50 protein-coding genes (2 of these 50 only partly in view) are annotated in these 57,671 nt (G+C 53.6%); 36 read left to right on the top strand and 14 right to left on the bottom strand.

The annotated features are described in order from the left end of the window. The 6 genes in view from CLV80_RS09875 to CLV80_RS09850 are tightly spaced (at most 2 nt apart) and all read right to left on the bottom strand, a layout consistent with a single transcriptional unit that may run on beyond the window. A protein-coding gene (locus CLV80_RS09875) for an energy transducer TonB family protein (RefSeq protein ID WP_106357543.1) crosses the window boundary here: on the bottom strand, positions 1-407 show its beginning. 436 nt of this gene lie to the left of the window's left edge; only the first 407 of its 843 coding nucleotides appear in the window; the start codon lies at positions 405-407; the stop codon falls past the left edge of the window. Further along, complete coding sequence (locus CLV80_RS09870) at positions 404-781, bottom strand: ExbD/TolR family protein (protein ID WP_106357540.1); 378 nt, start codon at positions 779-781, stop codon at positions 404-406. Before CLV80_RS09870 ends, CLV80_RS09875 begins: the two co-directional genes overlap by 4 nt. Next, complete coding sequence (locus CLV80_RS09865) at positions 778-1,152, bottom strand: ExbD/TolR family protein (protein ID WP_106357537.1); 375 nt, start codon at positions 1,150-1,152, stop codon at positions 778-780. The genes CLV80_RS09870 and CLV80_RS09865 overlap by 4 nt, the downstream gene beginning before the upstream one ends. Further along, positions 1,142-1,804: a MotA/TolQ/ExbB proton channel family protein gene (locus tag CLV80_RS09860; protein WP_106357535.1), complete on the bottom strand. Its 663-nt coding sequence runs from the start codon at positions 1,802-1,804 to the stop codon at positions 1,142-1,144. The genes CLV80_RS09865 and CLV80_RS09860 overlap by 11 nt, the downstream gene beginning before the upstream one ends. Beyond that, entirely contained in the window at positions 1,804-2,232 is a 429-nt protein-coding gene (locus tag CLV80_RS09855) for a hypothetical protein (protein ID WP_106357532.1), read from the bottom strand. The genes CLV80_RS09860 and CLV80_RS09855 overlap by 1 nt, the downstream gene beginning before the upstream one ends. Before the next feature lie 2 nt (positions 2,233-2,234). Then, positions 2,235-4,205 carry a TonB-dependent receptor domain-containing protein gene (locus CLV80_RS09850; protein WP_106357529.1) on the bottom strand — a complete coding sequence of 657 codons (1,971 nt, stop codon included), beginning with the start codon at positions 4,203-4,205 and terminating at the stop codon, positions 2,235-2,237. A 228-nt stretch (positions 4,206-4,433) separates the two neighbouring features. Here CLV80_RS09850 and CLV80_RS09845 point away from each other — a divergent pair, with 228 nt between their 5' ends. From CLV80_RS09845 to CLV80_RS09830, 4 genes are read left to right on the top strand one after another with little or no spacing between them, the layout of a single operon-like run. Continuing rightward, positions 4,434-5,489 carry a hemin-degrading factor gene (locus CLV80_RS09845; protein ID WP_106357525.1) on the top strand — a complete coding sequence of 352 codons (1,056 nt, stop codon included), beginning with the start codon at positions 4,434-4,436 and terminating at the stop codon, positions 5,487-5,489. Then, positions 5,489-6,343, top strand: a complete 855-nt coding sequence (locus CLV80_RS09840; protein ID WP_106357523.1) for a heme/hemin ABC transporter substrate-binding protein — start codon at positions 5,489-5,491, stop codon at positions 6,341-6,343. Before CLV80_RS09845 ends, CLV80_RS09840 begins: the two co-directional genes overlap by 1 nt. A 2-nt stretch (positions 6,344-6,345) precedes the next feature. Next, positions 6,346-7,419, top strand: a complete 1,074-nt coding sequence (locus CLV80_RS09835; protein WP_106357521.1) for a FecCD family ABC transporter permease — start codon at positions 6,346-6,348, stop codon at positions 7,417-7,419. Between the two features lie 3 nt (positions 7,420-7,422). Next, positions 7,423-8,211, top strand: a complete 789-nt coding sequence (locus CLV80_RS09830; protein WP_106357518.1) for a heme ABC transporter ATP-binding protein — start codon at positions 7,423-7,425, stop codon at positions 8,209-8,211. Positions 8,212-8,233: 22 nt separating this feature from the next. Here the strand turns inward: CLV80_RS09830 and CLV80_RS09825 are convergent, their stop codons facing one another. Continuing rightward, complete coding sequence (locus tag CLV80_RS09825; RefSeq protein ID WP_106357515.1) at positions 8,234-10,561, bottom strand: calcium-binding protein; 2,328 nt, start codon at positions 10,559-10,561, stop codon at positions 8,234-8,236. 389 nt (positions 10,562-10,950) lie between these two features. Between CLV80_RS09825 and CLV80_RS09820 the strand changes: the two genes are divergently transcribed. The 24 genes from CLV80_RS09820 (at position 10,951) to CLV80_RS09710 (ending at position 41,666) form a co-directional block, all read left to right on the top strand. Then, positions 10,951-11,637 (top strand): helix-turn-helix transcriptional regulator, encoded by a 687-nt coding sequence (locus CLV80_RS09820; protein ID WP_165793359.1) that lies wholly within the window; start codon positions 10,951-10,953, stop codon positions 11,635-11,637. 226 nt (positions 11,638-11,863) lie between these two features. Continuing rightward, the gene (locus CLV80_RS09815; protein WP_106357649.1) at positions 11,864-13,183 is read left to right on the top strand and encodes a nucleotide sugar dehydrogenase; all 1,320 of its coding nucleotides are present in this window, start codon (positions 11,864-11,866) and stop codon (positions 13,181-13,183) included. Between the two features lie 6 nt (positions 13,184-13,189). After that, positions 13,190-14,665, top strand: coding sequence for a glycosyltransferase (locus tag CLV80_RS09810; RefSeq protein WP_106357508.1), 1,476 nt, complete (start codon positions 13,190-13,192; stop codon positions 14,663-14,665). A gap of 26 nt (positions 14,666-14,691) precedes the next feature. After that, complete coding sequence (locus tag CLV80_RS09805; RefSeq protein ID WP_106357505.1) at positions 14,692-15,768, top strand: hypothetical protein; 1,077 nt, start codon at positions 14,692-14,694, stop codon at positions 15,766-15,768. Between the two features lie 94 nt (positions 15,769-15,862). Further along, positions 15,863-17,263 (top strand): mannose-1-phosphate guanylyltransferase, encoded by a 1,401-nt coding sequence (locus tag CLV80_RS09800; protein ID WP_106357502.1) that lies wholly within the window; start codon positions 15,863-15,865, stop codon positions 17,261-17,263. Continuing rightward, positions 17,256-18,779, top strand: a complete 1,524-nt coding sequence (locus CLV80_RS09795; RefSeq protein WP_106357500.1) for a right-handed parallel beta-helix repeat-containing protein — start codon at positions 17,256-17,258, stop codon at positions 18,777-18,779. The genes CLV80_RS09800 and CLV80_RS09795 overlap by 8 nt, the downstream gene beginning before the upstream one ends. Positions 18,780-18,782: 3 nt before the next feature. Next, complete coding sequence (locus tag CLV80_RS09790; protein WP_106357497.1) at positions 18,783-20,228, top strand: MBOAT family O-acyltransferase; 1,446 nt, start codon at positions 18,783-18,785, stop codon at positions 20,226-20,228. Between the two features lie 13 nt (positions 20,229-20,241). Continuing rightward, complete coding sequence (locus CLV80_RS09785; RefSeq protein WP_106357494.1) at positions 20,242-21,327, top strand: alginate O-acetyltransferase AlgX-related protein; 1,086 nt, start codon at positions 20,242-20,244, stop codon at positions 21,325-21,327. Beyond that, positions 21,320-22,075, top strand: coding sequence for a hypothetical protein (locus tag CLV80_RS09780; RefSeq protein WP_106357491.1), 756 nt, complete (start codon positions 21,320-21,322; stop codon positions 22,073-22,075). Before CLV80_RS09785 ends, CLV80_RS09780 begins: the two co-directional genes overlap by 8 nt. Beyond that, on the top strand, positions 22,072-23,403 hold the full coding sequence (locus CLV80_RS09775; protein WP_106357488.1) for an alginate O-acetyltransferase AlgX-related protein: 1,332 nt from the start codon (positions 22,072-22,074) through the stop codon (positions 23,401-23,403). The genes CLV80_RS09780 and CLV80_RS09775 overlap by 4 nt, the downstream gene beginning before the upstream one ends. After that, a complete protein-coding gene (locus CLV80_RS09770) occupies positions 23,400-24,020 on the top strand; it encodes an alginate O-acetyltransferase AlgF (RefSeq protein WP_106357486.1) in 621 nt (206 codons plus the stop codon). Before CLV80_RS09775 ends, CLV80_RS09770 begins: the two co-directional genes overlap by 4 nt. Before the next feature lie 23 nt (positions 24,021-24,043). Beyond that, the gene (locus CLV80_RS09765; RefSeq protein WP_106357483.1) at positions 24,044-26,815 is read left to right on the top strand and encodes a tetratricopeptide repeat protein; all 2,772 of its coding nucleotides are present in this window, start codon (positions 24,044-24,046) and stop codon (positions 26,813-26,815) included. Continuing rightward, entirely contained in the window at positions 26,815-27,849 is a 1,035-nt protein-coding gene (locus tag CLV80_RS09760; protein ID WP_106357480.1) for an alginate lyase family protein, read from the top strand. The genes CLV80_RS09765 and CLV80_RS09760 overlap by 1 nt, the downstream gene beginning before the upstream one ends. Before the next feature lie 157 nt (positions 27,850-28,006). Then, complete coding sequence (locus tag CLV80_RS09755; RefSeq protein ID WP_106357477.1) at positions 28,007-28,918, top strand: AraC family transcriptional regulator; 912 nt, start codon at positions 28,007-28,009, stop codon at positions 28,916-28,918. A 45-nt stretch (positions 28,919-28,963) separates the two neighbouring features. Next, positions 28,964-31,048 carry a TonB-dependent siderophore receptor gene (locus CLV80_RS09750; RefSeq protein ID WP_106357475.1) on the top strand — a complete coding sequence of 695 codons (2,085 nt, stop codon included), beginning with the start codon at positions 28,964-28,966 and terminating at the stop codon, positions 31,046-31,048. Further along, positions 31,042-31,923 (top strand): ABC transporter substrate-binding protein, encoded by an 882-nt coding sequence (locus tag CLV80_RS09745; RefSeq protein ID WP_311135525.1) that lies wholly within the window; start codon positions 31,042-31,044, stop codon positions 31,921-31,923. The genes CLV80_RS09750 and CLV80_RS09745 overlap by 7 nt, the downstream gene beginning before the upstream one ends. Continuing rightward, positions 31,920-33,875, top strand: coding sequence for a Fe(3+)-hydroxamate ABC transporter permease FhuB (gene fhuB / locus CLV80_RS09740; protein ID WP_106357473.1), 1,956 nt, complete (start codon positions 31,920-31,922; stop codon positions 33,873-33,875). Before CLV80_RS09745 ends, fhuB begins: the two co-directional genes overlap by 4 nt. Beyond that, complete coding sequence (locus tag CLV80_RS09735) at positions 33,872-34,645, top strand: ABC transporter ATP-binding protein (protein WP_106357470.1); 774 nt, start codon at positions 33,872-33,874, stop codon at positions 34,643-34,645. Before fhuB ends, CLV80_RS09735 begins: the two co-directional genes overlap by 4 nt. Positions 34,646-34,666: 21 nt before the next feature. Continuing rightward, entirely contained in the window at positions 34,667-36,367 is a 1,701-nt protein-coding gene (locus tag CLV80_RS09730) for an ABC transporter ATP-binding protein (protein WP_106357467.1), read from the top strand. 348 nt (positions 36,368-36,715) lie between these two features. Beyond that, positions 36,716-37,054: a DUF2271 domain-containing protein gene (locus CLV80_RS09725; protein ID WP_165793358.1), complete on the top strand. Its 339-nt coding sequence runs from the start codon at positions 36,716-36,718 to the stop codon at positions 37,052-37,054. A gap of 6 nt (positions 37,055-37,060) precedes the next feature. Further along, positions 37,061-37,189: a hypothetical protein gene (locus tag CLV80_RS18745; protein ID WP_279338297.1), complete on the top strand. Its 129-nt coding sequence runs from the start codon at positions 37,061-37,063 to the stop codon at positions 37,187-37,189. A gap of 29 nt (positions 37,190-37,218) precedes the next feature. Next, positions 37,219-39,204, top strand: a complete 1,986-nt coding sequence (locus CLV80_RS09720) for a PepSY domain-containing protein (RefSeq protein WP_207766554.1) — start codon at positions 37,219-37,221, stop codon at positions 39,202-39,204. Between the two features lie 76 nt (positions 39,205-39,280). Next, positions 39,281-40,663, top strand: a complete 1,383-nt coding sequence (locus tag CLV80_RS09715) for an ankyrin repeat domain-containing protein (RefSeq protein WP_106357456.1) — start codon at positions 39,281-39,283, stop codon at positions 40,661-40,663. A 43-nt stretch (positions 40,664-40,706) separates the two neighbouring features. Beyond that, positions 40,707-41,666, top strand: coding sequence for an FAD:protein FMN transferase (locus CLV80_RS09710; protein ID WP_106357452.1), 960 nt, complete (start codon positions 40,707-40,709; stop codon positions 41,664-41,666). A 24-nt stretch (positions 41,667-41,690) separates the two neighbouring features. Here the strand turns inward: CLV80_RS09710 and cynS are convergent, their stop codons facing one another. From cynS to CLV80_RS09680, 6 genes are all read right to left on the bottom strand, one after another. After that, the gene (gene cynS, locus CLV80_RS09705) at positions 41,691-42,158 is read right to left on the bottom strand and encodes a cyanase (RefSeq protein ID WP_106357449.1); all 468 of its coding nucleotides are present in this window, start codon (positions 42,156-42,158) and stop codon (positions 41,691-41,693) included. 22 nt (positions 42,159-42,180) lie between these two features. Then, a complete protein-coding gene (locus CLV80_RS09700) occupies positions 42,181-43,899 on the bottom strand; it encodes a bifunctional protein-serine/threonine kinase/phosphatase (protein ID WP_243394492.1) in 1,719 nt (572 codons plus the stop codon). Positions 43,900-43,954: 55 nt separating this feature from the next. After that, the gene (locus tag CLV80_RS09695) at positions 43,955-44,806 is read right to left on the bottom strand and encodes a formate/nitrite transporter family protein (protein WP_106357446.1); all 852 of its coding nucleotides are present in this window, start codon (positions 44,804-44,806) and stop codon (positions 43,955-43,957) included. A 498-nt stretch (positions 44,807-45,304) separates the two neighbouring features. Beyond that, entirely contained in the window at positions 45,305-46,069 is a 765-nt protein-coding gene (locus tag CLV80_RS09690) for an ATP-binding cassette domain-containing protein (protein ID WP_204353976.1), read from the bottom strand. Continuing rightward, complete coding sequence (locus CLV80_RS09685) at positions 46,069-47,136, bottom strand: ABC transporter permease (RefSeq protein ID WP_106357442.1); 1,068 nt, start codon at positions 47,134-47,136, stop codon at positions 46,069-46,071. The genes CLV80_RS09690 and CLV80_RS09685 overlap by 1 nt, the downstream gene beginning before the upstream one ends. 93 nt (positions 47,137-47,229) lie before the next feature. Beyond that, entirely contained in the window at positions 47,230-48,249 is a 1,020-nt protein-coding gene (locus CLV80_RS09680) for a sugar ABC transporter substrate-binding protein (RefSeq protein WP_106357439.1), read from the bottom strand. A gap of 182 nt (positions 48,250-48,431) precedes the next feature. On the opposite strand from CLV80_RS09680, the gene CLV80_RS09675 reads away from it, so the two are divergent. Then, entirely contained in the window at positions 48,432-49,631 is a 1,200-nt protein-coding gene (locus tag CLV80_RS09675; protein ID WP_106357641.1) for an ROK family transcriptional regulator, read from the top strand. Between the two features lie 3 nt (positions 49,632-49,634). Here CLV80_RS09675 and CLV80_RS09670 read toward each other — a convergent pair whose 3' ends face one another. After that, complete coding sequence (locus CLV80_RS09670; RefSeq protein ID WP_106357436.1) at positions 49,635-50,537, bottom strand: LysR family transcriptional regulator; 903 nt, start codon at positions 50,535-50,537, stop codon at positions 49,635-49,637. A gap of 119 nt (positions 50,538-50,656) precedes the next feature. On the opposite strand from CLV80_RS09670, the gene CLV80_RS09665 reads away from it, so the two are divergent. The 7 genes from CLV80_RS09665 to CLV80_RS09635 form a co-directional block, all read left to right on the top strand. Continuing rightward, entirely contained in the window at positions 50,657-51,832 is a 1,176-nt protein-coding gene (locus tag CLV80_RS09665) for a cytochrome P450 (RefSeq protein WP_106357638.1), read from the top strand. A gap of 27 nt (positions 51,833-51,859) precedes the next feature. Next, complete coding sequence (locus CLV80_RS09660; protein ID WP_106357434.1) at positions 51,860-52,183, top strand: 2Fe-2S iron-sulfur cluster-binding protein; 324 nt, start codon at positions 51,860-51,862, stop codon at positions 52,181-52,183. Then, positions 52,184-53,353 (top strand): NAD(P)/FAD-dependent oxidoreductase, encoded by a 1,170-nt coding sequence (locus tag CLV80_RS09655; RefSeq protein WP_106357431.1) that lies wholly within the window; start codon positions 52,184-52,186, stop codon positions 53,351-53,353. Between the two features lie 79 nt (positions 53,354-53,432). Continuing rightward, positions 53,433-54,476 carry a TRAP transporter substrate-binding protein gene (locus CLV80_RS09650; protein WP_106357428.1) on the top strand — a complete coding sequence of 348 codons (1,044 nt, stop codon included), beginning with the start codon at positions 53,433-53,435 and terminating at the stop codon, positions 54,474-54,476. A gap of 590 nt (positions 54,477-55,066) precedes the next feature. Beyond that, complete coding sequence (locus CLV80_RS09645) at positions 55,067-56,335, top strand: capsular polysaccharide export protein, LipB/KpsS family (protein ID WP_106357425.1); 1,269 nt, start codon at positions 55,067-55,069, stop codon at positions 56,333-56,335. Beyond that, a complete protein-coding gene (locus CLV80_RS09640; RefSeq protein WP_106357422.1) occupies positions 56,335-57,453 on the top strand; it encodes a polysaccharide biosynthesis/export family protein in 1,119 nt (372 codons plus the stop codon). The genes CLV80_RS09645 and CLV80_RS09640 overlap by 1 nt, the downstream gene beginning before the upstream one ends. Next, positions 57,454-57,671 carry the beginning of a KpsF/GutQ family sugar-phosphate isomerase gene (locus CLV80_RS09635; RefSeq protein ID WP_106357420.1) on the top strand. Its footprint extends 778 nt past the window's final position, so 218 of the gene's 996 nt are visible here — the first part of the coding sequence; it begins with the start codon at positions 57,454-57,456; its stop codon lies off the right edge, out of view.

Below are 57,671 nucleotides of genomic sequence, written 5' to 3'. Positions count from 1 at the left end.
GTCGTTGGAGAATTGTCGATCGCTTCTGCTTCGACTGGTACGACAGGGGTAACCGGCGGCGTTGGTGGGACAACAGGTGCAACGGTTGGCTCGACGACTTCTGGTGCATCGGGTGCCGGGGCTGGTTCAACTTGCACCGCGACGACCGGATTCACACCGGTCATCGTCGCGGACATCACAGGCGCAGGAGTTGTTGGGGCAACAGGGGCAGGGGCCGCAACCGTGGGTGTCATTACCCCAACGGCCATATCAGCAAATGATGACCCCATCTTTGCTTCAACTGATGCACCTGCAGCTGCGATGAGGATGGGTGGAGGCGCGGCAGCAGGCCGCCAAAAAACAGCAACATGCAGCGCCATTGCCGCAACAAGAGCAACTACTTTGATACTATGAGATTGGGCAATCATTGTATGGACCGCTCGGTAGCAATGAGGACTGTTTCAGCACCAGCTTCATGCAAAGCCGCACCAATCTGTAGCAGTGTTTTCGCAGGAAGCGCTTGATCGGGGACAACCCGAACGGTTTCCGCGCTATGGGTTGCGTAATAGTCTTGGGCGCTCGCGATCGGTTGACCATCGGCCTGAAGCGTTCCGTCCGCGTTTATAACCAACCCTTCGGGTGGGGCCGCGCTATCAAGGTCGGCGGTGTTCACTAGCGTGAGCTCTGGATCCAAAGGTGGCGCGAGAGTGCCAGCAATCAGAAAGAAGATGAGCATCAGGAAAACCACGTTGATCAATGCGATTGTTGGTTCGCCCTTTGCCTTGCGACGTCTTGGTTTCATGCTGGCACCAACACATTAAGAGTGAGATGGGGGATCGTTTTGACCACGGCTAAGACGTCCGTCAGGCGCTGGGCGGTTACTTCTGGCCCTAGACCGACGATCGCTGCTGTCGGTGCATCAGGTTCGCCAGCAAGCGCTGCGGGCAGACCATCAAGCGCAATCGTTTCGCCATTCAAGCTGATTTCGTCTGATGTGACCCGAAGGAACATTGGCGTTGTTTGTGATGCAACCGTTCCAGCAGTCCCAACCGGAAGCGGGACTTCGGAGAACTTCGAAAAAGTCGAAGACAGCATGAAAAACAACAACAGCAAAAAGATGACATCAATAAGTGATGTCATCGATAGCCGGTTTTTACGTTTCTTACGCTGCATTGGCGCTTGGCTGCTTTTCGCTCCAGCTTTCGCTTGGGGCGACGACGGCCTGGATCACTTGGCCTGCAAAGACACGTTCTGCATCCATGCGTTGTTCGAACCATGACAGGATCAGGGAGGTTGGCATGGCAACCGCCAGCCCAACAGCCGTTGTCATCAACGCGACCCAAATACCACCAGCAAGGATCGAAGGATCGACCTGATTACCGGCGTCTTGTAACGATTGGAATGCTGAAATCATGCCAAGAACCGTACCAAAAAGGCCCAGCAACGGTGCTAGCTGTGCGACGTTATCTAGAAAACGAAAACCGCGTTCTAGTTTGAGGAAACGGGCCTCGGCCTCGGCCTCTAGTCGTGCAGATAGATCGGATGGGGCTGTGTCACGTACGTAATATGCGGTGCGGATAACCGGAGCGAGATAGCTATTACTACGGTTCAACGCTTCAATCGCAGGTGCATGCTGGTTCTGGTCCCAAAGGTTCACAGACTGACGCAGCACAACGTGGCGACCAACGCCAGCGCGGTAAAACTGCCATAGCTTATACAGGGTGACAGTCACAGCGAGCACCGAGCAGGCAATCAGAATAGCGACAACAGGGCCACCAGTTTCGATAATTCCAAGAAGCGGGGCGATGAGCGTTTGAAAATCCATTATCCTAATAGTCCAATCTCGGTACGGCTGGTTAATTCCAGCGTCGTTGCGCAAACATCTGCGCCCAATTCGCCAGCTTCACATGTGCTCGCGCCATTGATGAGGATCCGGCTAAGGTCGGAACATACCATTCCTGCGAATTCAAACTGACGAACGCGTGCGCGTCCGGCTGGTAGGTTTCCAAAATCAAGCAGTGTTAGCTGCTGAACGCCGCCATCCGCATTGAACAGGACAGCTTCGTAGGCTGCTTTGCTGATGTCAGATGGATGATCGTTCTGTATTAAAAACGACAACCGACACGCGGTGTCGGTGGTTTGTGCAGTGTTTAATTCAATACTGAGTTTTGGTTCTACCGCCACTTCCTCTGCCGCGGCGGGTGCCGCGACAGAGAGGACGATGGCGAAGTGCCAAAGTGTGCTGATACGCATGATCAGAAGGTCCTTGCTAGGGTGAGTTTTACATTGCGGCCCGGTGCGGGACGTGTGGCTTGTGCCAAGCTGGGAGTGTAGTCGACGTCAAAGGCATTTTCGACACCAAAGCGCATTTGTGTGCCTTCAAGAATACCAGACTGCGGAACATATGTCGCGCGCAGGTTGTTCACGACGTAACCGTCATACTTTGTACCATTGCGTGTGATGTCAGCGCCCACAACGGTTTCAAAGCTCAGGTCGAGTTCTTCGCCGAATTTGTTACCAACGGCAAAAAGTAGGCTGTTGGCTGGGGTGTTGCGCCAGTCACTTGCAGTACCGGTCGCATCATAAGACGTGCCGTCAACAATGTTTGCGTTCACGTCGACGTAGATACCGCTTTCCAAGGAATATGATGCTTCGATTTCGACGCCTTCGGTTTCGACCTTGGACACGCCAGAGTACGATGTAACGTCCCAAAGTGTGGTTTGATAAACGTTGGCTTTTACGCTCAGGCTATCGCCCGATGTAATGACATCAAGATTATCAAACGACGCACCCACTTCAAAGGTTTCTGCTTTCTCGCTTTGGGTCATATACGTTGCGTTGCCCAAATCATCGAGAATTGGAAGGTTTTCGGTATATGCGGCGCTACCAAATACAGCAAAGCCACTTTCAAAGGCATAGCGTGCGGAAATGCCGCCCATTACAGCGTCGTTGTCATATGTTCCATCGGTCGGTGCTGTGTCACCCTCAATATGCGAAGTTTCGGCACGCAATGCTGGGGTCAATGTAAAGCTGTCACCAAACTGCAGCTCGTCAATCAAGAAGACTGCAACCCGGTCGTCGGTGCCTCCTGGTGCTGAAGAGGCCGTTAAGCGATCTTTGTGAATAAGCTCAAGACCGGATTGCAACGTATGGCTTACAGCGCCTGTCGCAAAAAGGCTGGTATTTTCTGCACGTAGCTTAGTTGTTTGATACTGATGGTCAGCATTGAGCAATGCAGATGTTCCACCGGACGCGTCTTCTTGGTCAATTTCTTGATCTGAATAGGACAAGGTGACGTTCAGATCGATCAAATCGTTTCCGACAGGGTTGTATTCATAGTTTAGCGCAGAAGTGACTGTATGCGTTTCACGGTTAACATACCCGAACATTGGGCTCCCGCTGAATGCATCATAAGGCACGCCTTTTTCGTCAGTGCGCGTGTCAGTGTATGACAGGGTGATCGCTTGGTCGTTGTTCTGACCAAATGTGTAGCGTCCTTTGATCAGGCCTGATGGCAGTTCAATCCCATCTTCGCCGATATCTTCGCCAACACCATCTGTTTGAACATCAAGATAACGCTGTGTGTAATTCGCGAGGAATTCCATGTTTTCTGTTGGTTGCCACGCAAGAATGGTGGAGCTGGTCACACCGTCACCGTTGCTAGAAAATTGCAGTGTTTCGCGTGCTTTGAATCCGATTTCACCATCCGTAAAGTCGGAGGCGTCTTTGGTATCAAGCTGAACAACACCACCAACGATACCGGAACCATATGCAAAGCTGCCGACGGTTCCGCGGATGACGCTGACTGATTTGTATAGTTCTGGATCTGTGTAAAGCTGAGTACCGATGCGGTACAGCTCTTCTGATCCAACCGAAGCACCGTCTACGATGATCGCGACTTTTTGGTCGGACCCGTATGTGCCGTTTGCGCCGTATCCGCGAATGTTGATGCCGGAGCTTTGTGGCGTCGAACCATTGATCAGTGAAACGCCCGGTACGGAATCAATTAATTCCGCGATCGTACCCGCTTGACGGTCGTCTATTTCTTCCTGATCAACCTGAGTAACTGCTACTGCTGTATCCGTTTGCACGTCACGCTTGCTTTCTGCTAGTTCGATCGTGCCTAAAAATGTGTCTTCTTGTGCCACCGCAGCCTGTGCGACCAGCAACCCAAATACTAGGCTGGTCGTGCTTAACAACGTTGTTTTTACTTGTACTTTTGCCATTTCATTTCCCTTGAAGCTGACGGTTGCGAGGGCTTGCTGTGGGGCTGGCGGCGCATGTTTTTTGTCCCGAGGTGCGAATTATATTTGCATCTCCTAGCGCTTCGCTATTAAACCATACTAATTCTGTCAAGAATAAATCGGTGGCATTTTTTGTCACCTTAGCCAGGCGGTTTTTGCATTCCCGGCCCAGCCATAACCCACTGAAATTGCACGCAAGCAAGGTGACCCATGGCCGACACAACTCTAATGACACCCGAAGATATTCGGACTCAACACAAAGAAAACCCGAAAACCCGCGAACGCGACCTTGCTCAAAAGCTAGGTATCAGCGAAGCCGAGATCATCGCGGCATATTGTGGGCAGGGGGCAACCCGTATTGATGCGCATCCTGACAATATTATGGGCATTGCGCAGCAATTGGGTGAAGTCATGGCTCTGACCCGCAATGAAAGCTGTGTGAACGAGAAGGTTGGCGTTTACGAAAACTACCGCTCTGGTCCGCATGCGTCGATGGTGTTGGCAGATGACATCGATCTACGGATTTTCCCGGCACATTGGAAACACGCGTTCTTGTTTGAAAAGCGCACCGATGAATCCATGCGCCGCAGCATTCAGGTATTCGACGCGGCTGGTGATGCGGTTCACAAGATTTTCTTGCGCGATCCGGCCAGCCATGCGGTTTGGGAAAATGCCCGTGACACTGGTGCGAGCGAAGATCAGAGCCAAACAATCGCGACGACACCACGCGTTCCGACAGAGGCCCCAAAGGCCGAGCCAGAAAAACTGGATATCTTGCGCAAAGAATGGACGCGCATGACGGATACGCATCAGTTTATGCGTTTGACCAGCAAACTTAAGATGAACCGCCTTGGCGCTTATCGGATTGTTGGCGCCCCTTTCGTGCGTCCGCTTGCTATCGAAGCTGTCAATCAAGCATTGGAAGCGGCGGTCGCCCAAGAGATCGAGATCATGGTCTTTACCGGCAACCGTGGCTGCATCCAGATTCACAGTGGCCCCATCAAAACGCTGCGTCCAATGGGACCTTGGCAAAACGTCATGGACCCGCGCTTCAATATGCACCTACGCGCCGACCACATCGCAGAGGTCTGGGCGGTCGAGAAACCGACCCAACGTGGTCCTGCGATCTCGCTCGAGGCGTTCGATGCAGATGGCGGCAACATCTTCCAGATTTTCGGAGTAGGCAAACCAGACAACAACCACCGCCCGGCGTGGGATGATGTAGTCAACGGCCTGCCCGGCCTTAAGCAGGCGGAGACAGTATAATGCGAACGCAAATCAAAGCGGCTGCATTTGCCGCGCTCACAGCCGTTGTGCCAAACTTAGTGCAAGCCGAAGAAACCCAAGGCATCGTATCCATTGGCGGTTCTATCACCGAGATCATTTACGCGCTTGGTAAGGGCGACCAACTGATCGCACGCGATACGACCTCTAGCTTCCCAGCAGAAGTAAATGATCTGCCTGACGTCGGCTACATGCGCGCCCTGTCCCCTGAAGGCGTTCTTTCGGTGTCGCCCGGGCTCATCGTTTCTGAAGACGGCGCAGGGCCGCCAGAAACTATCGACGTGCTAAAGGCTGCGGACATTCCGCTTGTCATGATCACGGACGAATTTTCACGCGCTGGGATCGTCGCCAAGATCCGTGCAGTGGGTGAAGCTGTCGGCGCAACGGATGAGGCCGAAGCGCTCGCTGTTGAAATCGACACAAAGCTGCAGTCTGCCGAAGAAACCGCAACTGCCCGTGCTGGTGAGACGCCAAAACGCGTCTTGTTCATCCTAAGCACCCAAGGTGGCCGCATCATGGCATCAGGTCGGAACACAGCAGCGGACAGCATCATTTCAATGGCCGGTGCCGTAAATGCCATCGCTGAATTCGAAGGGTACAAGCAACTCAGCGACGAAGCCATCAGCGTTGCCGCGCCCGATGTTATCTTGATGATGGACCGAGGCGGCGATCACGGCGCGGACAATTCTGAGCTGCTATCGATGCCTGCCATTGTCACGACGCCAGCCGCTGAAACGGAATCTGTCGTGCGTATGAACGGCCTCTATTTGCTTGGCTTTGGTCCACGCACTGCAGATGCGGTCCTTGAACTAAGCGCCGCGCTCTACGGAGAGTAACAATGACCGTCGCAGACAATCTAACGGTCCCAATTCAACGCGAGGATCGGCGGGTCAAAGCCCGCCGTGCGCATATTTGGCTGGCCGCATTACTGGCCGTCACTGCAATCCTTAGCCTCGCGACTGGCCCAACCGGCACGTCCCTGTGGGGTGCTTTGGGTAAACTGATCACGGGCGACGAATTGACCACAATGGAACGTGTTGTCCTATGGGATATTCGGCTTCCAAGGTTAATTCTTGGTATGGCCGTCGGGGCATCGCTGGCCGTGTCGGGCGCTGTGATGCAAGGCCTATTCCGCAACCCCTTGGCAGATCCCGGCCTTGTCGGGGTTGGCGCGGGTGCCGGGCTAGGCGCGATTGTCGCGATAGTTCTTGGGGCGTTGCTGCCGATTTGGCTACGCGATGTCGTTGGCAACTACCTCGTGTCATTCTCGGCCTTTTTTGGGGGGTGGCTATCCACCATTATCTTGTACCGCGTATCGACGCGACGCGGGCAAACATCGGTGGCGACAATGCTGCTTGCGGGGATCGCACTTGGTGCACTTGCCGGGGCGGTTTCTGGGATCTTGGTCTATATGGCCGACGATCAACAGCTACGTGACCTCACCTTTTGGGGGATGGGGTCACTCGCTGGGGCAACATGGGCCAAAGTGGTCGTCGCCGTTCCATTGATCGGGATTGCCGTCGTCGCATCATTCTTTTTGGGACAGGGCCTGAATGGATTGGCCTTGGGCGAAGCCACAGCTGCCCACCTTGGTATTCCCGTTCAACGGTTGAAATCTGCTGCGATCATGATTGTCGCCGGCGCAACTGGCGCTGCGGTCGCTGTCTCTGGTGGGATCGGCTTTATTGGGATTGTGGTACCACATCTGCTGCGGTTGGCCACCGGGCCAGACCATGACACGCTTTTGCCGAATGCGGCATTGCTTGGCGCGACTTTATTATTGGGGGCAGACATCATCAGCCGCCTGATCATCGCCCCAGCCGAACTCCCTATCGGGATCGTGACGGCGGTATTGGGATCACCCGTATTCCTATGGATTCTCTTGCGGCGACGCGGATTGGTGGAGTTCTGATCAATGATTGAAGCGACAAACATCAAAGTCAAAATCGGCAAAGCCGCAATCCTGCATGGCGTCAATTTTACCGCAGAGCCGGGTAAAGTGACCGCAATCGTCGGACCAAACGGATCAGGGAAAACGACCCTATTACGGGCGATAACAGATGAAATCCCGTGGTCAGGGCAAATCAAGATCAACGGCAAATCAATCGGTGATTACAAGTCTTGGGAGCTGGCCGCCGTACGCGGTGTGCTCCCACAAGCAGCGACGCTGGCTTTCCCATTCACCGTGATCGAAGTCGTCCGCATGGGACTGACTTCTGGCGTGCATGGCAACAAAGATGCGCTTGCGACACAAGCATTGGCGCGTGTTGGGCTATCCGGTTACGAAGGCCGATTTTTCCAAGAATTGTCGGGCGGGGAACAGCAACGCGCGCATCTTGCGCGGGTCTTGTGCCAAGTCTGGGAACCGGTATTGAACCGCCAACCCCGTTGGTTGCTGTTGGATGAACCGGTTGCAAGCCTTGATATCGGGCACCAGCTGTTGATCATGCGGTGTTTGCAGGATTATGCTAAACGCGGTGGCGGTGTGATCGCTGTCATGCACGACCTGAACTTAACTGCCATGGTCGCTGATGCCGTTACAATCGTGGCGCGTGGACGGGTTGTCGCCCACGGCGGTGTCCAAGACGTGCTAAATGATCAAGCGTTATCATCAGCGTATGATTGCACGTTGCGAACAAACACCCCGCCTATATCAGATATGCGATATGTCTTGCCCCAAGCTGCAGAAACTGCGGGCGCATAGGAAGGACAAAAATGGGCGCTGACTATAAGTAAAGGTCCGCGAATGTTGTGTCTAGCAACACAAGCGACCCTTCGTCACCGTAAGTGATGGTCAGGTCGCCATTTGACGATGAGAATGCGATCTGACCTTCAATCTGAATGCTGTCGCCTTCGGTGGAATCAAAGTCGATGACTGTGCTTGTTCCGGATGAACCAACAAAAATATCTGCACCAGACCCACCGACCAAGGTGTTTACTCCGGCACCACCATCAATGATGTCATCGCCGGACTGGCCATGTAAAAAGTCGTCGCCATTATCGCCGGTGATAACGTCGTCACCAGCACGTCCAAATATGCGATCCTCGCCATCGTCACCCGAAATCGTATTGTTGGCAGTGTTGCCTAAGATACTGTTATCCCAAATATTGCCGACAATTTCGGCGTCTTCTTCACCTGTGACAAGCACGCCATCTAGGATTTCGCCCATAACAGAAGAAGCGGTGACCGTTGCGCGTTCCCAACCGTCGCCACCTTCCACGATGTCATATGGGCTTTCGTCGTCAGCATCATCGGTGTCAGATTCGTCCGCGTCAGTATCCGTTTCTTCAACGATTTCCTCTGTGACGAGTTCGGCTATTTCTTCGGTGTCTTCGACCTCTGGCTCAGCTTCCTCAACGACGTCGGTATCACTGTCATCAACGCCAGTGTCAGCGTCTTCTGTCGCTGGTTCAGGTTCGTCTGCGGCTTCTTCCTCTTCGGGTTCAGATTCTTCGTGCTCAGTTTCCCCATCCTCTACGACTTCGTCGATGATCGGTTCTGGCTCTTCTACTGTTTCTTCTACCTCTGGCTCAGGAGGGGTGATTTCCTCTTCGACATCCTGCGCGTCTTCTTCTGCGGGCTCTTCGATTTCGCTACTGTTCGCTGGAATGGCGACGTGAGGTTGAATAGACGCGAATTCTCTTTCTAAGTTGCCAAAGATGACAGTTTCGAACCTTGAGAGACGTGTCACATTACCGCCGTTCGATACGACCAGGGTATCGCCATCCCAAGCAGTGCTATAGCTGGCTTCGGATAGTTCGAATACAACAGTGTCGCGGCCTGAACCGCCAATAAGTGTATCTTCGCCGCCGGATGCATAAACAATATCCGCACCTGTTCCCAAATCCACGACATCGTCACCCGCACCGGTATGCACGATGTCTGCACCTGCGTTCATCGACATGGTTGATCCGGTGTCAGCGGCGGTAACTTCTTCTGCTCGGACAGTGCCGACCACTGTCGAGAAGGTTACATCGTTTGCGCTGCGATCAGTCGGCGCACCGTAATGTGTGCCTTCGTTAAAGAACACTGTGGGCGACATGTATTCCGTTTCGTCGCCGGTGCGTGTCGAACTTTCAACAGTAACGGTGTTGTTTTGATCAAGTCCGCCATGAAAGTTGATATCACGATTGGTGTTGATGACTTCAATCGTGTTGCCAGACGCAGATGTATAGCTAGCAAAGACCACTGCGTGCCGTGTGTCTGTGATCGATAGATCAGTGAACGAACTATCGTACACATCGCGGACCCAAATACCGTAGCCATTGCCACCATCACCTTTGTCATGTGCACCATCGATAATGACGTCGCTCATATCCAAATTAGTAGAGTTTCCGACGGTAATGCCGTGCGATGCAGAGTCTAACGCAGCGATATCCGTCAGAACGGCGTTGCTTGTGCCAGCAACCGAGATCAAAGTTGCCCCAATGTCGGTTTTCATCACATTTGAAAATTTGCTTGGGTCAGCTTCGCCCCACGATCCAACGATCGTAAAGCCTGAAAGCGTATTATCTTCGATGATATTGCGTTCTTCGACAGTTGTAATGTCTGGATCAAAATCAAACGGAAGCTCCGTATCGAAGGCAACAGTATTCCCATTCACCTCGGTGATCTCAACTAGCACAGTTCTAAGCGAAGAATCCCTTTGCCAGTCTTCGTCACCGATTTCTTCGAAGAATTCATCTGTATTTTCTTGGGTGATATATATGAAGTCACCAACACTTAGACCATGCCCAGATCCCAACGTTATTTCTGTTTCGCCAGCGGATGCAGATTGAGCAAGATCATGTGTGTCGATGATGTCGGGTTCGAACGTATCGTGACCCAGCTGAATTGCCGCATCATCGGCAAGTCCTTCTGCGACAATAATGATTGTCTCTTCGCTACCGGCGCCAACAAGTGAGATGTCACTGCGATCAATCACTAGGGTTTGGGTTAACGTATATGTACCCGCCTCCAAATGAATGGTGGTGCCTGAATCAGCTGAATCTATCAGCGACTGTAGTTCGGCTGTTGATATGTCGGCGGTTGTATAAACGTCGGATGATGGCATTACCAATTCCTCTTATCTGAAGAAAACAAGTTAGAATCAGTAACACACATGACTCGGTTCAATTAATTTCACTGTACGAGTTGAGAACAGAATCTAAAGTGGGTCTGTGAAAAACAGCGGTTAAAACCGCTCAATAGGTGGAAATCCGCCACATTGTCCACGGTTTACAGAAAGAACTAGCGCTGTCTCGATCATAAGGATCATAACTTGCTCAATGCATTTAGCGGTTCACCTTTCGTGGGGGGAGGTCCGGACCAGCGGTCGAAAATTTAAATGGTGAGTCCACAAGCCGAGCGTATCGGCATTTTTTGTGTGGCATCGCGTGTGCACTCGTGGGTTTGAGGTATCGAAATCTGAGGGGTATGCCGAAGGTTATAAGGAACGTAGTTGTGAACAAATTCGACAACCATAATGTCTCGATGCTCGTGAGCGACGAGAAGGCCAAGCGCCGTGTACTTATTACCGATAGAAATCCCGTTCTAGCAGAAGTTCTAGCAAACGAGCTAAATTTGACAGGCGTTCTTGAATGTACTTTTGTGCCTCACGGGGTTCAAATTATTGATGAGATTACTGCGCGGCGCCCTGATGCCTTAATATTTGATCCCGCCGACATGGAACTGTCAAAGCAAAGCGACATTCTCGAGCTGGGCCGCAATATTCGCCGTGCAAATCCAACAACGCGGGTTTTGGGTTATAGTTTTAAAACGACTAATAGCATGGTTCGTGGTATGCTGGACGCTGGTTTTTGCGGCTGCATCTCAAAGAATGCTAATTTGCGGCAGTTGGCGATTGCATTGGCGGTGATCCTTGATGGGGGCATCTACTTTGATGATGCTTTCGGTGCACATTTGCGCCCGATGCTAGCCGAAACAGCTGACGATGACGGGCTGAGCGAGCGCGAGAAAGAAGTGCTTGTGGGATTTGCCCGTGGATTGAGTGCAAAGCAAATCGCACATGACCTAAAGATCAGCAACAAAACGGTCGATACTTATAAAGCACGAGCAAGCCAAAAGGTGGGCCTGAGCGATCGGGCGCAACTCGTGGGATATGTGCTTGAACAAGGCTGGATGAGTTAGTCCGCCTTTAAAAAGCCACATTTCAAACAGTTCACAATGCAGGTGCAGCATAGCTGCCACCTGCATTTTGCATATCTGCCACCCATTTTACCCACAGCAAATCAGTGGTTTAGGCAATGTTCCGCCAAAAGGTTAATGAATCCTTACAGTGTCAGGATTTTTCCCGACTGGTCAAAACTCTGCATTGCGGCATTTTTTAGACGAAGCAAATTACTGCGAGGAAACAATGGCACGTATTAGTATTTTTGGAATCGGCTATGTCGGTGTTGTCGCTGCTGGCTGTCTGGCCAAAGACGGCCACGACGTTATTGCAGTCGATGTCGACCCGGGAAAAATTGACGCGATCAACGCGGGTTTGTCCCCTATTGTAGAGAATGGTCTAGACGACCTTATTAAAGACGTCGTTGACGCGGGCCGTCTGACGGCCACTAACGATGTTGAATATGCAGTGAACAACACTGACGCGTCATTCGTATGTGTCGGCACACCAAGCGCCCCAGACGGGTCGGTTGGTCTGAAATACGTTGATGTAGTCTGCCAAAACATTGGCGAGGCGCTCGCGAAAAAAGATGCGTTCCACTCGGTTATTATCAGGTCGACCATCGTACCGGGCAGCTGTGAAAACACCTGCATCCCGACGCTCGAATCCGCGTCCGGCAAGAAAGCAGGCACTGGTTTTGGCGTTGGCTACTATCCTGAATTCCTGCGCGAAAGCACCGCGATCGAAGACTATTATGATCCTGGTCTAATCGTATTCGGTGCACTGGATGACGGCACACGTGCAATCCTGACCGAGCTCAACGAGAACCTGAACTGCAAAATCCACACCGTGGACCTGCGCACCGCAGAGATGGTGAAATACACATCTAACACATGGCGCGCAGTCAAAGTGACCTTTGCAAACGAAATCGGGAACATTGCCAAATCATGCGGCCTTGATGGTCAAGACGTGATGGAAATCCTGTGTTCTGACCTTAAGGTAAACATGTCGCCGTACTTTATGCGGCCTGGTTTTGCCTTTGGCGGGTCCTGCCTGCCCAAAGATGTTCGCGCGTTGCGTCATCTAGCAGCCGAAAACAACACTCCTGCCCCGCTATTGAATGCCGTCCTTGATGCGAACGAAGCACAAATCGTCAAAGCGGAAAAGATGGTCGCGTCTTCAAAGGCGTCAAAGGTCGGCTTTGTCGGGATCAGCTTTAAACCGGGTACAGACGACATGCGTGAAAGCCCATTGGCTGAACTTGCATCACGTCTGATCAAATCGGGCGTTGCGGTCGAAATCTATGACCCCTTCGTGCACGAAGCCTATGCGAACGATAATTCGACTGCGGGTCGCGGTAACGATGTTGTTCCTGATCTAAAGGAACGCCTGAACCCGAACCTAACAGCGATGATCGACGGGTCAGATATGATCGTGGTCGGCAATATCTATAAAGATACGCTTTCTGAACTTGATGCGGCAATCAGCAACAAACCAATGGTTGACCTGACACGCATCAGCCGTAACCGGGTGACCGGTGGTGGCTATGATGGGATTTGTTGGTAATCCGTCATGCTACAAGCCCTCAGCCACATTGCGTATCTTTCCGTCATTATCATGCTAGCCGCGCTCGTCCCGGCAGGGCTGCTTGGCGACGTGAAAGAAGCCGTTGTTGTGCTGGGGGTTCTTGGCGCTTGGCGGTACACGTGGGCGTCTATTAACTTTACCCGTGCAGCCATTTTCCGGTGGTATAGCTATCCGCGCCGCAAGGCACGCGCACATGCGCGCTATGCGGATCGTACGGTTCGTGCCCACGCATATTTTCTGACCACATCTTATATGATCGAAAGCAGCGTCACGATCCCGGTTTATCGCAGTATCTTTCTGGCTGCCTCTAAATCTGAGAACGGCGCGACAATCGTTTCATCGGTTGTCGATGGCGCTGATGAACGGCTGATCCAAGACATTTATGCGACGATGCAGGTCGATATGTCTTCAGTAAAATTGATTATCGACCGCATTCCCGGCACTGGCAAACGTGACGCTTTGGCTAAGGCGTTGAATATCATCGCGCGGGAATGCCCGACTGCAAACGATATTGTTCTTTTCGTCGATGGCGATAGCTGTGTCCCCGAAGATATTGTTGCGCAATCGGCACCAGTTTTCACGAACCCGAAAATCGGTGCGCTAACCACCGACGAAGAAGTCGAGATCCCACAACCCGGTTTGTTCCGCGACTGGTTCGAACTGCGCTTTGACCAACGTCAGGTTATGATGTGTTCGATGGGTCTTGGTAACCGCGTGTTGACGCTGACCGGCCGCATGTCCGTGTTCCGTGGCGATCTGGCGACTGATCCTGATTTCATCAATTCGGTCCAGCACGACTTTATCGACCACTGGCGTTTGGGCCGCGTCAACTTCCTGACCGGCGATGACAAATCAACTTGGTTCTGGCTGATGAAGAACGGCTATCAGATGGCTTATCTGCCCGATGTCGCCAGTTCTTCGATGGAAACACAGCCAAAGCCGACCTTTGTCGGCAGCGCCACCGCACTCATGGTCCGCTGGTTTGGCAACATGCTGCGCACTAATGGCCGCGCGTTGGAACTGTCACCATCCCAGATCGGATACTTCACATGGTGGTCGATCCTTGATCAGCGCCTTTCCATGTGGACCACGCTCGCTGGCCCAATCTGCATGGTCGCCGCAGCAATATTTTTCGACCCAATGGTAATCCCGATCTACATCGCCTGGGTCATGTTGACACGTTATGTGTTCTGTACGGCAATTTGTTTGTTCCGAGGCCGCAGTTTCCCCATCGTTTACACGGGCTTACTGTATTTCGGCCAGTTATTTGGAGCAGCGGTAAAAAGCTACGTTCTGTTCCGGCTTGATCGCCAAAAATGGACACGGCAGGCCAGCGCTGGATCCTCTGGAATCCGCCGCCCAGTTGGTGAACGTCTGCGTGCTGCCAGCTCTGCTTACCTTCACGTCTTAACTCTTGGATGGCTGACGATCGCCGCCCTGTACCTGACCGGCGTCGTCTAACTCACATTGAAGTATTGGAAATCACGATGAGCGAAACACAACCAACACAGCCAACGAGCCCCGACACTTCTGTTTCTGGCGGCTTCATCTATGAAAACGAACATCCGCAACTGCCGATCCCGTTCACTGCACGGGTTGGTGACCGCCGACTTGAAGGGAATTCAATCTCGATCACGCAGGCGCTTGTTTCTGGACTAATGCCACCAAACGGTAACATGCAAAAATGCCCGGTTGCGCTTCAGTTCGATTTCGAAGGGTTTTCCGTAAACCTGTTCTTGGAAGCCAACGTTCTGAAAATCGGCGCACCCGATAGCCCTGAATACAGCCTGCAGTTCTGTGACCCGTCCGGCAGCCATCTTGCGCCGCTGCGTTACATCATGAACAGCCACTTGGCAGGTGATCTGGTCACCGTTGGCCGCTTTTTAGGCTACACCGGACCAACGCAGGTTAAACCGAAAAAGCCCGTTGAAAAGCCGCGCCTAACACAGCGCATTGGCCGTACCGTGCGGCAGGCAGGGATCATCGTCCTTAGCCTTGGACTGGTTGCGATGGCTGCAAATATCGTGCGTGAACGCGTGATCTTTAGCTATGAACCACGCCCCGTTGTCATCAGCCAAAGCGGTGAAACGCTGCGCGCGACCTCTGCCGGTCAAATCACCTATATCAACGAAGCAGCCGGTGTCGGTGATGTTGTTTACTCAATCGGTGCCAACTCTGGCGATCTACTTAGCGTGCGGATGCCGTGCGACTGCACCATGCTGCCATCCCCCGACTTTTACGAAGGTGCGACCATCCTTGCGGGCGCGCCATTGGTGAAACTTATCGGCCCAGATGCCGAAATCGAAGCCAACACTCAGATCAGTTTCGAAGGTGCTGCCCGCTTGCTTGCTGGTGACTCTGCGGAACTTGAACTCAGCGACGGCCGTGTTGTCCCTGTGACAGTTAGCCTAGCTGAAACTGCTGAAGGTGCGCGGGCGAACGACTATATCGCCGCCCAAATCACCATCAGCGACGAAACTGCGACACAGATCGCCGTAGGCGAAACTGCACGGCTTCGGTTTCGACGCCAACTGCTGCCCAACGCATTAAACAACGCCCTTTAAACATACGAAGGGCATCATCACCGGCTCATACTGAGCCGGATTAATTTCCCTAACAGCCCAACATAAACGGGCTCTAACTAGGAATTTTAGACCGATGCAAGATATTAGACCGATTATCCTATGTGGTGGTACTGGTTCACGCCTGTGGCCAATGTCCCGCACCCAAAGCCCTAAACAGTTTCAACCTGTTGGCGGCCCCGGGTCACTTACATTTTTCCAAGCGACAGTGCAGCGTCACCGTTCTAAGGGCTTTGGTAAGCCTGTCGTTGTCACCGCGATGCAACATTACCGCACGGTTCAGCAGCAGCTGAAAGAATTACAGTGCGACGCGACAATTATCTGCGAACCAATGGCGCGCAACACCGGACCTGCTGTTTTGGCTGCGGCGATGGTATTGGCAGAAGAAGACCCCAAAGCATTGATGCTGATCCTTCCAGCTGATCACATCATCGAGGGTAACTTGAATACGCCGATCCTTTCTATGCGCGAAGCTGCGAGTGATGGACGCATCGTGACATTTGGTATTACCCCAACTTACCCAGAAACAGGGTATGGCTATATCACTGACGGCGGCGCGTTTTCGAACTATGCAGGTCTACACAGCGTTGCGGAATTTGTCGAAAAGCCGCCGCTTAGCAAAGCGTCTGCCTTGGTTGATACTGGTTGCGCCTATTGGGCGTCGGGCATTTCATTGTATTCCACAAAGACAATCATTCAAGAATTCACACGTCTTGATAAGCCGTCGTTGAATGCCGTGACAGAAGCCGTGTCAAAAGGTGAGTGGGCTGACAATTGCTTGAAGCTGCACGCGGATAGCTTCCGCAAGGCAACGAACGAACCAACTGAACGCGTTATCTTTGAACGTGCGAAATCGGTCGCATTCGCGCCGCTTGATGTTGAATGGAGCGATGTCGGCTGCTGGACATCAATGCATGCGATCGGCCACTCGGACACCGACGGCAACGTGCTAACAGGCGATGTGATCTCGGTAAATTCTAAGAACACATTGGTGCGCGGCGACAAACGGCTTGTCGCGGTGGTTGGTGTGTCTGACGTGATCGTCGTGGATACGCCCGATGCTGTGCTGGTGACAGCACGCGGTCAGTGCCAAGACGTTAAGAAAGTCGTCGAGACACTGAAATCAGAATCCCGCCGTGAATCCGTGCGTCACTTGGCACGCGAACACCAATGGGGCCAAAGCCACCATGTCATGACGTCGAAAGACCACGACATGACAATGCTAAGCATCAACCCAGGTTCATCCATCACCGTTGATCCCCTGCCCGGTCGCCAGATCATCGCAGGTCGCGGTGGGCTGTCGGTCTTTGACGGGCTTAGCAACCGGACATTGGGCAAGGGCGAACGCGCCATGCTTGATGTTTTGGATCGGACAAAACTGACCAACACGTCGTCGGACAAGATCGACGTCATCATGGTGACGTTGAATTCTTCGATCTCAAACTCAATGCCAATGGATACTGCGTTGAATGCCTAAGTGGCGCGCACATATCACTTTGGCCGCTGGCCTGACTGCACTGTTCTGCGGCGCTGGGGCATCTATGTCCCACGCCCAGACAATGCAGGGCTATACCGCGCTGCGTGAACAGGTTGCGGATATTTATGCGGACCTGAAAGAACAAGTGCCGCATATTCGGCAGCCATCAGAGCTGTCCGATGCCACCCACGCGCTTAGCACGGCACAAACCGCGCCGGGGTCACAAGTAGCCCAAGAATTGCCGCCCATGCCCGACGGCGAATTTGAACTAATGGACCTTCGCCTTGCGCTGGTTCAGCTATCGTTTGCTGTTGGCAGTAACGATCAAATCACTGTCGTCCGCGCCCAAGCAGCAGAGCAGCCTCGCGTGATCGGCGTGCAAAACGGCACTGTCGATTTCGCACAATTGCGCGAATGGGTTGCGACGCGATCCAGCCCCGAAACGCTGATGACGGGCGACACTTTGCGGGTGCCGATTGTCGTGCTGCAAAACGCGCGGCTTCGCATTCAACCCGACGACATCTTACACCTCAGTCGCGCAGACGGCGCATTTATTGCCAACCTTGGGTCAATGATCATCGACGGCGCTGAAATCTCAGCGACCGCCGCGCCAAACACTGGTGCGTCTGACTTTGTACCCTTTGTGACCACCGCTGGCACAGGGATGGTGCAGATATCAAACAGCCTGTTCGAAGGTTTGGGCTTTGGCGACACCGCCGCATTTTCCGGTGTGTCTGTGATTAACCGCGGGCTGTACGCGCCGATTGGCGACTCGTTCATGGTGCAAAGCGTGCTGCGCGACATCGGAAAAGTCACCTTTGACGGCACCGACGCCGCAATTATCAAAGGCAACATATTCGCAGGCGAAGACGCCGGCACCGTTGAACTACGGCACACACAAAACGCGCGCGTGATCGCCAATATTTTCGCCGATAGCGCAAATGGCAGCGCATTACGCATCACCGACGGTTCCACGGGGACAACACTAACCCGCAACGTCGTTCTTAGCAGCGCCAGCAATGGCATCACCGTCAACCACGGCAGCAGCAACACAATCATTTCAGACAATATCGTCTGGAAAAGCACAGGCGGCGGCATTTCGATCACCGGTTCTGACTGTGTTTATCTGGCGAATAACATCGCCATTGATAACCGCCGCAAAGGTATCGAACTGCGCACCAGTCAAAGCTCTGCGGTGGTCGCCAACCATCTGCTCGGCAACCAAAGCTCTGGTCTGTTTGTCGGCGATCAACCAATCGGTAGCCATACCACGATTAGCGACAACATCTTTGTCGGTAACCGGATCGGGCTGTCATCCGCCTCTGCGCATCGGCTGACCCTTCAGGGCAACAACTTCCTGAACCAATTCCCCCGCTTTCTGGACGGTGACCTTGCCTCGCAAAGCCATAAAATCGTTGCCGACCTACGCGGCGAACAAGACATCGACCTGACAGCGGGCGGGATCCGGTCTTTCGCCACTGCCCCCGTCACCTGCACATATAAATTGGATAGCTGAGCAATGGTATTCTCGTCAGAATCATTCCTGTTCCTGTTCTTGCCAGTGTTTTTGTTGGTCTATTACGCCACGCCTGAGCGGTTGAAATCCTATGCGATCCTTGCGGGTTCATATGTGTTTTACGCGTGGTGGCGTGTCGATTTTCTAGGGCTCTTATTCCTGACGACTGCCTTTGCCTATGTGATCGGCCAGAAGGTCGCCAAACACCGCGGCACGTCACTGGGCCGGACCTATCTGATTATCGGGGTTGTGGGCTGTTTGGGTGTTCTGGGGATTTTCAAATACCTGAATTTCTTTGTCGACAGCTTTGCTGCGCTTGTTGGTACTGATGCCGCTGGTCTGGGCATTCACTGGCGCTTGATCCTGCCGATCGGGATTTCGTTTTATGTGTTTCAGGCCCTTAGCTATCTGATCGACGTGCATCGTGGCGACGCCACAGCCGACGCGCCTTTCATCGACTTTGCTGCCTTTATCGCGTTGTTCCCGCAGCTGATCGCTGGCCCAATCCTGCGCTACAAAGACCTAGAGGATCAGTTCCGCGAACGCACTCATTCGGTTGAGATGTTCAGCGATGGCTTTGCGCGGTTCATCATCGGGCTTGGTAAAAAGGTCATCCTTGCCGACGCGGTCGCGCCGCTCGCTGATCTGGCCTTTGCGACTGACAACCCCGGTATGGCGCTCGCTTGGGCAGGGGCGGCTGCCTACATGCTTCAGCTTTACTTCGACTTTTCTGGCTACAGCGATATGGCGATTGGGCTGGGCAAGATGATGGGGTTCAACTTCCTCGAAAACTTCCGGTTTCCGTACATCAGCAAATCAATCACCGAATTCTGGCGGCGCTGGCATATCTCTCTGTCGAACTGGCTGCGCGATTATCTTTACATCTCGCTTGGCGGCAACCGCAAAGGACCGGGGCGCACCTATGTGAACCTAATGATGGTCATGGTTTTGGGTGGCCTATGGCACGGCGCGAACTGGACGTTTGTTCTCTGGGGCTTCTGGCACGGCGGTCTGCTGGCAACCGAACGCTTTGTCGGCTGGGATCGGAACGCCAAAAACCACTGGTTCGCCTTGCCCCTAACGCTACTCTTTGTGTTGATCGGTTGGGTCATGTTCCGCGCGGCCTATGTCGGCGAAGCGTTCGAGATTTACGGCGGCATGATCGGGCTGAATGGGCTGATCGGTGATCCAACTGTCTGGCTTTCTGTGACACGTGAAAGCGTTGCATTGACTGCGCTGGCAATCGTGGTCGTCTTTGTTGAACCACATATATCGGCTGCCATCGAAGCAAACGGTTCAGGCATGACGCAGATCCGGCCTGATGGGACCACGGTGGCGAACCCAACCGTTCAGGTTCTTAATTCGCTTGCCGTTCTTCTGATCGGGACGGTTACGATCCTCAAGCTGGCCGAGCAAAGTTTTTCACCCTTCTTGTATTTCCAATTTTGATCGGAGGAACGTGATGTATTTCCAAACCGCGATAAGACTAGCGGCCCCCGTGGCATTCTTTGGATACGCTGCATTTGCGAACATTGCGCTGTTTCAGGCGGATGTCGAAGGGCCACACTTAGATGGGTTCGTCAAAGGTGGCTTCACCCAAGAGGTCGACACGCTCTACCGCGCAAATCTGCCCCACCGCGATGTCGCTGTGGGCTGGGTCGGTGCCGCCCGCTATGTCCTTCTGAACGAAGGCCGCAAAGGCGTGATTGCTGGCGAAAAAGGCTGGCTGTTCAGCTCTGAAGAATTCCGCGAACAAGACCCCGATCAGATTGGCCTGACTGACACGTTGGATTGGATAGCGTCGGTTCAAGACCGCCTCGCTCAGACTGGCACTGAACTGGTTGTTGTGCCTCTGCCTGCTAAGCTTGAGATCGCGCAAATCCACGGCGGTGACGCCGAACAAGCCCAGTCTATTGCGGGCACATACGACCTGTTTCTGGCCGAACTCGCCGCCCGCGATATTGTAACGGTCGATACGCGCCCGGCCTTAACCACCGAAACCGCCGCCTTTTTTCAAACAGACACGCACTGGACATCGGCAGGCGCGCAAACTGTTGCGCAAACTGTTGCTGAGTCAGGCAAGGTTGAGATCGGCACGGACAAATTTACACGAGCTGACCTCGACCCGATCCATTTTACCGGTGATCTGGTGTCGTTCGTGACCTCTGAAGAATTGGCACCAACCGTTGGTCTGACCATGGAAACCGTTACGCCGTATGTCGCTGAAATGGCGGCAGATGACGGGGCAATTGGTACGATTGATCTGTTCGGATCAGATGGCCCTGTGCCAATCGCATTGGTCGGCACCAGTTATTCTGCCAACCCGAACTGGAGCTTCGTCGAAGCGCTGAAATTGGAGTTGGCCCAAGATATTTTAAACTTCGCAGAAGAGGGCCAAGGCCCTGTTGCGCCAATGCACACATACCTTGAAACGCTTGATCCGGCTGAGGCTCCTCCGATTGTTATTTGGGAGTTCCCTGTGCGCTACCTAAGCGACCCGGCCTTGATGGATAGCCTTCTACCAACGAATGGGGACGACAATGTTTAAACTCGCAACCGCACTAATCCTTGGGATTGCGACGTCAGCCGTCGCACAAGATAGCGATGAAACGATAGAGCCAAGCCGCATCACGGTTAAAATGATGCCGGGCATCACTTCATCTGCGCAACTACCAACGCAAGAATTGATCGACGCGCGTAAATCATTGACGCAAGGCAGAAGAATTTACACGTCTCAACTGCGTCAAATTGCGGACCTGGGAGATGGGTTTGCCGCGCTCAAATTTGCGGAATGGCTAGAAGATTCTGAAACAGCACAGCAGTCCGACATCGCGCATTACTATGGGATTGCGGCGGCCACTGGGCGTCTTAACGCGTTTAACAGATTGCTTGATGCGCTTGACCATATTGATCCAGCGGAGCTGCCACGCGCACGTAGTAATGTTCTGGAAGGTATTGTGTTCGCATACGCGCGGGCAGGAAATAGTCGTGCAGTTGATGCCGTCATTCGCTATCAAGTTACCCAAAAACCATTTGGGCGTATCGATAGCGAGGTCGAAAGCCTGCTCGCCCAAGCGCACGGAGATACAGCATCTTCGATATCATTGCACCTTGCGCTGACCATTCTCCAAAACGAAGCGCATTCACCTGACGATTTGGCACGTGCACAGGCCTATATTCAAACGGCCGCTGAATCAGATTCACTTGAAACGCAGTTAGTCGCAGCGAACCTCACTCCACTGCTTGATGTGGCGCTTTCTAAGCAGGCTGAAATACCAACGGAGGTCATGCAGTGAAACAGCGCAATCTAAAGCTGGCATGTATTGCCTTATCCGCATTTAGTATGATGCCGAATATTGCGGTGGCTGAATCGATGTTCGGCTGCGCAGGACTGGAAACCGACACTGAACTACCTTCTTTGGAGGGCAAAGACGGTGTGTTTTTTAGAATTAAAACAGACCTGCGCATGAACCATCCGTTTTCGGATCAAAACGTTGAATTCATTTCAGAGCTGTCGCAAGCACTGGCCGAAAACGGGACAACTTTGATTTTCGTACCTATCCCAACCAAAAGCGTGACAATGCCCGACTATCTACCGGAAGAGGCGGCGCTGTACGGGTTTGATTTGGGTATCGCGACCGCAGTGCATGACGACATCTTGGACCGGCTCAATGCTGCGGGTGTCATTACTGTTGATGCCCGAGAAGCCATGATGGAAGCCGAAGAACTTCCTTTCTTTAAGGCAGACTTTCACTGGTCCCATATTGGCGCGCGTCATACAGCCGAAGCGATTGCAGAAAAGATTAAAAGCCTGCCAGAATACGCTGATCTTGACCATACGCCGTTTGAGACCGTCGAAGAGGGAATTGAAATCTCTTTTTCTGGCATGAGACGAGACCTGCAAGAGCACTGTGTTAAAACGCTGCCCGAAGCAGAAATTATGACATATTCGACCACACAAACAGAAGAGATCGATCTTGGTGACGGTGGTCTTGACCTGTTTGGCGAAGACGATTTGACTATTCCGATCGCGCTGTTGGGAACTTCGTTTTCGGACAGTCCGGTCAATAACTTCCCCGGTTTCATCGCCCAGTACACAGAGCTAGAGGTCGTCAACTATGCTTTGACTGGTGGGAACCAATATGGTGCCATGACGTCTTATTTGACATCAACCGAGTTCCAAGAAACACGACCACGGTTTCTGGTGTGGGAAAATCCCATTTACACCAACCTTGCACAATATGGTGATCAGCCGATGCGTGAACTCATTGCTGCGGCCGGGCAGACATGCACGGTGCCGTTAGAGGCGCAAGTCAACGAAGCTAACAATGTGGTGACGGTTGATCTTACTGATTACGAACTGGGTCCTGAGGATACGATCTTTATTGATATCCATCAGCTTGCGGGCACCAGCGCCAACTTTCTGTTTCAGTCCCACGATGGCCTGACACGGAGCAAATTTATCGAACGAGGTGAACGCCAAAGCCGGACAGGTCGTTTCTACATGCCGTTGTCTGGACTTTGGGCCGACGGCGCAGCTTCGGTCGATATTTCGACGTCTGGGCCTTTTACCTCCCAGCCCAGCGTCTTTGCCTGCACCACTCAAACAAAGGAAGAAATATGAAACTCCCGTTTACTGTCGCTTTAGCGGCTATCCTCACTCAGGTTAGTCCCGCTCTGGCCGATGATGGCCTATATCAAGATGTGGCTGATCCAAACTCGAGCTTCGTTCGGGTCGTTGCACCGGGTCAAACTGTTGCTTCGATAAATGGTGAAAGCGTCAGTGACATCGCTTCAGGCGTTTCCGATTACGTGAATGTCATGCCCGGAGAGATTGACGTTGTCGTTCCGAATGGGACTGGAGTGGTCGAAGTTGGGCCAAGCGCCTACTATACGGTTCTTTTTACTGAAGATGGTCAAACAGAAATCGTCACAGACGACATTACGAACAGCCCATCAAAGGCAGACATATCGATCTACAATTTGACCGATACACCAAGCATCGACGTATTTGTCCCACAAGCAAATGCCGTCGCTGTTGAAGGCATCGAAGCCATGCAGGGGCAGTCCGTAGCGATCAAAGCACCGCTCACGTTGGACTTTGAACTGCGTTCTGGTGACGAAGTTCTAGCAACTGTTTCAGAGGTAGAGCTTATCCGTAACGCTGGTGTGTCTATCGTTCTACTGCAGACCGACGACGGCTACTCTGCATTCGCCACGGACAATTCCTACCTTAAATAAGGTAGCTATACAGGAGTAACCACATGTTTGGTTTCGTATCTTCACCAAAACAAAACTGGTCAGCGATCCTTTCGGTGCTTGCCCTGTCGGTCGCGCCTATCGCGACATATGCACAAGAGCCGAGCACGAATGTGCTCGACCTCGAATTTTTGCCACCTGAGATTACGCCGTCACATATCTGTGTGCCGCGTGCACCCGATGCCGAGACTGTAGAAACTTGGAGAAATTGGGATGGTGTCAGGCTTCCCAATGTCGACCACGCGCTCATCAAACGCGACATCAATCGTTTGCAGCAAATCAATGCTTCCTACTGGCTAGAAACGATTGAGCTGATTATCACGCGCTTGGCCGAAGCCGACCCTAGTTATGCAGGGGACAACGCACTGTTGGCGCGGATATCTGCAATGGTTGCCGCGGGCGCGTTCGAAGAGCTAAGCAGTCAACAGCTTATCGCGCAGCTTGCTGCTGACGAAGAACTTCTGTCACCGCGTATCAAAACAGCCTTGTCTGGTTATTTTCGGAATGGGCTTGGTGTTGAACGTGACGTCGAACACGCCGACGCGTTGCTTGTTGATGCCGGGTATTCTGGCAACGCCGATGCGTTGCTGACCCTCACGAAACGTGAACTTGCCGGAACTAGTCCCGAAGGATGGGATGTTGCCCCTGAACTTGCTGTGACCATGGCGTTTGGTTCGTTGGTAGGGGAATTGAACCCTTCGATTTGCGACCGCGTTGCACGTATTGCGCGCGAATATAGCAACGGCGAAATTGTGCGACCAAACCCGCAGCTGGCGCATGATTGGTTTCGGTTTGCAGCCGACCTAGGCGATTCAAATTCGGCCTGGAAAATCGTTGAATTCCACATGCTGGCAGAGAATTTCGAAAAAGATAATGACGTTCTGCTGCATTATTTAACGCAGGCTGCAGATGCGCAATTGCCATATGCACAAATTGCGCTGGGCCGTGTTTATGAAACCGGTGCATTGGTCGAACGCGACCTTGATCGTACTTTGCAATTATTTCGAGCCGCGGCAAAATCAGGGGGGCGCCCCGGCCTGACACGTCTGGCGTTGTTTTTAGAAACCTACGCTGATCGTTATCCCGGCACCAATGATGAACGATTGGCAGCATTGAATGACCTTGCCGAACATCCTGGTGCGGCGGGCTGGGTCTTCTCTCGGCTTGCGGATGATGTTTACGAGCGTAAAGGGCGTTGGGGCGGTCAAGCAGAAGCTTTGGTTTATCTGGAACGCGCAGCAGAGCTGGGCGACATGGATGGTTCGCTCAACCTTGCCATCAACCTTGTCGCGCAACGAAGTGGCGAGCATGAGATTGAACGCGCAGTCGACCTATTGTCATATTCGGTGTCGGCTTTAGGCGGTGTGAACCCTGCCAAAATGCTACATGGTGTATTTATGTGCCAAGCCCCTGATAGCCCACGGATAGAAGAGGCGCAGTATTGGCAAAGTATCGAAGATGCGACAGGCACATCGAATGTCGAAATCGCGGCGCGCGATCTTATTGAACTCGATGACGAAGATGATGCGCTTACCATCGCGCTGATACAATCTCATGCGCTTTATGGTCGCGCGAAGGCGATGGCGAGTTACCTAAAGTATCTTGAAAACGCCCCCGACACGACGCCCGAGATGCTTGCGTTTTGGCATGAATATTCGAACCAATATACAAGCGTCTTGGAAGCATTGGCCGACCTTGAATTCGAACTGGCCGAAAATCCGGCCGAGCGTATCGTTGCTTTCAATTTGTTAAGGCAGGAATATAAATTGTCTGGTGCTCCGGCTGCGCTGGCTCTTGCCGAGGCGATATTGGATTACCAATCCGACACAGCATTCGACACCACAGAAGTCCGTTCCTTGCTAGAGGGACCGGCTGGCGAAGGCCAAGGTGCTGCAATGCAGTTGCTTGCTGTGCTTGACCCGGGCGCCGACAGTGGTCGCGCTGTATTCGAACAATTCGCAGACATTATCGAAGCAAATGGCGACTTTGATGCGCTACTTTTCGCGGTGCCATTTTTGGAGGCGGAAAAGCAGGAAAACTATCTATCGCGGGCCGCCGGTATCATTCCGTGCGATTATAAAAACGTGATGGCAATGTCGCGTTTGTATCTCGAGATCGACGATGCAGAAAACGCTGTGCACTGGATGCGGATCGCCGAATATCTGATGGAAGACAATCCGTGGACCATGGTTGATCTTGCGCGTTCAGAACTAAGCGTTCTTGGTGTCGAAGCTGCACCTAAAGCGATGGCTTTGTTTGAACGCGCTGCCGCGTTGGGTGATGTAAATGCGCCGCGTGGAATGTTCGATCTTTTGGTGGCAAGTGATGCGGAAACCTATGATCCAGAACGCGCGGCCTTTTTGATTACGCAAGCAATGGATGACCCAGAGCACGCCTATTTGAACCGCTTCTTAGGATCTTACCGTGCTGCCGAGGATGACGTCAAAGTTGAGATCGAAGCACGCCTTGATATGCCGCAGGTCTATATGGTTGCCGCTGAATCTGGCGATGTCTTTTCAATGCGTACCTATGCACTTTATCTACGTGAAAACGCGGCCAATCCGACTGACCTTGCGACATCAACCGAATGGCTGACACGTGCTGCAGAAGGCGGAGACACAACAGCAATGGCCGAACTTGGATATGCGCTTGCATTTGGGATCGGAACTGACGCCGATTTGGACAATGCAGTGGTCTGGCTGGAGCGCGCTGCAGCAAATGGGTCTGCTAAAGCTGCGACAATTACAGCACTTCTTAACCTCAGTGAGGATACATAATGCGTAAATTTTTAAGCATCGCAGGAGCCGGAGTTCTGATGTCTTTCGCTAGCCCTGCTTTTGCAGATGACGAAGCCTGCGCCGCAGCACCTGAACCTGTTGTGACGCTTGGCTTTGGTAGCCGTTACACGGATGACAGCAAATCGCGTTCTGACATCGACGATGAAAGCAATGCAGAGGTAAATGCCGCACTTGGACCGATTGACGACTTTGTTCGGGATCTCACGCAGGTTGCTAATAATGTCACCAAAGGCGGTGGAGACCGTGTTGCACAGGCGGATTGTGCAATTGCGCAAATGTTGACCTGGGCCGGGGCTGACGCCTTTTCCGAGCTTAACACCATCACCGCAAATTTTTCGATTGGATCGCGCCTTGGTGCGTTCGCGTTGGTTTACCGGCAGGTGGCACCATACGCGACTGATGTACATGCGCGGCAAACAATCGAGGATTGGCTAGGTCGTCGCACTGCAGAACAAATGACGTTTTGGGAAGAAGAAGCAACCTCTGGTGCGAAAACGGGTAACCTGCGGGCTTGGGCAACGTTGGGGATTAACCTTGTCGGTCAGATCAGGAATGACCCAATTGCGCTAAGTTGGTCCGAGTGGTCCGCGACATATCTTCAATGTCAGGCGCTTGCTGACGGCAGCCTGCCGCAAGAAATGCGTCGCGGAAAATATGCACTGCACTATCAATTGCACGCTGTTGCACCGCTGGTTTTAACAACGTTGCTACTGGAACAGCAGGGGCGTTCCATCAAGGGTGTGTGTGACAATGCACTGGATCGGATCGTTGCGTTTACAATAGCTGATCTCGAAACAGGTGAAGCAAGTGCTGCCTATTCTGGCAAAGAGCAAAGCCTGTTTGATGGCACTGAAGAGCTTGAGAGTTTTCAAATGGCTTGGCTCGAGGCGTATCTCGTGTTGTCTCCGAACCCGGATATTGACGCATATGCGGATCGGTTCCGTCCGATGTCGAATAGTAAACTGGGCGGTGATCAGGCTCTGCTTTGGTCTGGAACAGGTTCTGATGGGTAACTAAAGGCTAGGTTGGCGCTACGTTGACGTTTTTGCTGCAATGCGGCACAATATCCTTGCTCAGCTATCGCCAGGCCATCCCTTTATCATCTGTTCATGACACGTATCGTCGCGTTGCGCCGCAGGCGTTGTGAACTCCCGTTCCAGCGAGCCCGCAATGACCTTTATGCCCCGTATGACTGCCGAGACGCGTGCGATCCGCACCGTGCGTCCGCTGTCGTGGCGTCGTTGGCCGGGTGTTATCGCTGATGTCTGGCACGTTCATGGCGAAGCGGGCGGCGGCGGTTTCTACCGCTCGCCCGATCCGCGATTGGTTGTGTTTTTAGGGGATGGCGCCAATGATCTGCGCATTCGCACGCATGAAACCGCGCCATGGACCCATGATGTTGGCGTCTTTTACGTTCCCGCAGGCGTACCAATGTGGAGCGAGCTGGACCGCGAAGGCCCCTATGCCCATCTTGATCTGCATCTTGACGCTGGGCCGCTCGCACAGCGCATGCAGACATTGGTCGCCCCATCTGCACTCACACAGCCACGCCTTTTGAAAAGCACAGACCGCATAAACGCGCTTGCCGGTATGATCGCCGAAGAAGTGATGACACCATCGCGCCCCGATCTTATGACTGACGGCTTGTTTTCTGCGTTGATGATTGAGGTTCTTGAACTGCCCGCTCCGCAGCCAGAAGCCGAGCGTGGGGGGCTGTCGCCGCATACGCTGATCAAGCTGGAACATTATGCGCGGCAAAGTTTGGATCGGCGGATCACTGTCGCTGAACTGGCCGAAGTTGCTGGCCTGTCCGAAAGCTGGCTAACGCGTGCATTCCGTCAAAGCCTTGGCACGACCCCACAAAGATGGCTGACATCCCTACGCCTTGCCACAGCCCAAGATCTAATGACAGATATGTCACGGCCGTTGGCTGAAGTCGCCGCCGAGGCCGGATTTGCAGATCAGGCCCACCTCACACGTGTCTTTCGAACCCATCATGGTCAGACGCCGGGTGATTGGAGAAAACGTCGTTTTGTCCCGAATCCGACAAGCCACGACAGTTTGGTTCAAGCCAATCGATAATTTCCGACTTAAATAGTCGGAAATTAAATTACCTCGGACACGCACATGACCCTTACATCTCGGCTTACTTTGCTGGCCAGCGCCAGCATCTTTGCGCTTTCATCATCCGCTGCTCACGCCCAATCAACGGCGGATCTTTTCGATCTTGGCTCGATCCAACTTGAAGGAGAGATTGATCCATCTGACCCTGTTGCGGGCTATGTCGCCACGAACGCACAAACTGCGACCAAAACAGGCACGCCCATCCTTGAGACACAGCAATCTGTTTCTGTAATTACTGGGGAACAGATCGAAGACCAAGGGGCGACAACATTAGGCGATACGCTTGGCTACACAGCCGGCCTGACAGCACAGCCTTTCGGCACCGACCCACGTTTCGACAGCCCCACCATCCGCGGCTTCAACGGATCTGGTGCGCAATACCTCAACGGGTTACGCATTCTGCGTAGTTTTGGTGCGCCATCATTTGAAATTTATTCACTTGAGCGCGTCGAAGTTCTGAAAGGTCCGTCATCGGTTCTTTACGGTGCAGGCATCCCTGGTGGTGTCATCAACCAAGTACAAAAACGCGCGCAGTTTGTTGACTTTGGCGAAGCTGGTGTCGGTGTTGGTGATCCAACTGCCACAGAGGGCTTTGTGGACTGGAACCACACCTACTCTGATAATTTTGCGGCACGCTTTACGGCGGTTGCACGCGATAGCGAAGAAGACGTCGAAGAGCTCTCAAGCCAGCGTGGCTATCTGGGTGTAGCGACACGCTGGGACATTTCAGACGCAACAACATTGCAGTTTCTCGGCTCTTATCAGAAAGACAACCCACTCACCCCGGCAGGTGTTCCACACGGCTTGATTGGTCAAGTTGACGACGAAGACTTGCGTAGCTTCTATGCTGGTGACCCAACAGACGATAACAGCGATCGTGAAACGGTGAACCTTGGGTTCGAGCTTAGTCATGATCTGAACGAAGATTGGTCGCTGGAAGCCGGCTATCGACATCAGCGTTTTAGCTGGGACTACACTGGCTTTTACGTGACGGGTCTTGGCACGGATGGTGATACAATTAGCCGTGGTGGCAGTACTCAAGACGAAGAAAGTGTCACTGATAACCTAGATGTTCGGCTTCGTGGCTCGGTTTGGGCAGGGAACACAGTACATGATCTGCTCTTTGGGTTGGATGTTCGTCATTATGATGCCAAAGAAATCGTGGCATTTTTATATGCCGACGATATCAGCTACTCCAATCCTGAATATGACGGTGCGAACTTAACCGCGCCTTGGTACGCGTCAACAAAGGACTCGGTGCTTGATCAGGTCGGTGTCTATGCTCAGGATGAAGTCTCTGTAGGCAACTGGCGCGGTTCGCTTGCATTGCGTCACGATTGGGCAGAACAAACTGGCACAAGCGAGCAAAAAGACACAGCGACCACTGGCCGCGCAGGCGTATCATATGTGTTCGAAAATGGCGTTGCACCATATGCCAGCTATGCGACCTCGTTTGATCCAGAGGTCGGCAGCGATATCGACGCTAACGCACTGAAGCCAACTGAAGGCAAACAGTGGGAAGTGGGAGTCAAGTGGGAGCCAACTACCTTTAATGGCTTCTTCTCAGCAGCGGTTTATGACCTGACCCAAAGCAACCTGTCGGCAACTGTTACCGAAGGCGGCATATCAGGCACCCGTCAAATCGGCGAAGTCACGTCCAAAGGTCTAGAGCTGGAAGGTTCTGTCGATCTGGACAACGGCTGGAACATTCGTGGACAGTACACTTGGAACGAAACTGAACAGACCAAGGGTAGCAACGTCGGCAATGAAATGGCAAACGCGCCCACACATAACGCAAGCCTTTGGGCCAACTATGGCTTTGGCAACGACAGCGCTCTCGAAGGGCTGCGCGTTGGTGGTGGTGTTCGCTACATCGGCACACGTTTCGGCGACACAGCAAACGCATACGAAATGGAAGACGTCACATTGCTTGATCTTCAGACAAGCTATGACGTGACCGAAGACATCGCAGTATCGCTGAACGTCACCAACCTGACTGACGTCGCATATGTCGCCAACTGTGGCGGGTTTGGTTGCTACTATGGCGACGGCCGCACCGTTCAGGCGCGTATGTCTTACAAGTGGTAAACGCTTCTAACATCTTTGGGCGCCGCGCATTTATGTGCGGCGCTCTTGCGTCGCTCGCGCTTCCTGCGCGGGCGGATACGCCTCGGGTTGCGGCAATTGATTGGGCCATGCTTGAAACCGCTATGGCGCTTGGCATTGTTCCCGTCGCCGCCTGCGAACTGATCCGATTTCGCGCAGATGCCGTGACCCCCGACCTTCCGCAATCGGTTGTTGATCTGGGGCTACGCAGCGCACCAAATTTCGAACTTTTGCAATTAACGCGCCCTACCCTGATCCTTTCGTCGCCATGGTACGGCTATATTGAGCCGCGCCTTTCCGCGATTGCGCCTGTGTTCAGCCAGACCTTCTATTTCGCCGACAAAGACCCGTGGCAAAAATCCATCGAGGCATTGCACGGCTTGGCCGGGCAGCTTGGTATCCCTGAAACTGCAAATCAGGTCGAAGCCGCTGCACTGGCTGAACTGGCCCAAATGCGCGAAACGCTTGCGCCATTTCGTGACCGTCCCGTTTACATCACCCAAATCGGCGACCCTCGGCATTTCCGCGCGTTCGGCGCAGATAGCATGTTTGGCGCCGTCTTATCCCTGTTGGGTCTAACCAATGCGTGGGATGGCAGCACCGAATACTCCTTTGCCGCGCCGGTCCCGCTTGAACGGCTTGCACCAAAGCCTGACGCCCGCATCATCGCTGTATCCGGCATTCCTGCCGTCGCCGAACAAGGCCTACGCAATTCTGTGCTTTGGAACCGGCTAGAGCCAGTCGCCCAAGGCCGTTTTGCCACAATCGGCAACATCAACCCATTTGGGGGGCTTCCCGCCGGGCTGCGGTTTGCGCGGTTGTTGACCAACGCCTTAACCCAAGGGCACGCCGGATGAAGATCGCTATACTGCCACTTTCGTTTCTTCTTGCGGTTGGGCTTTGGCTCGCTGCGGCGCAGCCTTGGGTAACGGGTGGATGGCCGCTGCCGCCGTTTCACGCAGCAAGCCTTAGCTTTGAACACATCCTACTGGCCTATGGTCACATGCCGCGCGGGATTATCGCATTGCTTGTCGGCGCATTGCTTGGGCTTTCGGGTGCTTTGCTGCAGATTGTCCTGCGCAACCCTATCGCCGATCCGTCAACACTGGGCATTTCCGCCGGGGCGCAACTGGCACTGGTCGCCGTGACTGTTTTGGCCCCCGAGTGGTTGGCATGGGGGCGTTGGCCAATCGCCATGTTCGGCGCGATGGCAGCGCTGGCTATTGTGATGGGCATCGGGGCCGCACGCGCATTCCACCCTGTGACAATGGTGATCGCCGGCATGCTTGTCGCGTTGTTCGCGTCATCGTTTGCGGCGGCATTAACGCTGGCGCAGGGGCAATATCTGTTCTCACTGGTCGTTTGGAATGGCGGTTCATTGGTGCAAACAGGCTGGGGACCAACGCTCACATTGATTGCGGCCCTGTTCGTTGGCGGCATCGGCGCCGCGCTTTTGGCACGCCCGCTTAGCGTTTTGGGACTAGCGGCAGAAACGGCGCGGTCGCTTGGGCTGAACGTCGCGTGGGTGCGTGGTTTAGCGGTGCTTTTGGCATGTGGACTGGCGGCAAGCGTATCGGCAACTGTTGGACTAGTCGCCTTTGTTGGACTTGCAGCCCCCGCAATCGCCCGCGCATTGGGCGCACGCAAACCGGCGCAGGTGCTTTGGATGGCACCCATCGCAGGCGCGCTGTTACTGTCAGTCTGTGATGGGCTTGTGCTGACCATCGCTGGCGCTGGCGGCGAAATGTTCCCAACTGGCGCTGTAACAGGTTTGATCGGCGGGCCCCTATTGCTGTGGCTTCTGCCGCGCCTTCGCGCAACACCGCCCCCTGCGCATTCAGACGCATTGCCAAGGCGCCAACGCCCTGCCCTGATGCTATGGGTGTTGGCCGTCTTTTCAATCGTCTTACTTGCGATCCTTGTGATGGTCGGTCGCCTGCCTGATGGCTGGGCCTTACTTGACCGCGAAAGCCTTGCCCTGTTCCTGCCCAATCGGCTACCGCGTCTGATTGGCGCGGCAAGCGCTGGTGGGCTGCTCGCCCTTTCAGGCGCAATCCTTCAGCGGCTTACGGCGAACCCTCTTGCCTCGCCCGAAGTCTTGGGCGTCTCTGGCGGGGCGGCAATGGGATATGCAGGGTTGTTGTTCCTAACGGCGGCACCAACTGCATTGCAGCTAACGCTAGGGGCAACGGTCGGCGGGGCATTGGCGCTCGCCCTAATCACGCTGTGTGTGTTGGGCCGGAACGCACGACCAGAGCGGCTGTTGCTGGCAGGTGTGGCCGTGTCATCGCTTGCGGCATCGGTGCTGTCACTTTTGATGGCCGCAGGCACAATGAAAAGCTTTGCCATTCTCGCTTGGCTGTCTGGGTCCGCATCGGCACTCACTGGTACTGGGGCGGGCGCATTGGCTGCATTGCTGATCGGGCTAACCATCGCCGCGCTCTTCTTGGGACGCTGGTTGGCGATCCTCCCACTGGGGCCAGAGGTCGCGCGCGCGCTTGGCATTCCAGTACGGTTGGCGACGGTTGCCATGGTCCTGCTGGCGGGGTTGGCGACAGGGGCCGCCACGATCCTTGTTGGGCCACTTAGCTTTGTTGGGCTGATGGCACCACATCTGGCGCGGCATCTGGGATTTGCCCGCGCAACTGATCACTTGCTTGGCAGTATGCTTATCGGCGTATTGCTTATGCTTGCCGCCGATTTCGGCGCACGTATGGCAAGCTTTCCTTATGACCTGCCACTTGGCCTGTTTGCGTCGCTTTTGGGCGCACCCTGGCTGATCCGGCTATTACTGCGGAGACCCGCATGACCACACTTTATGACATTCAAAACCTGACCTTCACTGTGCCGGGACGCACGTTGCTGGACGATGTGAAACTGTCAGTGCCTGCGGGCAAGGTAACCGGGCTGATCGGGCATAATGGGTCTGGCAAGTCGACACTGCTAAAACTGCTAGCACGGCAGATCACACCCACATCCGGCACCATCGCCTTTCACGGTCAATCACTGCCCGACTGGAATGCACGCAAACTGGCACGGCGACTGGCGTATCTGCCGCAACACCTGCCCACGGCCGAAGGTTTGCTGGTACGCGAACTCGCGGCACTCGGGCGGTATCCATGGCACGGGCCGCTTGGCCGACCCGGCCCCGAAGACCAAAACGCCATCGATGCAGCTGTCACCGCCTGCGGGTTGGATGGGCTTGCTGATCGGCGAGTTGATACGCTTTCGGGGGGCGAGGCGCAGCGCGCATGGCTTGCCATGCTGATCGCGCAAGAGGCCGATTGCCTGCTGCTGGATGAACCGATCTCGGCGCTGGATATCGTGCATCAGGTCGAAGTTCTGAACCTCGTGCACAAACTTAGCCACGACAGCGGGCGCAGCATCATCGTCGTGTTACACGATCTTAATATGGCAGCACGGTTCTGCGATCACATCGTCGCGCTACGCGGCGGGACGGTCGCCATGCAAGGGACCCCAACTGACCTCATGAACCCAACCGAACTGCAATCCATCTATGGTGCCAATATGGAGGTGCTTTCCCGCGCCGACGGCACCCCAATCGCACACCCCAACTAACCTCGAAGGTCACGCAGCCAAATGCTCCGCAAATTCTTCGCCTACTACCGGCCACACAAGAAACTTCTGTGGCTGGATCTTTCCTGTGCCATCTTATCGGGACTTCTAGAACTGGTGTTTCCGCTCGCCATTGCGGCGTTTATCGACCAACTGCTGCCGGCAGGTGATTGGGCCATGACGGTATTGGCCGCCTTTGGGCTGGTTGCCGTCTATCTGGTGAATACCGGGCTGATGGCAGTGGTGATCTATTGGGGTCACACGCTTGGGATCAATATCGAAACCGAAATGCGCGCCCGCGCCTTTGCGCATATTACGCGGCTTAGCTGGACATGGTTTGACCGCAATGAAACAGGCAAACTGGTATCACGTGTCACCCGCGATCTCGAAGAAATCGGCGAAGTCGCCCACCACGGCCCCGAAGATGTGCTGATCGCGCTGATGACATTCATCGGGGCATTCGCACTGATGCTGTACCTGCATCCCCCACTTGCGTTTATCACGCTCACGATTGTTCCGGTGATGGTCTGGCTTCTTGCCGTCTATGGCGGACGGATGACACGCACATGGCAGGCCATCTATGGCCGGGTCGGCGCGTTTAATGTTCGGCTCGAAGAAAGCATCGGCGGCATCCGTGTTGTCCAAGCCTTTACCAACGAAAACCATGAACGCGACCTGTTCGACAGCGACAACCAGCGCTACCGCAAAACCAAGCTAGAGGCATACCGGATCATCGCCGCCCTCACCGCGCTGCACTATATGGGGCTGCGCGCGGTGCAAGTCGTCGTGATGGTCGCTGGCGCTGGCTACGTGTTTCAGGGCGGGCTGTCTGCCGGGGGTTATGTCGCATTCTTGCTGCTGGTTGGCGTGTTTTTCCGCCCACTGGAAAAAATCGCCGCCGTGGTCGAAACCTACCCACGCGGGATCGCCGGATTCCGCAGCTATTTGGACCTGCTTTCGCAAAAGCCCGACATTACCGACGCAGCAGACGCAACACCCGCCCCAGCCCTTGGCGGCGAAATCACATTCGACAACGTAGAGCTCAGCTATGACGGTGCCCGCGGTGTGCTGCATGGCATTTCACTAGATGTGAAGCCCGGCGAAACCGTCGCCTTTGTTGGGCCATCTGGGGCTGGGAAAACCTCTCTCATGGCGCTGATCCCACGTTTTTACGACCCAACCGGCGGCGAAATCCGGATCGACGGGGTGCCGCTTCAGAAAATGACGCTAGATTCCCTGCGCAAACAGGTCGGCCTCGTGTCCCAAGACGTGTTTCTGTTCGGCGGCACATTACGCGACAACATCGCCTACGGGCGGCTAGACGCGACCGACGCAGAAATCCGCGAGGCCGTGAAACAAGCCCGGCTCGAACCGCTAATCGAAACCCTGCCCGAAAGGTTGGACACCATCGTCGGCGAACGCGGCGTGATGCTGTCTGGCGGTCAACGCCAGCGGGTCGCAATCGCGCGCGTCTTCCTGCGGAATCCACCCGTGCTTCTGCTCGACGAAGCCACCTCAGCGCTCGACCGCAGCACGGAACGCGAAGTACAGGCTGAACTCGCAAGGCTTGCCGTCGGACGAACAACGCTGATCATCGCGCACCGGCTAGACACAATCCGCCATGCTGACAGAATTGTGGTCATCGACGCTGGCAAAATCGTCGAAATAGGGACCCACGACGAACTCGTCGCACGACAGGCCGCCTATTTCGCGATGCTTGGCTAAAAACCGGCGATACGCCACATGAGGTTTAAGTGTTTTGTGGAAAGCGCCTTTACCTGAGAAAAATAGTCAACTAGCTGCCGCGCAGCTAGAGAATGCAACGGCGCATCGTCTTCGAGCCAATCCCAAAACACATGATTGGAGACGATTTTGCGTACTCATGATTTTAGCGGCTGCCGCATCGGCAGGCCGTCCTATCGCGTGGCCTGCTTACTTTTCTCAAAGGTACTTCAACCGCGTTGGCGCTTGGTTCATTTTTCTCGGCAGGCCAAGCAGCGGCAGACGAAGCGACATTTCTTGTTCAGTTGAACGACTACGAAGGCGATTCTGCGTATTTTTTCGCTCTATCTGGTGGATCCAAGCAATCGCTTCGTACGGACGTTATGGGTGTCTGGCGACGAAGAACGTTGGTACCCTGACCAACCGCGTTGGTGGAAATATGTTGGCCGTGCTCAAGAAAACTTGCTGGCTGTTACAGGCGCGTCAACGGCACCCGGCGACAGGACAGTTATCCGTGTCGACCTAGAATCTGAGGTCTTAGATGCAGGGTATTCTGTGCGCGTTGACACATCAGTGGAAGATCAGCAAAATCATCCGACCGATGTCGAAGTTGCGCTAACATCCGAAGTGCAAGGCGACAAAATTCCGGGCACCGGTTATGTGCGGTATCTTCGTTACAAGTGGGACTAAGCGCCTATGTGGCGTAGCGTGCATTCGGTCATTGGGCTGACCCTGTCGTTGTTGGTAATGGTGCTGTCAATCAGCGGTACCATATTGGCGACACAGCCTGTCTATGATCGTGTTATATCTGACGGTGGGCAGTAAACCTTTCTGTCGCGGACATGTTGCGCAATGTGGCAGAAGCAAATCCTGAAATCGACGGTGAACGCATAAAGCGCGGCTCTTCGGGGCAGTATAAGCTGGCCTTTGCGCAAAATAACCGGCGGCAGGAACGCTTTGTCGATCCCGCCACCGGAATGTTTCTGCCGGAGCGCAAAGAGCCTGCGATTTATGCGTTTATGCGTGATCTGCATCGGTCATTCACATTGGGCGAAAACGGGCGAATTTTGTCCGCAATCGGGGCTCTGGCGATGACGTTTTTGACCATCACAGGTTTTGCGTTATTCCTGCGACGAATGGGTGGTTTGCGCCAGATGCTTACGCCTATCCAAGGGCGCGGAGCCGACGCGTTGCATTCCATTTGTGGGCGAGTGTTATTCGTGCCGCTGCTGATCACTGCAGTGACTGCCCTTTGGTTGTCGGCGGTCACGTTTGATATTGTTCCTGCTGGATCTGGGCGCGCACCTGCATATCCCGAGAGTATCGAGGAACTAGATGCCGTTGCACCGTGGGATTTGCACGGACTTCAGTCACTTGCTTTAGCTGATGTTGACGAAGTCGTATTCCCAATTCCTGACGACTGGTTCGATGTTTGGGCTGTTAAAACAGACACGGCCTACATCTTTGTTGACCAGTTTGCTGGCGATGAACTGTCGCGTGATCCGCTTCCTGTTTCGGGTCTAATTATGGGATATATCACCTTACTTCACACCGCTGAAGGGATTTGGCCTTGGGCAATTGTGTTGTTCATCTCGTCCTTGGGTGTGCCATTCTTCGCGGTGACGGGCATCATGGTGTGGTGGCGCAACAGATCGCAAGGGCGAGGTCGCATTCAAAACAATGCATCTATTGGAGCGGCCAAAGTGGTGATCTTGGTCGGTTCAGAAGGCAATGCAACTTGGGGCTTTGGCAAGGCACTGCATGCTGCGTTCCATGCCCATGGTTGGCCGGTTCGGCTTGGGGCGATGAACGAATTGCGCCGTGAATTGCCAACGGCTGAATACTTGTTGATCCTAGCGTCGACATACGGGGATGGTGATGTACCCAAATCCGCTAGTCGGTTTTTGAACGCTTTGGCTCGGTTCCGTAGCAATGGCGCGGCACACGCGACGCTTGCATTTGGCGACAAAGCGTTTCCGGATTTCTGCGGTTATGCACATCGCGCTGACGCTGCTCTTACGGCCAAACTGGGCAACCCTTTCATGCCTGTGTTCGATATCGATAAGCAATCTGCGCAATCATTTCGGGATTGGTGCGGAAAGTTGTCTGACGAGGTTGGTGTGCAATTGGACGTACATTACGATCCAAAGCGCTCAAAAACCCAGACGCTGCACCTTGTACGTCGTGAAATATTTGGTGCGTCTGTCGGCGCTACAACCGCCGTGCTTCGGTTTAAAGCGAAAAAGCTGCCCGCACATCGGCCGGGCGACTTAGTCGAAATTTATCCACCCAACAGCACAGTGCCTAGGCTGTATTCGCTAGGATCGAGTTCCCACGCTGATGGCTTTCTTGAGATTGTCGTGCGGCGTATTGAGGGGGGAGAGTGCTCTGGTTGGCTTTGCGATCTCGAGAACGGTGATGAGATCGAAGTTTCGATTACGCGCAATGAAAGGTTCCAGTTACCACGCCGTCGCCCGGTTGTTTTGATTGGGGCTGGCACGGGGATCGCACCGTTTACCGGCATGATCCGGCACAACGAGCCGCGCCGCAGCGTTGATTTGTATTGGGGGGGCGACACCCGCAAAAGGACGCGCTTTATGCAGCTGACATTAATGATTGGCTGCAGGCCGGACGCCTCGAAACCTTTGGTCCGGCGTGGTCGCGCAGCGATCAAGGTACTTACGTTCAAGACCTCATTCGCGGCGACCGCACCCGTCTTATCGATCGTTTGCAATCAGGCGCAACGATCATGGTTTGCGGGGGCACAGCAATGGCCGCCGCAGTCCGCAACGAAATCGACATTCTGGCCGCTGAAATTGGGCTTTCGGTCTCTGAACTGAAACACCGCAATCGCTACCTCGAAGATGTCTATTGATCGGCAAATGCCGGAGACTCGTAAATGGAAAAGGAAAAGCAATGCGCTTTCAAATCACACCGAACTTGGCTGCCCTGGCACTTTCTGTCAGCGCATTTACACTGCCATCCTATGCTCAAAACCCATTGTTAGACTCAGATTTTTGGAAAGATGCAGATCTAGCCGCCGTCGAAGCCGCGATTGCGGGGGGTGCTGACCCAGTTGAACTGGGTGATGGAAATTACACACCACTGGTGCGGGCGATCCGCGGAGGTGCGTCTACGGAAGTGGTGGATTATCTGGTTGCACAAGGTGCTGACGTGAACCGGCCCAGCCATGACGGTCGTCCGGCGATTTTTTGGGCAGGTCGTTACGGTGATTTAGCCATGGTTGAGCATGTTATCTCACTGGGTGGAGACGTCACTGCGACTGAAGAATCCGGTCGCAATGCGCTGGGCTATGCGGCGTTCGGACAAACGGACCAAGCCGTTTTCGAATTTCTTCTTGCACAAGGGCTTGATCCTAATGCCACCGACGATGCAGGACGTAACGCAGCATTGTCCGCTGCACGATCCAATGGTGATCTTGCAACGGTTGAATACATCGCAAGCATCTCGGATGTGTCAGCGCGCACGACTAATGGGTCTGACGCATTCATGCTTTCGGCTGAACGGAACAGCAACCTTGATGTGATCAAGAAGATGATGGCTCTTTCTTCGGATGTTCATGCTGTGACGTCAGATACCGGTTCTGACGCACTACTCCTTGCTGCGGTACGTAATGAAACTGTCGATGTGTTCAACTTCTTGCTTGAAAACGGATTTAGTGCGGATGCAACAACTGCCGAGGATCGGTCTGTTTTATCAGTGGCCGCGTACCGCAATAGTAACGATGTTATTCGGATGTTTCTGAACGCGGGCAACAATGTGAATGATGTGGACGCGCGGGGTAAGACTCCATTGTTCTACGCTGCCGAACGTAACTCTGCTGACGTAGTGGCGTTGCTGTTAGCCGCTGGTGCAGAGGTGAACGTGGCAGACGCCGATGGCAACTCTCCGTTGCTCGTCACGGCAGGGCGTGATCGTTCCGGTGCTGACGAGATCATCACTGCGTTCATGGGCGCTGGTGCGGACGTGACTGTATCAAACAACGCTGGCGTCAACACAGTGTTGGCCGCGGCCGACGTTGGTCTTTCTCTCGATGTAATCAAAGGGTTTGTTGAAGCTGGGGCAGATGTGAATGCGGTAGACGATGAATTGATGTCCCCGTTGATGCACGTTGCGCTAAAGGGGCAAGACCCTGCAGCTGTGCAATATCTGTTAGATGCTGGGGCAGACGCAACATTGGGCGATGATTTTGGCGATACTGCAGCAGACATGGTTGCTGAAAACGAAAATCTTGTAGGCACTGAAGCGCAAGCGCTTTTGGTTGCTGCGGTTAACTAAGCAAAGGCCCCCGCCTAGCCTAACTAGGCGGGGGAACAAGTCTATGACTGATATTTCAGATATTCATCACGCGCAGGGCACGGTCATGGGAGGAGCATGGCAGATGTATCATGTGCCCGTCGCCGGGGTTTCTTGCGAAGATGTTGCGGCTGGCGCGCTCAACGCGTTACGACAAGTGGATACTCAAATGTCGAATTATCGCGCCGATAGTGACTTGATGCGCGTAAACGATGGTCCCACGGGCGCGTTTATTACCATTCCTACTGATATGCATACCGTGATGACTTGCGCAGACAGATACGCGCGTGCGTCAGGTGGTGCGTTAAATATTGCATTGGGTCGGCTTGTAAATCGGTGGGGTTTTGGCCCTGATGCAACACCTGTCTGTCGCCCCGAAGCGACAGAAACACATGCTGAGGCCGCGCGTGCCGCCTTGGAAAGTTTTGCGCTGCGCTCTGATCCACCGGCAGTTTTGAAGCATAGCGAGATTGCGTTAGACCTATGCGCGCTTGCCAAAGGGTTTGCCGTGGATAAAGCGGCCCATGCCGTCCAAGCGATGGGTGTCAGTAATTTCATGATTGAAGCGTCCGGAGAAATTATCGCCTATGGACATCGCGCAAATGGTGAGAAGTGGACCGTCGGTTTAGAGCTACCTGTACCGGGAAATGACCGTATTGTATTTGACGAAGTTGGCCTGAATAATCTGGCCGTTGCTACAACCGGCGGACATCGTAACCGCCGCGACATAGACGGACATGCGGTTTCACACACGATTAATCCGATCACGGGCGCACCGTTGGAAGGTGACCTACTTTCGGTGACCGTCCTTCATGCCACATGTATGGACGCGGATGCTCTTGCGACCATTTTATACGTTCTGGGCTCCGAAGATGGCCCCAAGTTTGCCTACGACAACGATGTTGCAGCTTTGTTCCTGATCCGCGAACCTGAAGGGTTACGCGAAATCAGATCCGATGCGTTTATCGCAAAGACGTGTCGTTAGCGTCGGCCGGTTGCCGAAAAGGCATTACCAAGCGTTATAGCCCAGATACTTGCCAGACATTTCAATCTTAACGCGGTCGCCCTTTTCGTTAGGTACGCGCGTGACTTGCATGTCAAAATCGATCGCTGACATGATACCGTCGCCAAATCCTTCGTGGATCAGTGCCTTGATCGTTGGGCCGTACACACCTACGATTTCATACAGCCGGTAGATGCAGGGGTCGGTTGGGACGGTTTGCGACCAAACCTTTGTGGGGCTTTCTTCTAAGACTGCAATCGCCTCTGGTGGAAGTTGGAGCAGCAAAACAAGAGCCTGCGCTTTTTCGGCTGACATTGCATTCATTCCCATGCATGCCGAATGGGTCCAAACTGGTGACATGCCAATGCTTGCAGCAATACCTTCCCAAGTTTGCCCCAGCTCTTTCTTGGCGGCGATGATCAATGCGGTCACGTCTTCTTTGTCGAGAGCGGATGTCGTGAGCTGGTCTTTCATTTCATTGTCTCCTGTTGCGGGGTTATCTGGCGGCAAGGGTGATGCACAATAATGCCAAGATTGCGCATAAACCTTGCCAGAAACGCAAAGGGTTGCGTTCCATCAGGGGGCGCTGGTGGGCAGAGATCCACGAATTGCTGGGGCGTTTTAAGTCCGCCACGCATTCAGTCAGTGCGTCGTAACGTTTAATCGGATCTGGGTGCAGCATTTTATGTAGGGCGGTATCCATCCAATCAGGCACGCCGGTGTATTCATCGCGTGCAGCTTGGTAATGAAGTGCCATTTGATCGCGTCGCGAACGGATGCGAGCAACTTGGGTGCCGTAGGGCAGGCGGCCCGTCAGCATTTCATAGGCGATGACGCCCAATGCGTATTGGTCAGATCGCCAACTAATTGCGTCGCCAGATAGGTATTCAGGGGCGGTGTACTGATACGTGCCCGGCATTGCGCCTAAGGTGCCCGGTGCTGCTTCTTCTACGCCTGCGACGGATGCGGACCCAAGGTCGATGATTTTGACGGTGCCGTCATTGTCGATCATGATGTTTTCGGGACGTATATCTTGGTGGATCATCTCACGGCGATGAAATGCGCGTAGCCCTGTTGCGATCTGGGTGATGATCCCGCGAACCTGATCAAGACTAGGTTTGGGATTGTCGGTCATCCACTGACGTAGCGTTGCGCCCTCGACGTATTCGGTGACTACGTATAGCGCGCTGCGATGTTCGGGAACCTTGGCCGCGCTTAGAACATGGGGCGAAGACAATCGCCGTGCAATCCATTCTTCCAGCATAAAACGGTTTAGATAGGACCCATCTTGTGCTGTTTCAGTCGCAGGAATTTTGAGCGCGACGCGCATTCCTGACGGAGCGATAGCAAGGTAGACATGGCTGCGGGCAGTCGCGTGAAGTGATCGTACAATCCGAAACCCGTCAATGATATCGCCAGCACCCGGAAGCGGCGGAATCGGCAGCTGGGTAGCCTCCATTTGCAAATTAACGCCGGGTGCAGGCAGTTGATCCACACGCAGGATTTGGACTGTCAGGTTGTCGTCACTCGCGCGATTAAAAGCGAGATCGGCAATCTTTTTTGCGGCGCTATCAAGGTCTGCGGCTTCTTGCAGGATGCTATTGACGTCAGACCCTTCGATTACGTCGTGTACGCCATCGGTCGTTAGCAAAAATATGTCACCCTTGCTAAGCGGAACACGACGGTAGTCGACTTTGACTTCGGGTCCTGCACCTAATGCCCGCGCGAGAAAGGTTTGTTCGGGAGAAACCGTCATGCGGTGATCGTCGGTCAGCGGCTCTAGGCTGGTTCCTGACAAACGTTGCACGCGGCTGTCTCCAACGTGCAGAATGTGTCCTTCGCGTCCCTTTAGGATTAACGTGGATAGGGTGCATACCCTGCCAGCATTGATGTCAGACACTGTGCTGTTTTGCCCGTGAAGCCAAGCATTTGTCGCCGCAATTACCTGAAGCGCGGATGTCTTAACCGTCCATGCGTCAGAGGTCGCGTAGTAATCTGTTAAAAGCGACTTTACGGCGATTTCAGAGGCTTCGGCACTGACGGCGCTGGACGAAATTCCGTCGGCCACAGCCAAAGTGACCCCTTTAAGTGCAAGCGCCGGCCCCGTTGGGATCAGCGCACCGTGAAAGTCTTGGTTTTGGGGCTTGCGGCCGGTAGAGGAATATTGGCCAATCGAAATGCCTAAGGCATCGGTGGCTTTCATATCCTTTGGCATTGCGCGCTCCCTACGGTTTGAGGCGCAGCTTGAAACTGCGCCTCTACGTCAGTCGTTATTCAGCAGGCATAGATGACGTGTCATCGTTACGTGCGACTGTGGCATTCCGCTTTGGGGATTCGCGGAAGTGGGTCATGTAAATCATGCCGCCCACAAAGGTAAGACCGCCAACTAGGTTGCCCAGAACCACAGGAATTTCGTTATATGCAAAGTAGTCAAACCACGTGAATTCGCCGCCTAGCATAATGCCTGATGGGAACAGGAACATGTTTACGATTGAGTGCTCGAAGCCGAGGTAGAAGAAGACAAGGATTGGCATCCACATCGCCATGATTTTGCCCGATACAGAGCTGGACATCATAGCGGCCACCACGCCGGTTGAAACCATCCAGTTGCACATGACGGCGCGGATAAACACGGTCAACAGACCTGCTCCGCCAGCTGCAGCGTAGCCCAACGTACGTGCTTCGCCGATTTGGCCAATTCTTTGGCCTACAGCATTTGGTTCTTGGCTAAAGCCCATCGTAAATATGATGGCCATAAATACGGCGGTGGTCATCGCACCTGCAAAGTTGCCGCAAAACACGAGCCCCCAGTTGCGAAATACGCCTTTCCATGTGCATCCAGGACGTTTCGCGATAACCGCCAGCGGTGCAAGCGTGAACACCCCTGTCAGCAAGTCAAACCCCATCAGGTAAAGCATGCAAAAGCCAACGGGGAAAAGCAGCGAAGCGACAAGGAAGTTCCCGGTGTTCACGGCGATGGTCACCGCGAATGCCGCCGCAAGCGCAAGGATCGCGCCTGCCATATAAGAACGGATCAGCGTGTCTTTGGTCGCCATGAAAATCTTGGATTCACCTGCGTCGACCATCTTCGACGCGAATTCCTTGGGTTGGATATACGACATTTTCGTAACCTTTCGGGAGGGGAGAAAAACAGATGCCTGCGGGCAGGCGGAGGTATGAAATTGGATCAATTTTCCTGTCCGTTGGGCTAGCCAGGAAACACGGGCGGGCAGTTCATTCTTAGAATGTAAAAGACATTCATCTGCGCGATCAGCGCGGATAAGAAAACAAAGATACTTTGAACGCCGAACACACTTTCGGTGAAACAAAACGCACAGCATTACTGCTGCCGTATCTAAACTGTGTCGCGCCATTGCGACGTGTCGCGGACGATCCTGCCCACGCGTCTAAGGAAATTTGTATGGGGCGTTGCCGCTGCATTGCAAGGATTTGAATATGCGTGATGGCATAAGCTGCACGGAAAATGCGCAAAATTGGCAACGTGCAATAAATTTAAGCACTACTTCGGGCGAACAGATATAAATTGTGCGCAGGTAAGACTGTAATTTTGGGAATAAATGAAAACGCACGAAACCCAAATGGCTTCGTACGTCTTTATTTTATTGGGTAGGCGCGTCTTTCGCGCCAGTCATAAAGGCCACTGCATCGGACATTGTGTAATCTTTGGGGTCGATCACACATAGCCGCTTGCCTAGCCGGTGCACGTGGATCCGGTCGGCGACCTCGAACACGTGCGGCATGTTGTGACTGATCAAAATGATCGGAATGCCACGTGCACGCACGTCGAGTATAAGTTCAAGAACGCGCCGCGATTCCTTGACCCCAAGTGCTGCCGTTGGTTCGTCCAAAATGATGACCTTAGACCCAAATGCGGCGGCACGGGCCACGGCGACGCCTTGGCGTTGACCGCCCGACAGTGTTTCCACGGCTTGGTTGATGTTCTGGATCGTCATCAGGCCAAGTTCGGTTAGCTTATCGCGGGCCATCTTTTCCATGCGAGGGCGGTCTAGCTGGCGCAGCCATTTCCCACGGAATCCGGGCTTGCGCAGTTCACGGCCCATGAACATGTTGTCTGCGATAGACAGGGCAGGGGACATGGCGAGCGTCTGATAGACCGTTTCGATCCCTTCCTTGCGCGCGTCTGTCGGCGAGGTAAAGCGTACTTTGCGTCCTTCGAGTTCAACTTCGCCTTCGTCAGGCACAACAGCACCGGAAATCGCTTTGATCAGGGAGGACTTCCCGGCGCCGTTGTCCCCGATCACGGCGAGGATTTCGCCGGGATAGAGATCAAAATCGCAGTGATCTAGGGCGGTCACTTTGCCGTAGCGTTTGACCAGCCCACGAGCTTTGAGAATGGGTTCCATTACGCAGATACCTTTCTGATCCATTGGTCCACGGCAACGGCCGCAATGATAAGCACACCAATCAATAGATAGGTCCACTGTGCGTCAGCCCCAGCAAGCCGTAGGCCAAGCGTGAACACCCCAACGATAAGCGCACCAAACAGCGCACCAAGGATAGAGCCACGCCCGCCGAACAATGAAATCCCACCGATCACAACGGCCGTGATTGATTCAATATTGGCCAGTTGGCCGGAGGTCGGGGAAACTGAACCGATACGCCCGATCATAGCCCAGCCTGCAAACCCGCAGATAAGTCCGGACAACACATAGACGGAAATCAGTGTGCGGCGCACATTGACGCCCGAAAGTTGTGCAGCTTCAGGGTCATCGCCGACCGCATAGACGTGTCGGCCCCAAGCGGTTTGTTTCAGCACATAAGCAAGCACGAGCATTAGAAGCACCATAAACACGACGCCAACTGTGAATACGGCTCCGCCGACTTGGAATTTGGTCGCAAATAATTGCAAGAGAGGGGCGTTCGCCTCGATCTCTTGGGCGCGGATGGTTTCGTTTGCGGAATATAGGAATGTCGCGGCAAGAACGATTTGCCACATGCCAAGGGTCACAATGAACGGCGGTAACTTCATCACTGCAACAAGCCAGCCATTGATGTAACCGCAAATCATCCCTGTCATCAGGCCAAAGGCAACCGCGATTTCGACAGGTATCCCATAGCGGAACGTGAATTGTCCCATGACGACAGACGACAGAACCAAGATCGCGCCAACTGACAAATCAATCCCGGCGGTCAGGATCACAAGGCTTTGGGCTGCCGCCACGATACCGACGATCTGGACCTGTTGAAGGATGAGCGTCAATGCAAATGGCGAAAAGAACTTGGACCCAAGCAGCAGGCCAAAACCGATGATTGAAGCGACCAAAACAAACAGCGGCACAAGCGCTGGGTTCACATGTAACGCGTGTTGGACCGTTGCGAGAACGCCCTTGCGCGTATCTTTAAACTCCGCGACGGCTTCGGCACCCTTTGCCTTTACCGCAGCTTCAAAATTGTCAGCATCCCCCGACATATTGATTTCCCCTTTTTAGATTTTTAGTGGCGTGGCATAGACAAACGAGGGCAAGCAGTTTGCTCGCCCTCGTGTATTTAGCTCAGACTAGATTTAGCCCCAGCACAAATCCGTGCCTTCCGCGACAGAGATGCTTTCGACACCGTCAGCGGGCTGATCAGTGACAAGCGCAACACCCGTATCAAAGAAGTTCTTGCCGGGCGTGTTTTCTGGCAGCGTACCATCGGCTGCGTAAGCAACAATCGCTTCGATGCCTTTGGATGCCATCAACAGTGGGTACTGTTGTGAAGTCGCACCGATCACGCCGTCAGCAACGTTTTGCACGCCAGGGCAACCGCCATCGACGGAAACGATAAGTACGTCATCTTCACGGCCAAATGATTTCAGCGCCTCATATGCGCCAGCTGCGGCTGGTTCGTTAATAGTGTAGACCACGTTGATTGATGGATCGACCGCGAGCAGGTTTTCCATAGCTTTGCGACCGCCTTCTTCGTTGCCTGCAGTGACATCGTTACCAACAATCCGTGGGTCAGTTTCGTCGCCCCACTTGTTCGGGTCGCCCAAGTCAATGCCAAAGCCTTGCAAGAAACCTTGGTCACGCAGAACGCCAACGGTTGGCTGACTAACGGCCAGGTCAAGCATCGCGATACGTGCATTTGGGGCTTCGTCGCCAAGCGTCGCCGCGGCCCATTGACCGATCAGTTCACCAGCAAGGAAGTTGTCGGTTGCAAATGTTGCGTCCGCAGCGTCGATTGGGTCTAGTGGTGTATCCAAAGCGATAACCAGCAGGCCCGCGTCGCGTGCTTGGGTCACTGCGCCAACAATAGAAGATGTGTCAGACGCTGTGATCAGAATACCAGAAGCGCCATCAGCGATGCATGTTTCGATCGCAGCAACTTGCGTTTCGTGGTCGCCGTCAACTTTACCGGCGTATGACCGCAATGTGATGCCGGCAGCTTCTGCTGCGGCTTCAGCGCCTTCGCGCATCTTCACAAAGAACGGGTTAGTGTCGGTTTTCGTGATAAGGCATGCAGATGTGCCGTGGCCCGCAGCCATCGCGCCGCTAGCTGATGTGATGGCAGCCAGTGCTGTACCGATAAGAAGCTTTTTCATGATTTCCTCCCAGAAACTCTGTATAAAATGGGGTATCCCCCGACCTCCTCGCTTCGAACGGATCGAAGTGAATGCGGACAAACAACGCGATTTTCACGCGGCTGTCAATTAATTAGTTAACTTTATTTATTAATGGAATTCATGTATTCCTTCCTGCGGGAGAGCATACTATGAAGGCTGGGATGGAGCACACAGTTATAAAATCGTTCGGTGCGGGCCTAAGTCAAAGGGGCGTGCGCAACCACAATGAACGGCTTTTGCTATCTTTGCTTCAACGTCACGGTGAAATGCCGGGTAGTGATCTTGCTAAGCTGTCATCGCTTTCACCCCCTACCGTTTCGGCGATTCTAAAGCGACTTGAAACCGACGGCCTGCTTGTTCGGGGTGAACCGACACGCGGTAAGGTTGGAAAACCTTCTGTGCCAATGCGGCTTTCACCCGACGGAGTGCTTTCGTTCGGGCTTAAGATCGGGCGCCGCTCGGCTGATCTATTGCTTATGGATTTTACGGGACAAGTCCGTGAACAGCGCCACATCAGCTATACCTTTCCAACCCCAGAAGAGGTGTTTGGGTTTTTATCAAAAGGAATGTCCGAAATATCGGGGGCGTTGCCACCGGGCACTGCCAAACGTATTTGCGGGCTAGGCATTGCTGCACCATTCGAGATGTGGAACTGGGATGATCTAGTTGGTGAACCGTCACCAGCGTTTTTGTCATGGAAAGATATCAACATCTCCGCGCAAATCGCGACTTTCAGTGATTTACCCGTTTCATTGGTCAATGACGCGACTGCTGCCTGTCAGGCGGAACATGTTTATGGCCGGGGTAAAAACTTTGCTGACTATGCGTACTTCTTTGTAGGTGCATTCATCGGTGGTGGTATCGTGTTGAACCATTCTGTGGTCGCTGGCCGCCAAGGTAACGCGGGTGCGCTGGGGTCGCTGCGCAGCATCGGCCTGCACGGGGAAAGTAAGCAGTTGGTCGATATGGCTTCAATTCATCTGCTTGAAACACGGTTGGAAGAGGTCGATCTTGACCCTGCTATGATTTGGCAAAATCCGCAAGATTGGTCAAAAATCACGCGCTACGTTGAACCTTGGTTGGGTCAAACTGCCCAAGAGCTGGCAAAAGCAAGCCTGTCGACGTGCGCAGTGATTGATTTCGAAGCCATCCTAATTGACGGATCTTTTCCAGATGAAATCAGGGCTGATCTTGTTGAGCGCGTGCGCCGCTATATTTCGAACCAAGATACGCGCGGGCTGATCCCGCCGGTAATCGAAAGCGGGACGATTGGCGGGAATGCACGTGCGCTGGGCGCGGCGAGTGGACCGATTTTTTCGCAGTTCTTGCTTGATACGAATGCGGGGCTATCTGTCGGCTAAGGGTCAAAGCAGGCGGCATTGCTGAACGATTAGATCGCGGACCCATTTGTGCATGGGTGAATTCAGTGTGCGCGTTGTCCAGACGAGTTGGATATCAATCGGGGTTGGCACTGGGCATGGTGTAATCCGCAAGCCTTTACCAATTTCACGCGATAGTCGTTCGGGAACAGTGGCGACAAGGTTGGTTCCAGCGATAAGGGTTTGAATGCCCGCTGGGCTTGGCACCTTGATCGCGATCGAAATTGCGTGCCCTTCTTGTTCAAGCACTTGCATATAGCGTGATTTCCATTTTCCGCCGTAGGTGATGTAGATGTGGTCAAGCGGCAGGTATTGGTCCAACGTCAACGTGGTTTCAGCAAACGGGTGTTCGGAATCCATCACGCACACATACCGATCATCATACAGCTTGCGTCCATAGAACGCCGCGCCCAGTTTTTGGAACGGGCCGATCAACAGATCAGCTTCCATCCGGAGCAGGCGGTCGTGGCCAAGATATGATGAATCAACAATTTCGATCTTTAGGTTCGGCGCTTGTTTTTGGATCGCATGGACCACGCGCGGTATAATCAAAACCCGTTCGTAGTAATTGCAGGCGATGGTGATCGTCCCCGCACTTTCTTTTGGGTCAAAGTCTTGGGCGGCGGTCAATTGGCTGAACCGCTGCACAAGATCGATCGCTTCGGTTACGGCTTCTTCGCAACGGGCAGTAGCGATGAGGCTACGGCCTTCGCGGGCGAATAGCGGGTCACTGAACACGCCGCGCAGCTTTTCGATGGTGTAGCTTACAACGGACTGATTGATTTCAAGATCTTCGGCCGCGCGCGTAAACGAATTATGGCGATAGACGCTGATAAGAACCTCGAGTGCACGAAAGTCGATGGTGAGCGGGTCGAATGATTTCGTCATGCTATCTGAAATTCCGATCCTATCTATCTATACCATCGTATTGATTGATACAGTGGCAAAAGGTTCCATGTCAAAACACCACCTTGGGAGGGGAGGTGATGACGGGGGGGAACAAAGTCATGTTGGATATTCCAGTTAACGAGACGGTCACATTGGCCGATCTCACCCATGATCCATATCCGATCTACAAACAGATGCGTGCGCAAACACCGGTGGTCCGTGTGGCACAGACGAACCGTATTTTTGTGACCACGGCAGAGCATACGAAATGGATCAAAGAAAACCCCGAGATATTTAGCTCGGATGATCCGATGACGCCGATGAAACCTGCGTTTCAGGCACATACTTTGATGCGCAAGGATGGTGCAGAACATCGCGCAGAACGTATGGCGATGCAGCCTTCGTTTTCGCCAAAGGTTATTCGCTCTGATTGGGCAGAACTCTACGAAAAGATCGCCAAAGAATACGTGTCGCTCCTTCCGCGTGGTGAAACGGTTGATCTGTTCTCTGAACTATGTGGACCCGTTGCAGCCCGCATTCTGGCGCATATGCTGGGCCTAGAGGACGCAACAGACGAAGAAATGCAGCGCTGGTCGCAGCGGCTGATCGACGGTGCCGGAAACTTTGGGCGCGACCCCAAGCTGTTTGAGGCATCCGACGCAGCCAACGCCGAGATGAACGCGCTGTTCGAAAAGATCATCCCGCGCCATCAATCAGAGCCGAACAACTCTGCGTTTTCGGTCATGCTTCGCGCGAAAAACCCAATTCCGCTTAGCCAGATGTACGCCAATATTAAAATCGCAATCGGCGGCGGCATCAACGAACCGCGTGATGCCTTGGCAACGATTGTCTACGGATTGCTGACCAACCCGGACCAGTTGGAAGAGGTGAAACGCCAAGAGGCGTGGATGGACGCCTTTGAGGAAGGGATCCGGTGGGTTGCGCCAATTCAGGTCTCTGGCCGCCGCACGACCCAAGAAATTCAGATCGGCGATGTTGTCGTGCCCAAAGCCGAAACTGTCATGACCATTCAGGCATCCGCGAACCGCGACGAGGCGATATTTGACGACGGAGAAAGCTTTAACGTTTTCCGCGAAAAGCACCCCCATCAATCATTCGGCAGTGGGCCGCATCACTGCGCAGGTGCGCAAATCGCCCGCCGGACACTGGGGCATATTATGCTGCCGTTATTGTTTGATCGGTTTCCCAACATGCAGCTTCCCAACCCCGAAGATGTCGTTTGGAGCGGGTTCGGATTTCGCGGACCGCTCAACCTACCGATCTATTTGGACTAACCGCAGGTATTTACGAAAGGGCACATCATGGTGTCGATTACATTCATTCAACCCGATGGCGCCGCGCAGACCGTGCAGGCAACCGTGGGTGACAGCGTGATGCAGACTGCGCTCAACAATAATATCGAAGGCATCTTTGCTGAATGTGGCGGGGCGATGATGTGCGCAACCTGTCACTGTTATATCGACGATGAATGGGCAGAGAAAACTGGCGATAAAAGTGATGGCGAAGATGATATGCTGGACTGCGCCGAAACCGAAGTAACTGACGCCTCTCGGCTGACTTGTCAGATCAAAGTCACCGATGCCCTTGATGGGATGGTCGTGCGTCTTCCGTCTGAGCTGGCCTAGATGGAACGTGTTGTCATCATCGGTGCTGGGCAAGGCGGTTTTCAGGCCGCGGCAAGCCTTCGGCAAGAAGGGTTTGACGGTGAAATCCTAATGATCGGCGATGAACAGGGACGTCCGTATCAACGCCCGCCGCTTTCCAAGGCTTATCTGAAAGGTGGGACAGTTCAGGCGTTATCTCTGCGGCCAGATAGTTTTTTTGAGACGCATAAGATCGAATTGCGTATGGGCTGTTGGGTCCGCGCCATTGATCGGGCGAATGCCCGAGTCGAGATAGACGGCGAACAGATTGCCTATGATCATCTGATTATCGCAACAGGTGCACGCAACCTTCGCCCGCAGATCGCTGGGCTTGAGCATAGCGTCGGCCTGCGGACGCTTCATGAGGCCAGCGCCATCAAGGCATTCTTGGTCAACGGGGTGCGTGTTGGCGTGATCGGGGGCGGTTTTATCGGGTTGGAATTCGCGGCAGTGGCACGCGAGCTAGGCCATAGCGTGACAGTGGCCGAAGCTGCCCCCCGTTTGATGGCGCGTGCGGTATCGGAGCCCATGTCTGCAAGGTTCGCCGAAAAGCACCGACAACTGGGCACCGAAATTATCTTGGGTGATGGTGTCGCTGAGATTGATGCAGGAGGTTTTACTTTGGCGTCAGGGCGCTATGTAGACACTGATCTGGCACTGCTTGCCGTGGGTGTTGTTCCTAACGTTGAGCTGGCTAAACTGGCGGGGCTTCAAGTCGACAATGGCATTGTCGTTGATGAAATGCTTGTCACTTCTGATCCTGCAATCTCGGCGCTGGGCGATTGCGCTGCATTCCCCGATCCGGTGACGGGCCGAAGTATTCGGCTGGAAAGCGTTCAGGCCGCGACCGACCACGCCCGGTTGATTGCAAAGCGTATCGCCAAGGGGGCTGATGCGCCTTACCGCGCCGTCCCGTGGTTCTGGTCTGATCAAGCAGATTGGAAGCTGCAGATCGCTGGCCTAGCGGGGCCAACTGACACTGCAGAGGAATTGGCCGATGGAACCGTGTTAAGGTTTTGTGGCTCGCGGATCACTGCAGTTGAAACGATCAACAACGCCAAGGTCCATATGACTGCACGCAAAGGCATGGCGAGCGGCGTGCCGCTGACCCGACAAAAATTTGACGTCACCCCAGCAGAGGTGCTGGTATGATGTAACCCGCATAAGCGGCCAAGTAATGGGCGCATATACCCGGCAGGAGGAGTGCCGGACAACACCTAGGGAGGAAACGATGAAACAAAAACTAAAGAGAAGAGCCGTGCTGGCTGGCGCGGGGGCCGCGCTTGCGACGCCCGCGCTTTTGAGCCGTGTAAATGCCGCCGAAGTCACGCTGCGTTTACACTCAATGCTGCCCGCACCCGCACCCATGAATTCACAGTTCTTTGTGCCGTGGGCGGATGAAATACGTGAGGCATCGAATGGTGCGATTGACGTTCAGTTGTTCCCGTCGATGCAGCTTGGTGGCAAGCCGCCTCAGTTGCCTGATCAAGTACGTCAGGGTATTTGCGATATCTCGTGGACCTTACCAGTCTACACACCTGACCGGTTCCCGATAGCAGAAACGCTTGCGCTGCCATTCATGGTAACCAACGCCGAAAAGACATCGGTGGTGATGCACACGTTGATGGAAGAATTCGGCCAAGACGACTATGCCGGTATCAAGACGCTGGCATTTCATACACACGATGGCGGCAAGCTGCACACCCGCAATGGGTTGATCCATACTGCGGATGACCTGCGCGGTTTGAAACTGCGGGCACCGAACCAAGCAACTGGTAAGATGCTTGAACTACTCGGGGCCGAAACGGTGTTCTTCCCAGTAACCGAGATGGTCGTCGGCCTATCGAGTGGGGTGATCGATGGATGCTGTCTACCATACGAGATCGTTCCAGCGTTCAAACTGCAAGAGCTGACGGGCTTTACCTCTGCACCAGCGCCTGCGTCACGTGGACTATATGCGAACACGTTTGCAATGCTGATGAACCAAGCTGCTTACGAGGGCATGTCGGACGATCTGCGTGGGGTTATCGACGCGCACTCAGGCGCGGGATTGTCGCAGCGTATCGGACGCCAGTTTGATGAGTTCGAAACCAGAGGCAAAGCGGCTGTCGAAGCGCAAGGCAATACGATCGGCGAAATCGCATCCGAAGAAATCGCGGCATGGCGCGAAATTGCAGAACCCGTGCATGCGGAATGGGTCGAAAAGCTGAACGGCTTTGGCCACGACGGTGCCGCAGTCCTTGCCCGGGCGAACGAGCTGCTTGACGCTGGGTAAGAAATTGGATGGCGCGCGTTGATGTTGTGTTTGTGTGGGCCATCCGTCCAATTCTAAAACGCCGAATCACAAGACAGGGCAGTATAACCTAACGTAATTCATGCCTAACTAATTCTGGCGTGTGTATCTTGCGTCACGCAATTTCATTTCAATTTTGCAATGATTGATAGGGGGGTGACGCAATTATGCTGAAAAAACAGCGCAATTAGGTGATATTTGGCCGAGATAATTCAGAACAGTAAAAAGCCTTAAAAAGGTCACCATGTCTGCACTATGACAAGGAAGGTAGACCAACATACAGCGTAACGTGTACACACGATCTAACCTTTAGCGAGAAAGCGTTCATGTCTTGCAATCTGTGTGAAAGTACGAAACGGAGCGGTGATGCAAAATTCGGATCTTTGGGTCACATTAGCGTAAGTGTCGTATTGGTTTAATATGTAAATCTACAGCAGATAAGAAACAGTGATTACACGAGATAACTTAATGCCACGCAACCCAAGTAAAGGGCCTGTCCCTCGAACTGCGTATGCGTTTGTCGCCAGATCACACGGGCAATTTGCCCTTGACGGTATTTGTGCGGGGTCGTGATGTTTCACTACGTAGACCAGCCTAATACGATGGCGACTCCCAAAGTTCTTATCTTGCAAGGGCCAGTTGGCCCGTTTTTTAAAGAGCTACAGCGCGGACTAAGCGCCTCTGGGTTTGCAACCAAAAGAGTTGTGTTTAATGCCGCTGACCAACTGTTCGCCGGTGGTGGCGAGTGTTTTCGTTTTATAGGGTCACCTGACGATTGGACCGCATGGCTAGAGGCCGAGATGCGGGATAATCGCCCTGATTATATCGTTGTCTTCGGGGCCCGGCGTCCAGTGCACGCTACTGCAAGAAAAGTTGCGGCATTGTTTGGCGTTCGCGTGATCTGCCTTGAAGAAGGTTATTTAAGGTCCGGCTTTATCACTTGTGAGCTTGGCGGTAACAACGATAGCTCGCCATTGTGTGATTGGAAGCGGCAACAGGACGCGCCGCAAAACACTCCGAAGCCAGTAGATATGCCACGAAAGTATGGGGCGTTAGGTATTTGGTCGACCATTTATTATCTCGTCCGCGACTTTAGATCGTCACCGGATGAGGTCGCACTGTTCCATCGAAAGCACGAAGGGATTGGTGCGCTCGCTGTGTCTTGGGCTAAGCATATGGGATCACGTGCATTCGCGCGGTTTGAAACCTTTACCAAGCTAAAGCGATTGAAAAACGAACTGAATGGTCAGTACATCGTTGTTACCTTGCAGACTCCACAAGACAGCCAGCTACAGTTTGCGGCGCGTGGTTGGTCTAACGAAAAGCTGATTTCTGATACTTTGGGCGCGCTTAAGCACAGTGCTGCCAAAGATGCGATTGTCTTTAAGCTTCACCCAATGGATCGGCGCGTCGGAAAGACACGGCGTTTCATTGAGAAAACCGCACGGCAACTGGATCTTTCTGATCGTGTTATGGTATTGAATTACGGTGCGATTGGCGATGTCGTCAATCATGCGTCTGGTATGATCGTTATCAATTCCACGTCTGCCTTTTCAGCGCTGCATCATCACATTCCAGTACTGGTGCTTGGCGATGCCATATATCGTCATGAAAATTTGGTGACTGTGGGGACTGAAACAACAACTATTCAGACGTTTCTTGCTTCGCGCAAAGTTAAATCAGTGGAATGCGCCGACGCGTTCATTGAGACTGTGAAAGCGCACGCGCTTCTTCCCGGGGACTTTTACTATGTAAAAGGTCGCAAGGTTGCTGTAGATGCAATCACTAAGAAATTAGAGCAAGATTTAGTGCTTAGTCGCGAACAGGAAGAAGTCGTTTAATGCCGCTTACCCGACTTAAGTCGTTCAGCCGTTATGGCGGATGTGTCTTTTTGGCCTTGGTCCTCGCCGGTTGTTCAAGTTTACCCGCATTTGGTCCGTCTACAGATGAAATTGTTGAAGCCGCCGCGTTTGAGGTTGGTACGGACGAAGCCGTAACCCAGTTTCATCTTGTGAACGTGACGGCTGCGACGCTTCCGCAGTCGCAGGTTGCTGTTAGCAGATTCCCGAATGGTTTCCGCGCGCAGCGTTTTTTAGTAGAGAATGAACGTATTTCGGTGGCTGATGTGCTTGAGCTGCGCATTTGGGAAACTGCAAATGATGGGTTGTTTGCATCCTCGGGTCAGCGTGAAACGGTTCTATCGTTCCAAGTTTCAAATGCTGGTACGATAGAAGTGCCATACGCCGGACGTATCAATGTAGCGGGTCTAACGACTTCGCGTGTACGCCAGGTGTTGCTGGAAAAATACCAAGGTCAGGCGATTGACCCCGAAATCAACGTGCGTATTACAGATACGTCCTCGCGGACTGCGATTGTATTGGGTGATGTGCGAACTTCGGGGCGGGCTGACATTCCTGCGAATGGTATTCGGCTGTTGGATCTTCTTGCGCAAATGGGCGGTGTGCCGCACCCAACTTGGGAGGCAGAGATCGCGGTTTCGCGTGGCATGCATTCCGGTCGCATGCGGATGGACGACCTAAAAGGCCATGCCGCTGATAATATTGTTATACTGCCGGGTGACACCGTTCAGGTGACACATGTACCAAGGCGTTACGCCGTGTATGGTGCGGTTTCACGCACAGGAAACACCAACCTGAATACGGCTAATCCGACGCTGTCTGACTTACTTGCCGAGGTGGGTGGGCTCAATGATATGCAGGCCGCGCCCAATTCTGTGTTTGTGTTCCGCCGTGCACGAATAAATACGGAAACCCCTATTGTTTACCGGGTTGATTTTGCGCGTGCTGATGCGTTTCTTTTGGCTGACCAATTTATGTTGAAAGAAACTGACATAATTTATGTTGCCACCGCTGATGCAAGTGAGTTCCGAAAATTTGTTGCGACGCTTATTGGACCCGTTGTAAGTAGTGCGAACAGCGTCCAAAGCTTAGGGAACTAAATGCCTAATACTGTTCCTGATGATCGCGTGTCGCGGCCTGCTTCCTTCAGTCTACGTGAGGTAGTCCAGCAAACACTTGCGATTGAGGCAGACGCGCTGAAACATTTGTCCGCCTGTCCACCTGACAAACTGTGTGCCGCTGCAGAGATGATTTTTGCAGCCCGTGGTCCGGTTGTTGTCGCTGGCGTCGGTAAAAGTGGGCACATCGGTCGCAAAAT

Origin of the sequence: Yoonia maritima, assembly GCF_003003285.1 — a bacterium.
Lineage (GTDB): Bacteria > Pseudomonadota > Alphaproteobacteria > Rhodobacterales > Rhodobacteraceae > Yoonia > Yoonia maritima.
The sequence above is the reverse complement of the archived record's forward strand: the minus strand, read 5'-3'. Positions and strand labels throughout refer to the sequence as shown.

What these genes read in the sequence shown, in the direction of transcription:
- CLV80_RS09680 (WP_106357439.1), bottom strand. Translation starts at nt 48,249, where the DNA reads ATGAAAAAGCTTCTTATCGGTACAGCACTGGCTGCCATCACATCAGCT.
- CLV80_RS09640 (WP_106357422.1), top strand. Translation starts at nt 56,335, where the DNA reads ATGCCGCTTACCCGACTTAAGTCGTTCAGCCGTTATGGCGGATGTGTC.
- CLV80_RS09815 (WP_106357649.1), top strand. Translation starts at nt 11,864, where the DNA reads ATGGCACGTATTAGTATTTTTGGAATCGGCTATGTCGGTGTTGTCGCT.
- CLV80_RS09770 (WP_106357486.1), top strand. Translation starts at nt 23,400, where the DNA reads ATGAAACTCCCGTTTACTGTCGCTTTAGCGGCTATCCTCACTCAGGTT.
- CLV80_RS09750 (WP_106357475.1), top strand. Translation starts at nt 28,964, where the DNA reads ATGACCCTTACATCTCGGCTTACTTTGCTGGCCAGCGCCAGCATCTTT.
- CLV80_RS09855 (WP_106357532.1), bottom strand. Translation starts at nt 2,232, where the DNA reads ATGCGTATCAGCACACTTTGGCACTTCGCCATCGTCCTCTCTGTCGCG.
- CLV80_RS09755 (WP_106357477.1), top strand. Translation starts at nt 28,007, where the DNA reads ATGACCTTTATGCCCCGTATGACTGCCGAGACGCGTGCGATCCGCACC.
- CLV80_RS09695 (WP_106357446.1), bottom strand. Translation starts at nt 44,806, where the DNA reads ATGTCGTATATCCAACCCAAGGAATTCGCGTCGAAGATGGTCGACGCA.
- CLV80_RS09865 (WP_106357537.1), bottom strand. Translation starts at nt 1,152, where the DNA reads ATGCAGCGTAAGAAACGTAAAAACCGGCTATCGATGACATCACTTATT.
- CLV80_RS09735 (WP_106357470.1), top strand. Translation starts at nt 33,872, where the DNA reads ATGACCACACTTTATGACATTCAAAACCTGACCTTCACTGTGCCGGGA.
- cynS (WP_106357449.1), bottom strand. Translation starts at nt 42,158, where the DNA reads ATGAAAGACCAGCTCACGACATCCGCTCTCGACAAAGAAGACGTGACC.
- CLV80_RS09710 (WP_106357452.1), top strand. Translation starts at nt 40,707, where the DNA reads ATGACTGATATTTCAGATATTCATCACGCGCAGGGCACGGTCATGGGA.
- CLV80_RS09870 (WP_106357540.1), bottom strand. Translation starts at nt 781, where the DNA reads ATGAAACCAAGACGTCGCAAGGCAAAGGGCGAACCAACAATCGCATTG.
- CLV80_RS09730 (WP_106357467.1), top strand. Translation starts at nt 34,667, where the DNA reads ATGCTCCGCAAATTCTTCGCCTACTACCGGCCACACAAGAAACTTCTG.
- CLV80_RS09765 (WP_106357483.1), top strand. Translation starts at nt 24,044, where the DNA reads ATGTTTGGTTTCGTATCTTCACCAAAACAAAACTGGTCAGCGATCCTT.
- CLV80_RS09790 (WP_106357497.1), top strand. Translation starts at nt 18,783, where the DNA reads ATGGTATTCTCGTCAGAATCATTCCTGTTCCTGTTCTTGCCAGTGTTT.
- CLV80_RS09840 (WP_106357523.1), top strand. Translation starts at nt 5,489, where the DNA reads ATGCGAACGCAAATCAAAGCGGCTGCATTTGCCGCGCTCACAGCCGTT.
- CLV80_RS09785 (WP_106357494.1), top strand. Translation starts at nt 20,242, where the DNA reads ATGTATTTCCAAACCGCGATAAGACTAGCGGCCCCCGTGGCATTCTTT.
- CLV80_RS18745 (WP_279338297.1), top strand. Translation starts at nt 37,061, where the DNA reads ATGTGGCGTAGCGTGCATTCGGTCATTGGGCTGACCCTGTCGTTGTTG.
- CLV80_RS09650 (WP_106357428.1), top strand. Translation starts at nt 53,433, where the DNA reads ATGAAACAAAAACTAAAGAGAAGAGCCGTGCTGGCTGGCGCGGGGGCC.
- CLV80_RS09670 (WP_106357436.1), bottom strand. Translation starts at nt 50,537, where the DNA reads ATGACGAAATCATTCGACCCGCTCACCATCGACTTTCGTGCACTCGAG.
- fhuB (WP_106357473.1), top strand. Translation starts at nt 31,920, where the DNA reads ATGAAGATCGCTATACTGCCACTTTCGTTTCTTCTTGCGGTTGGGCTT.
- CLV80_RS09685 (WP_106357442.1), bottom strand. Translation starts at nt 47,136, where the DNA reads ATGTCGGGGGATGCTGACAATTTTGAAGCTGCGGTAAAGGCAAAGGGT.
- CLV80_RS09795 (WP_106357500.1), top strand. Translation starts at nt 17,256, where the DNA reads ATGCCTAAGTGGCGCGCACATATCACTTTGGCCGCTGGCCTGACTGCA.
- CLV80_RS09830 (WP_106357518.1), top strand. Translation starts at nt 7,423, where the DNA reads ATGATTGAAGCGACAAACATCAAAGTCAAAATCGGCAAAGCCGCAATC.
- CLV80_RS09760 (WP_106357480.1), top strand. Translation starts at nt 26,815, where the DNA reads ATGCGTAAATTTTTAAGCATCGCAGGAGCCGGAGTTCTGATGTCTTTC.
- CLV80_RS09715 (WP_106357456.1), top strand. Translation starts at nt 39,281, where the DNA reads ATGCGCTTTCAAATCACACCGAACTTGGCTGCCCTGGCACTTTCTGTC.
- CLV80_RS09825 (WP_106357515.1), bottom strand. Translation starts at nt 10,561, where the DNA reads ATGCCATCATCCGACGTTTATACAACCGCCGACATATCAACAGCCGAA.
- CLV80_RS09655 (WP_106357431.1), top strand. Translation starts at nt 52,184, where the DNA reads ATGGAACGTGTTGTCATCATCGGTGCTGGGCAAGGCGGTTTTCAGGCC.
- CLV80_RS09810 (WP_106357508.1), top strand. Translation starts at nt 13,190, where the DNA reads ATGCTACAAGCCCTCAGCCACATTGCGTATCTTTCCGTCATTATCATG.
- CLV80_RS09665 (WP_106357638.1), top strand. Translation starts at nt 50,657, where the DNA reads ATGTTGGATATTCCAGTTAACGAGACGGTCACATTGGCCGATCTCACC.
- CLV80_RS09835 (WP_106357521.1), top strand. Translation starts at nt 6,346, where the DNA reads ATGACCGTCGCAGACAATCTAACGGTCCCAATTCAACGCGAGGATCGG.
- CLV80_RS09700 (WP_243394492.1), bottom strand. Translation starts at nt 43,899, where the DNA reads ATGCCAAAGGATATGAAAGCCACCGATGCCTTAGGCATTTCGATTGGC.
- CLV80_RS09805 (WP_106357505.1), top strand. Translation starts at nt 14,692, where the DNA reads ATGAGCGAAACACAACCAACACAGCCAACGAGCCCCGACACTTCTGTT.
- CLV80_RS09850 (WP_106357529.1), bottom strand. Translation starts at nt 4,205, where the DNA reads ATGGCAAAAGTACAAGTAAAAACAACGTTGTTAAGCACGACCAGCCTA.
- CLV80_RS09690 (WP_204353976.1), bottom strand. Translation starts at nt 46,069, where the DNA reads ATGGAACCCATTCTCAAAGCTCGTGGGCTGGTCAAACGCTACGGCAAA.
- CLV80_RS09660 (WP_106357434.1), top strand. Translation starts at nt 51,860, where the DNA reads ATGGTGTCGATTACATTCATTCAACCCGATGGCGCCGCGCAGACCGTG.
- CLV80_RS09800 (WP_106357502.1), top strand. Translation starts at nt 15,863, where the DNA reads ATGCAAGATATTAGACCGATTATCCTATGTGGTGGTACTGGTTCACGC.
- CLV80_RS09675 (WP_106357641.1), top strand. Translation starts at nt 48,432, where the DNA reads ATGGAGCACACAGTTATAAAATCGTTCGGTGCGGGCCTAAGTCAAAGG.
- CLV80_RS09845 (WP_106357525.1), top strand. Translation starts at nt 4,434, where the DNA reads ATGGCCGACACAACTCTAATGACACCCGAAGATATTCGGACTCAACAC.
- CLV80_RS09780 (WP_106357491.1), top strand. Translation starts at nt 21,320, where the DNA reads ATGTTTAAACTCGCAACCGCACTAATCCTTGGGATTGCGACGTCAGCC.
- CLV80_RS09860 (WP_106357535.1), bottom strand. Translation starts at nt 1,804, where the DNA reads ATGGATTTTCAAACGCTCATCGCCCCGCTTCTTGGAATTATCGAAACT.
- CLV80_RS09645 (WP_106357425.1), top strand. Translation starts at nt 55,067, where the DNA reads ATGTTTCACTACGTAGACCAGCCTAATACGATGGCGACTCCCAAAGTT.